Raw genomic sequence first — 56119 nt, 5'->3', positions numbered from 1 at the left:
GGGCGGCGGCAAGCACCCATGCCCACCGTCCGGCCGAACCGCGTTGCGCCCCATCCTTCCCCTCCGTCGCTCTGTTTCGCCGCGACGTCTGCGAGGCGCACCGCGGATCCGCGGCCGCCCGGTCAGAGGATCGGACGCGGGACCGCTTCCCGCGCCCGGGATGCCGGGCCGCCCTCGACCGGCGCGACGCCGGCCTCCAGGCTCTCCAGGCTCTGGCTCCGTGGCTCGACGCCGAACGCCGCGACCGCCACGATCTGCAGGGCGAGCAGCGCGATCATCAGGCCGGTCACGCCCGCGATGCCGTAGGCCTCGAACAGGGTGACGACCAGGAAGGGCGTCACGATGGTCGCCCCGCGCCCGACTGTGTTGCACAAGCCGGAGGCCCGCAGGCGCACCTCGGTGGGGAACAGTTCGGGGATGTAGATCCCGAATAGCAGCGCCACGAGCACGTAGATCGGCACCGTCAGACCGAACCCGACCAGCGGCAGCAGGACCGGGTCCAGGGTCATCGGGTAGAGGATCCCGAACAGGATGGCTGCCGCCGAGGCGCCGATGATCGTCGGCTTGCGGCCCCAGCGGTCGGCGGTCAGCGCGCCGATGGCGCTGCCCACCGGCGCCCCGAGCCCCATCAGCAGGGCGTAGCCGAAGGAGGTCGCCACGGAGAGGCCCTGCCGGATGAAGAAGGTCGGCAGCCACGTGACGAAGCCGTAGAGCAGCGTGTTGATCACCACGAGGCACAGGCAGCCCAGCAGCAGGCGCGACAGGAGCGGCGGCCGGAACAGGGCGCCCAGGCCGAGCTGCGTGACGGGTGCCATCGCGGCGGCGGGCGGCAGGGGCGCGCCGCGACTCGCCTCGGCCTCGATCGTGCGCATCAGCGCCTCGGCCTCGGCGTGGCGCCCCACGGCCTCGAGCCAGCGCGGCGACTCGGGCAGGCTCTTGCGGGCGTACCAGACGGCGAGCGCTCCGAGGCCGCCCAGCGCGAACATGGCCCGCCAGCCGAAGGCCGGGATTATGAGGTAGCCGATCAGGGAGGCTGCGGGCAGGCCCGTGACCACGAACACCGCCATGAGGCCGAGGAAGCGCCCGCGCGAGCGCGCCGGCACGAACTCGGTCATGGTCGAGTAGCCCACGACGTTCTCGGCCCCGAGTCCCACGCCCATGATGAAGCGCAGAACGATCAGCACCGTCATGTTCGGCGCGAAGGCCGCGCCGATGGCGGCAAGCCCGAACACCAGCAGGTTGGCCTGGTAGGTGAAGCGCCGGCCGTAGCGGTCGCCGAAGAAGCCCGTGAGGAACGAGCCCGCCATCATCCCGACGAAGGTCGCCGAGACGAACCAAGCGTTCTGCGGCAGGGTCGAGAAGCCGGACTTCAGGGTCGCGCCCAGCACGGTGGCGGCGATGTAGATGTCGAACCCGTCGAAGAACATGCCGATCCCGATCAGCCACATGATGCGGCGGTGGAACGGGCCGATCGGCAGGCGGTCGAGGCGGCCTCCGGCGTTGACAGCCGGGTTCACGGATTTGGGCATGGGGCGTTTCCTTCCGGGGTGTGGGATCGGCGCGGAAGGGTCCGTCTGGCGCGGACCTCGCATCCCCCGCGCCGTCGGTCGTCAGTTCAGGCGGCGCTGGCCGGCCGTGTCGCGGTACCAGTCGAAGGGCCCGTCGCCGGTCGCGACCATCACGCTCTTCACGTCGAAATGGTCGTTGAAGCTCTCGATGCCGCACTCGCGGCCGAGGCCGCTATCGCCCACCCCGCCCCAGGGCGAGGCCGGATCGAGGCGGTGGTGGTCGTTGATCCAGACAATGCCTGCCTTGACGGCGTGGGCCACCCGGTGAGCCCGGGCGACGTCCCGGGTGCGCACGGCCGCGGCGAGGCCGAAGGGCGAGTCGTTGGCGAGCCGGAGCGCATCGGCCTCGTCCTCGAAGCGCGTGACGCTGGTGAACGGCCCGAACACCTCCTCCTGGAAAATGCGCATGTCGGAGCGCACGTCGGCGAAGACCGTGGGCTCCACGAAATAGCCGCCCTCGAAGCCCGGCACCTTCGCGGCGTGGCCGCCCGCGACCGCGCGGGCGCCCTCGTCGCGGCCGTAGCCGGCATAGGCCAGGACCCGCTCGCGCTGACGCTCGGAGATGACGGGCCCGAGCTGCGTCGCCGGGTCGAAGGGGTCGCCGAGGCGGATGGAGGCAGTCTTGGTGGCGAGCCGCTCCACGAACTCGTCGTAGATCGAGGCCTGGACGAGGTGGCGGCTGCCGCACACGCAGGTCTGCCCGGCGCCGATGAAGGCACCGAAGGCGGCGTAGTTCACCGCCCGCTCGACATCGAAATCCTCGAACACCATCACGGGTGTCTTGCCGCCGAGCTCCATGGTCTGGTGGGCGAAGACCTTTGCGGCGGCCGAGCCGGCAAGACGGCCGGCCTCGGTGCCGCCGGTGAGCACGAGCTTGTTGATGTCGCGGTGCTCGGCGAGCGCCTTGCCGGTCGAGGCGCCGAGGCCGAGGACGATGTTGAAGACGCCGGGCGGCAGGCCGGCTTCGGTGAAGATCTGTGCGAGCTTCAGAGTCGTCAGCGGGGTGTACTCGGAGGGCTTGACCACCGTGGTGCAACCGGTGGCGAGCACGACCGCCAGCGACTTGCACAGGATCATCAGCGGGTGATTGAACGGCGTGCAGTTGGCCACCACGCCGATCGGCGTGCGCCGCGTGTAGTTGAGATAGTTGCCCTCCACCGGGATGACGTCATCGCGCCGCGCGAGCGCCACGCCCGCGAAATACCGGAAGAAGTCTGGCAGCCGAGAGAGTTGCGCCCGGGTCTCGTTGACGGGCCGGCCGTTGTTGGTGGTCTCCAGCCGGTACAGCGTGTCGAGATTGGCCTCGAACGCGTCGGCGAGCCGGTTCACCAGTCGGACCCGGGCGCGGATGTCCATCCCGCCCCATTCCTTGCCCTCGAACGCGGCCCGGGCCGCGCGCATGGCCCGGTCGACATCGGCAGGACCTGAATTGGGGATGCGGGCGATAACCGCGCCGGTGGCGGGGTTGCGCACGTCGATCAGCGTGCCGTCGCCGGCCTCGACCTCGCGCCCGTCGATGAAGTTGCCCCGTGTCTCGACCGAGGGTGCCGGCGCGTGCAGGGTCATGGCGTCTCTCCCGTATCGGTTTGGACCGCGTCCCGGGCTTCACGCCGGACGCGGCGATGTTCAGAGGACGATCGCGCTGCGCTCCAGCGCGGTCAGGATGCGTCGCTCGGCTTGGCCGACATGCTCGCGCACGAGGCGCCGCGCGCCGCGGCCGTCGCGGCGCTGGAGCGCGTCGATGATGCCGGTGTGCTCGGCCACCAGCTGCGCCGGGTCGCGCCCGCGGATGCCGTCGAGGCTGACGCGCACCAGCCGGTCCGCCTGCTCGACGAGGTCGCGCACGGTCGCGGCCATGCGGCGGTTTCCCGACGCCTCGGCGAGGGCGATGTGGAAGGCGCGATTCTCCGCGATAAAGTCGGCGCCGTCGGCGACGGCGCGGAACGCGTCGAGGGCCGCGAGGACGGCGTCGGGCGCGTTGGCCGCGGCCTCCGCGGCGCAGGCCGGTTCGAGCGCGAGGCGCATGCGCAGCAGATCACGGGCATCGGCGACCGAAATCGCGTTGATCTGATATCCCTGCCGAGCGTGAACGGTTACGAGGCGCTCGCGCTCCAGCCGCAGCAGCGCCTCGCGGACCGGCTGTCGGCTCACGGCGTAGCGCTGGGCCAGTTCCTGTTCGCGAATCTCTGCGCCGGGGCGCAGGACACAGGCCAGGATGTCGGCGCGTATCGCCGCGTAGATGTTGTCACGGAGCAGCACGGACATCCCCGTTGGATCGACTCATGCTGCCATTCGTGAAATATCACGTCAACCGAATTGCAGCTGAACGCGCCGGATGCGACAGCGGCATGGAGCCGTCGTAGGGGTAATGGGGGAGGTCTTGGATGCAGGCGATGGTCGCGGGAGGACACGTGGCGATGACCGCATCCGGCGAGGGGCCGCCCCTGGTTCTGCTGCACTCGCTGCTCGCCGATGCCACCAGCTTCAACCCGGTCATCCCGGCGCTCGGCCGCGACTTCCGGATTCTCGTTCCCGAGCTGCCCGGTTTCGGCGGCTCAACGCCCGCACCGGGCGGCCTTGAGTCGGTCGCCGACCAGGTTGCCGAGGCGCTGCGCGAGGCGACGGGGGGGCGGCCCGCGGCCGGGCTCGGCAACGGCTATGGCGGTTTCGTGCTGCTGCTCTGCGCCCTGCGCCACCCGGGCCTATTCGACCGCCTCGTCTTCGCGGATTGCGGCGCCTGCTTCTCCGAGCCGGGCCGCGAGGCCTTTCGCGGCATGGCGCGCGTGGCGGGTGAGAAGGGGCTGCCGGCGATAGCCGATACGGCGATGCGCCGCCTGTTCTCGCCCGCGTTCCAGGCCGCACATCCGGCCTTGATGGCCGAGCGGCGCGCGGCCTTTCTACGGACCGATATCAGCGTCTTCCAGTCGGCCTGCGCGGCCCTGGCGGGGCTCGATCTGCGTCCGCGTCTCTCCGAGATCCGCGTGCCGGCTCTCGTTCTGGTCGGCGAACACGACGAGGCGACGCCACCCGCCATGGCGCGCGAGCTCGCCGCCGGTCTGTTGGACGCCAAATTCGTGATGTTGCCGGACTGCGCTCACGTCCCACAGCTCCAGAGGCCCGAGACATTCGCGAGCGAGGTCATGGCGTTCCTTCGGCCGCATGACGCGAGCTGATGTGGCCCCATCGAGGCCGGCCTTCGCGTTCCCCGTGCTCGGCAGCCGCCGCTCACCGCCCGGTCCGATCCCGGACGTCATCAACGCTGCGGCGAACTTGATCCCCCTGTGTTTCGCCTGCGCTGAATCCCCCTGTGGAACGGTGCTTGACGCTGGGATGCCAGGCATGCCCTCCTATCCTGAACTATAATCCATCTCGGAGGACGGTCTGCCATGGCGTTGATCCGGTGCTGTATCCTCTCTGCCGCGATCAGCCTCGCCGCCATGACTTGGCCGGCCACAGCCCAGCCAGTCCGCGTCAAGGTCGGCGTCCTCAACGACATGTCCGGCGTCTACGCGGATACCGGCGGCAAAGGCTCCGTCGTCGCCGCGCAGATGGCGGTCGAGGATTTCGCCAAGACGAACCCGGATGTGCAGGTCGAGGTCGTTTCGGCCGACCACCAGAACAAGCCGGATGTGGGCGCCGCGGTCGCCCGCCAGTGGTACGACCGCGACGGCGTGGACGCGATCCTCGACGTGCCGACCTCCTCGGTGGCTCTGGCGGTGAGTCAGGTCACGCGCGAGAAGAACAAGATCTTTATCGACTCGGGAGCCGGGACCACCGAGCTGACCGGCAAGCAATGCTCGCCGAACACGATCCAGTGGACCTATGACACCTACGCCCTGGCGCACGGCACGGCCGGCGCCATGCTCAAGCGCGGGGGCGACACGTGGTACTTCCTCACCGCCGACTACGCGTTCGGCATCTCGCTGCAGAACGAGGCCACCGCCGTGATCGACAAAGGCGGCGGGCGGGTCCTGGGCGCCGCCCGGGTCCCGTTCCCCGCCACCGACTTCTCGTCGTTCCTGCTGCAGGCGCAGGCCTCGGGAGCGAAAGTGGTGGGTCTGGCCAATGCAGGCGGCGACACGGTCAACGCCATCAAGCAGGCGCACGAGTTCGGACTGACCGATGGCGGCCAGAAACTCGCAGCCCTGCTGATCTACGCCGTCGACGTCCATGCGATCGGCCTGCAGACCGCCCAGGGGCTGGTACTCACGGAGTCGTTCTACTGGGATCTCAACCCGGGGACACGGGCGTTCTCCGAACGGTTCTATACGCGCAACGGCAACAGCATGCCGACGATGAACCACGCGGGCGTGTACGCCGGGCTCCTACATTACCTGAAGGCGGTGTCCGCAACGAAGTCGACGGACCCGCAAGCGACGATGGCCTGGATGAAGGCCAACCCGACGGACGACCCGCTGTTCGGCAAGGGGATGGTCCGGGCGGACGGGCGCAAGGTGCATCCGATGTACCTGTTCGAGGTGAAGGCGCCGTCCGAGTCGAAAGGTCCGTGGGACCTCTACAAGCTCCTCGATACGATTCCGGCCGAGCAGGCCTTCCGTCCTCTGGCCGAGGGTGGCTGCCCGCTCGTCGGCAAGCCGTAGAGACAGGATCGACCGACATGATGCGCGATATCGCGGGGCAGGTCGCCTGGGTGACGGGGGCCGGATCCGGCATCGGACAGGCGGCGGCGGTGTCGCTGGCGAATGCCGGGGTGCGGGTCGCGCTCACGGGCCGCGGACGAGAGGCTCTTGAGCGGACCGCAAAGCTCGTCCGCGCGGCGGGTGGGGAAGCCCTGATCGCCCCCGCCGATATGGGCGTGGCCGACGACGTTCAGCGTGCCTGGGAGGCGGTTCATGCCGCCTGCGGGCGCTGCGATCTGCTGGTGAACTCGGCGGGTCTCAACGTGCCGCAGCGGGGTTGGAGCGAGATCACGCCGTCGGGCATCGACGCCGTAATCGGCGTCAACCTCAACGGTCCTTTCTACGCGTCGCGGGCGGTGCTGCCGACCATGCGGGCGCAGCGGAGTGGCCTGATCATCCACATCTCCTCGTGGGCCGGCCGCTACGTCTCCAGGCTGACGGGACCGGCCTATTCTGCGGCCAAGCACGGGCTGGTGGCGCTCTCGGAGAGCCTGAACCAGGAGGAATGCGGACACGGCATCCGGTCCTGCTGCATCTGCCCCGGCGAGGTCGCGACGCCGCTCCTCGATAAACGGCCGGTTCCCGTCACGGCCGACGACAAGGGGCGGATGCTGCAGGCGGAGGATCTCGCCGAGACAATCCTGTTCGTCGCCCGCCTGCCGGCCTCCGTGTGTGTCAACGAGATCCTCATCAGCCCCACCTGGAACCGCGGCTATCTCGAAGGCGTGAAGCTCTGAGCGGTGTTGTTCGGGCGGCCGTGCGGGACGATGGAGGACGGTACGTCGCCCCATCGCCGGTCCTCGAAACGGATCCGCAATCCTGTCTGCCGCAAAACCGGGACGCGCTGTCCCGCACCAGGTTTGATTCGCGCACGCGTCAGCTCAGGGCGACCTCGAAGCCGCGCTTCACGGCGGGCCGGCTCATCAGGATCTGATACCAGCGCTGCACGTGCGGATACGCGTCGAGGCTGATTTGATGGCGCTCGTGGCGCCAGACCCATCCAAGGATCGCGAAATCCGCCACCGAGATCGGGCCTGCCACAAACTCGACCTGTGCCAAGCGGCGGTCCAGGACGCCGTAGAGCCGCCGGGTCTCCTTGAGGTATCGCTCAAGCCCGTACGCTCGGTTCGCCTCATCAACGGTCAGGAAGTGGTGAACTTGGCCGGGCATCGGCCCGAAGCCGCCCATCTGCCACATCAGCCATTCCAGCGCGGCCACGCGCAGCCGCCGGTCCTCCGGCAGGAAGCGGCCGGTCTTCTCAGCGAGGTACAGCAGGATCGCGCCGGATTCGAAGACCGAGATGGGCCTGCCGTCCGGTCCGTCGGGATCGACAATCGCGGGGATGCGGTTATTCGGGCTGATCGCCAGAAAGGTCGGCTCGAGTTGCTCGCCCTTGGTGATGTCTACCGTCCTGACCCGGTAGGGCAGCGCCAGCTCCTCGAGGGCCACGCTGATTTTACGACCATTGGGCGTGTTCCAAGCGTACAGCTCGATCATCGCAGGTGCATCCACTCAGAAGGAGAATAGTCATCCCCATGTATGTTTTCACCGTCAACGATATAGGGGAGCTGGCCACGCGAGGCGGCCGAAGCGTCTACGATATGCGCGTGCTTGAAAGGCAGCGTCGTACGCTTGAGGAACACGCGGGCGCTTGATCGCCCGCAAGCCCGATGCTCCCGTAGGCCAGGTCCGCGCAGTCTGATGCCCGATTCAGTCCTCATGGAAGCGGCCGAGCAGTGAGTTGCCGGTTCTGGATCCGGCAAAATCAGATCCGGCGGAAATCGTTCGACCGATATCCTTGCTCGAAGGCAGTTTCCATCTCTCTTGATCCGGAATTTGGGCCATGCAACGGTGACGAATAAAAACAGGTCGTGGCGCGTGTCCGATTTGGAAGACCGGTCGGGACACCAGTGATACACCGCCGAGAGGTCGGTCCGACATATGACCCAAGCTCAGATCGGATCGCCGCATGAGAACCTTGCCGGTCTGGGCGACACCGCGCCCCAGGGCGAGGGATTTCTCGACGCGGCCGGGGTCGCCAAGCGGAAGCTGATCGAGGCGATCGAGAGCAGTTCGGAAGGCTTCGCGCTGTTCGATTCCGACAATCGTCTCGTCCTCTGCAACGATCACTTCCGGGATTTCCATCCAGGTCTGGGAGCGGTGATTGCTCCCGGTACGAGCTTCCAGGCGATCGCCGGCGCCGCCGCCGAAACCTGCATCGTCCGCGGGGACGGAACGACCGTCGAGGCGTGGCTCGCGGAGCGGATGTCCCATTTCCGGGAGCCGAGTGGGCCGCTTCTCCATCAGCGTATCGATGGGCGCTGGGTCCAGGTCAACGAACGCAAGACCAACGACGGCGGCGTCGTCGCCGTGTACACGGACGTCACTGAGATCAAGCAGGCCGAGCAGGTCGTGCGTACGACACAGGGCAGGCTGACCTACCTCCTGACCGCGTCCCCGTCGATGATCTGTAGCTTTGAGGTGGGTGGACGGAACGCGCCGACCTTCATCAGTGAGAACGTGCGCGACCTGCTGGGTTACGAGCCGGCCGAATATTTGGCCGGGCCGGAGTTCTGGCTCGACCGCCTTCATCCCGACGACCGGGACCGGGTTCTGTCCGAGTTCCCGAACTTGCTGCAGCAGGGGCACAACGTCATCGAGTACCGGTTCCTGCGCGCGGACGGCACCTATCGCTGGGTGCGGGACGAGCAGCGTCTGCTGCGCGATGCAAGGGGGGAACCGGTCGAGGTCGTCGAGTCGTGGAGCGATATTACCGCCCGCAAGGAAGCCGAGCTCGCACTGCAGAAGCAGACTGCATTCGTCGAATTGCTGCAGGCCGCCGCGACGGCTGCCAACGAGGCGTCCACAGTCGAGGACGCCGTGCGCTTCTGCCTGGACCGCGTCGCGCATCATACTGGCTGGCCTGTCGGGCACGCCTACGTGGTGGCCGGCAACGGGAGCGGCACGCTTGTGCCGGCCGGCATCTGGCATTGCGACGCGCCGGAGCGGTTCGCCCGGTTCCGCGCCGCGACGGCCGGGACGCAGCTCGGCGCCGGGACAGGACCTGCCGGCCGCGCCCTGCTCTCCGGCGCGCCGGAATGGATCCTCGACGACAAGTCCTCGCCGGCCGATCCCCGCGCGGCGGCGGCGGCGGCGGATGGGATCCGGGCCGGCTTCGGATTTCCCGTGACGGTGGGACGCGAGGTCGTCGCGGTCTTGGAGTTCTTCGCGTGCGACGCGCCCCCCCCGGACCCGGCCCTCCTCAAGGTGATGACCAATATCGGTGCGCAACTGGGCCGGGTGGTCGAGCGCAAGCGCGCCGAGGAGGCTCTGCGGCAGGCGAAGGAAGCCGCGGAAGATGCGAGCCGCGCGAAGAGCAGCTTCCTCGCCAACATGAGCCACGAGCTGCGCACGCCGCTCAATGCGATCATCGGCTTCACCCGGCTGGTGATGCGCCGCGCCAAAGATGCCCTGCCGGTAAAGCAGTTTGAGAACCTCGAGAAGATCCTGGCGAGTTCCGAGCACCTGCTCTCGTTGATCAACAGCATCCTCGATCTCGCCAAGGTTGAGGCCGGGCGGATGGAGGTGAAGGCGACTGAGTTCGCCTTGGGGCCGGTGCTCGATCTCTGTCTCAGGACGGTCGAGCCCCTGATCAAGAGCGAGGGCGTGCGTCTCGTTCGGGATGTCGAGGAATCGCCCGTGATGCTCCGCACGGACGAGGAGAAGCTCCGGCAGATCCTGATCAACCTCCTGAGCAACGCGATCAAGTTCACCGAAGCCGGATCGGTTACGCTCCGCGTCCGCTCGGTCGGCGAGCGCATCGCGTTCGCCGTGACCGACACGGGCATCGGCATCCCACCGGAGGCGCTGAGCGCGATCTTCGAAGAGTTTCACCAAGTCGATAACAGCGCGACCCGGTCGCATAGCGGGACTGGCCTCGGCCTCGCGATCAGCCACCGGCTGGCCCGGCTTCTCGGTGGCCACATCGACGTCGAGAGTCGAGAGGGGCACGGTTCGACCTTCACGCTGAGCATCCCGGCGCGGATCGCCGGCGCGCCTGAGATCGGGGCCGGCCCGCCGACCCCCGCGCCCTCTGCGGCGGCCGCGCCCCGGTCGGGGTCCAAGCTCGTGCTCGCGATCGATGACGATCCAAATGTCGTCTACCTACTGCAGGAGAACCTCACCGATGCGGGCTACAACGTCGTTGGTGCCTCGGGCGGCCAGGACGGCTTGCGGATGGCGCGGGAACTGCAGCCGCGGGCGATCACGCTGGACATCATGATGCCCGGCACGGACGGCTGGCAGGTGCTGCACGCGCTCAAGACCGATCCACAGACCCGCGACATCCCCGTCGTCCTGATCTCGATCGTCGATCAGAAGGAACTCGGCTTCCGGCTCGGGGCCACCGACTACATCGTGAAGCCATTCGAACGGGACGCCTTGATCGGCACCCTGGCGCGCATCGCCCCCGACAACGAACGCATCTTGGTGATCGACGACGACCCCAACGTGCCCGACCTCGTCCGCCAGCTGCTGGATTCCGAGCAATGCACGGTCGACTGGGCGGCGGACGGCGCCGCCGGACTGGAGCGCATCGCGCAGGCTCGGCCGAGCGTGATCCTCCTCGACCTGCTCATGCCTCGGATGGACGGACTCACTTTTCTCGACGCCCTTCAGGCAGATCCGGTTGCGCGGACCATTCCCGTCGTGGTGCTGACAGCCGCATCCCTGGACACGGCGGAGCGCGGCGTGCTGCGGGAGCGCGTGCTCGGCCTGATCGACAAGCAGGGGCTCAACCGCGCCGCCCTCATCCAGGAGATCCAGCGCGCGCTGCCACTGCCGGATCCCGACGCGGCCGATAGAAGCCAATGACCTGTCCAGGGCTCCATGCTCGGCAGCCCACCTCCTCCGGGAACGTCACATGAAGCGGATTCTCATCGTCGAGGACGTCGCGCTCAATCGTGATCTGCTGACGCAGCTCTTGGAGGACGATTACGATCTCGTCGTCGCGGTTGACGGCGCCGCGGGCGTCGAAATGGCGGTGGCGCACCAGCCCGACCTCATCCTCATGGATCTATCGCTGCCCCTCCTCGACGGCTGGGAGGCGACGCGCTGCATCAAGGCGAACGCGGCCACTGCGAACATCCCGGTCGTGGCGATCACCGCCAACGCCATGAGCGGCGACGAAGAGCGGGCGAAGGCGGCCGGCTGCGACGACTTCATGACAAAGCCCATCGACGAGGATCTGTTGTTCACCAAGCTGCGCCGGTGGCTCGACTGAATGTAGCCGATCGGGCTCGGCCCCGGAGAGAGGAAGACCCGTGGAGCCAGCGCGCATCCTCATCGTCGACGACGAGCCCTTCAACCTCGACCTTCTTGAGCAGGAGCTGGAGTTGCTCGGCCACACGAGCGTGCGCGCCGCCAACGGCCTTGCCGCCCTCGATCGGCTCAATGAGGCTCCGTTCGATCTAGTCCTGCTTGACGTTATGATGCCGGGCCTCGACGGCTACGCCGTGCTCGAACGGATGAAGGCACACGAGGTTTGGCGCCACACCCCGGTGGTGATGATCTCCGCCCTCGTCGAGATCGGCAGCATCGTCCGATGCATCGAACTGGGGGCCGAGGACTACCTACCCAAGCCGTTCGAGCCGGTGCTCCTCGAGGCGCGCATCCGGTCTTGTCTCGAGAGGAAGCGCTTCCACGACCGGGAAATGGCGCACCTGCGGGCCATCGAGCGCGAGCGCAAGCGCGCCGACGAACTCCTCCATGCCATCTTGCCGATGTCAGCGGTGGCAGAGCTGATGGAGACTGGCGAGGTCAAGCCGCGCCTATTCGACAACGTCGCAGTCCTGTTCATCGATCTCGTCGGCTTTACGGCCTGGTGCCATCGGCAGACGCCAGACGTGGTCGTCGCGGAGATCCAGCGATTGGCGGTGGCGTTCGAGATCGTGGCGCACGCGCACGGCCTAGAGAACATCAAGACGATCGGCGACGCCTTTATGGCAACTGCCAACCTGCTGCGCCCCCACCTGGATCCGGTCGAGGCGGCGATCCGGTGCGCCGCCGACATGGTCATCATTGCGGCGGCGGGCGCGCCGGGCTGGCGGATCCGGGCCGGCATCCACATCGGTTCGGTCGTCGGCGGCATCGTGGGCCGGACGAAATTCACCTTCGATCTCTGGGGGGATACCGTCAACGTCGCCGCGCGTCTCTCGGGGCTCGGGGACGGATGCACGCTTCACCTGTCGCGGGAGGCTTTCGCTCGCTTGGCCGATCAGCGGGCCGTCACGCCGATCGGCAAAGTCACGCTCAAGGGAAAGGGCGAAATCGAGGTGTACTGCCGCACGCTTGTGTCACTGGAACCCTAGATTTCCGATCGTTGGAGATCTCATTAAGGTCATTTCTAGCTACCAGCATCGCGGATGAGCGCCGTATATCCAGCACGCGATCAACCGTCCGCTCGGTGGCACTGTGGCGGTGCAATACGCTGGTCGTCCGCTAAGAAGCTCAATTCGACATGTGACGGACTCGGCTAATACTCGACGGTACTGCACTTGCTCGAACGACGTTCGCCTCGCACCGAAGCGGTAGTTCGACGGCAGAGGTCCAAGCGGATTTCTCATCATCACAGCGAAGCGACTGCAGGGGGTGCAATCAGGGTCTCCGACAGGATCGCGACTGGCAGAAGGGTCGCCAGAACTGAGGAGGCGAGGTTCAAGAATTCGACGGCGCCGCTGCGGACCTGGGCCAGCAGATCCGTGTCGCCCCCGAGCTGGTTGGCCGGGGACAGCCGGACCTCCAGGCGCCCGCCGCTCGCCTCGCGGATACGCTCATGGCCTGCTGCGCGCGGAGGTTGACCGGGTGGGTCGGGTCCTGACCGGTGGCGAGCTTGTAGACAAACTCGGCGGCTGAAGCGCGCCGGGTCAGGATGCCGAACAGGGGAAGAGTGGCCGCGCCCACGATGAGGCTGCGGCGGCTGAGAGACGCCTCTGGCATGTTTCACTCCCTAGTGGTCCGGGCACGCCGTCCGATCCCCGCCGTTCGCGGACTTTTCGGGATCGTCACCCGGTCACGCCGGATGCGTGGCGCGCCGCCCGTGGCGTTTGATCTGATGAATCGTCCGGTGAGGGGACGTGCCGAACACCGGCACGTCCAGCTTCGGCGCCAGCTCCGAGGCAATCGCGGCTGGCATCCCGAACCGCACCGGCGAGCTCTGCTTGGCAGCTGCCTGGACATCCCTGGTCGGAAAGACGGCGAGACGAACAAGCGCTTCCGCGGTGTCGCGATGACCGGCTTCTACGGCGGGGTCGGAAGCAGGGTGTCCGATTAGCCGCGGTGACCGCCCGAAAGCAGACGCGGAGCCTACAACCTGATGCGCCTTTCATCGATCGCAAGCATGAACCCAGATCCATCGCGCTTCGAAGTGCACTAAGTTCGGCGCTGGCTGGCCTCGATGCCTGCCCGCCCGGCTGCATGCCGGCGCGAAGGTGGAGCGCGCTCGCGCTGCCAGGGGAGGGCGACACGCCATGTTTGGCCTGATGCAGGACTGGCCCCTGCTGATCCATCGTATTCTCGACTATGCCCAGGCCCAGCACCCGCACCGGGCCGTGATCTCGCGCTCGGTCGAGGGGCCGATGCACCGCACGACCTACGCGGAGACCCACGAGCGGGCGCGGCGACTGGCCAAACGGTTGGAGCGGGACGGCATCCGGGCGGGCGACCGGGTGGCGACGCTGGCCTGGAACACGTGGCGGCACTTGGAGGCGTGGTACGGCATCACCGGGGTCGGCGCGATCTACCACACGGTCAACCCTCGTTTGTTCGACGATCAGATTGCCTACATCGTCAACCATGCGGAAGACCGAGTCCTCCTCCTCGACCTGACGTTCCTGCCGCTCGTCGAGCGATTGGCCGAGAACCTGCCGACGATCGAGCGCTTCGTCATCCTCACCGACACCGCACACATGCCACAGACGAGCCTCCGAAACGCGGTCGCCTACGAGGCGTGGATCGCGGAAGCGGACGCGGACTTCGCTTGGGCGTGCCTCGACGAGAACGCGGCGGCGGGCCTGTGCTACACCTCGGGCACCACCGGAAAGCCGAAGGGTGTGCTCTACTCGCACCGTTCGAACGTGCTGCACGCCATGGTCAACAACAGCCCGGACTACATCGGCCTCAAGAGTACCGATGTGGCGATGCCTGTGGTGCCGCTGTTCCACGCCAACAGCTGGTCGCTCGCCTTCCTGGCCCCAATGGCGGGCGCGGGCCTTGTGCTGCCCGGCCCACGGCTCGACGGCGCCTCGCTTCATGAACTGTTGGAAGAGACGGGCGTCACCATGACGGCGGCGGTTCCGACGGTTTGGCTCAACCTACTCCAGCACCTCGATGCCACGGGGGGAAAGCTCAACCACCTGCGGCGCGTCCTCATCGGCGGCTCGGCCTGCCCGCGCGCCATGACTGAGCGCTTCGAGCGCGACCACCGCGTCACGGTGATACATGGCTGGGGCATGACCGAGATGAGCCCGGTCGGCTCGTTCTGCGCGCTCAAGCCGGAGGTGAGGGGCTTAGAGGGCGAAGCCCGCCTCGATCTCAAGATGAAGCAGGGCTACCCGCCCTTCGGGGTCGAGTTCCGTCTCACGGACGACGCGGGACGTGACCTGCCCTGGGACGGCACCACCGTCGGCCATCTCAAGGTCGCCGGCTTTGCGGTCGCCAAGGCCTATTTTCGGAACGACGCACCAAACTTGGACGACCGCGGCTTCTTCGACACCGGCGACATCGCGACCGTCGACCCGAACGGCTACATGACTGTCACCGATCGCTCCAAGGACGTGATCAAGTCTGGCGGCGAATGGATCTCCTCGATCGAACTGGAGAACCTTGCGGTCGGTCACCCTGACGTTGCGGAGGCGGCGGTCATCGGCATCGCTCACCCGAAATGGGACGAGCGCCCGCTCCTTGTCGTGGTGCCTAAGGTCGGTCGCATTCCCGACAAGGCCGACATCTTCGACTTCATGCGCCCGCGCATCCCGAAGTGGTGGATGCCCGACGACGTCGTGCTGGTGGAAGAGATCGCTCATACGGCGACGGGGAAGATTCGGAAGGCGGCGCTGCGGGAGCAATTCCGGGATTATCGGTGGCCGGAGATAGAGTAGTTTCAGAGCATTGAACACACAGCCAGTATCCGACTTTCTCGTCGTGTAGCTCATTGCCAAGGGGCGGCGGCGCGAGCGACGCGGCGGAAGTTCTTAAGGCCTCCGGTTCCCGCCTCTTCATTCTCGCGAACGCCGCTCTGATCTCAGCATCAGAGCTGAAGGAGCGGACGTTGGTTGCGGCTTAGATTATTGCTTCGAAAGAAGCTTTATAGGCATAGAGCATAGTTCAAGAATTTTGCCCGGTTTGTAGTTCGGTGCGGAAGATGATTCGGGCGTCTCGATCGCGCCGGGTCGCGATCGAACCCTGGGTCATCATCCCTGATTCGGATCGCTCCGACTATGCGGCAACCGCAGCTTATCAATCGGGCCCGTGGCTGATCTGTCATTCAGAAACATTGCCTTGCCGGCTTCCGAGCCCGCACTCCGACCCAGCTTAGCCGTCAGGACGGCAGCCATACGTTTTTGAGCAACATTTCGTCCTGGTATATTGCATGCCTGGCATTTTTTTGCATGATGCTGCGTCGGCTGAACGCCGAGCCTGACGCACAGCGCGAAAAGAGGATGCTGGGATGGAACGCCACGACCCACCTGCCGCCAAATGGCGGCAACTCGCTTTCGGCATCCTCTGCATGGCGATGATTGCCAACCTGCAGTACGGCTGGACCCTCTTCGTCGATCCGATCGATGCCAAGCACCATTGGGGCCGAGCGGCGATCCAGTTCGCCTTCACGCTCTTCGTTGCAACCGAGACTTGGCTCGTGCCGATCGAGGCTTGGTTCGTCGACCGCTACGGCCCACGCGTCGTGGTCGCCTTCGGCGGCGTGATGATCGCGCTGGCCTGGGTGCTCGACGCCTATGCCTCCTCGCTCCTCGTCCTTTACGCCGCGGCTGTCGTGGGTGGCATCGGGGCGGGCTCGGTCTACGGAACCTGCGTCGGCAATGCGCTGAAATGGTTCCCCGACCGCCGCGGCCTCGCTGCGGGCGCCACTGCGGCCGGTTTCGGCGCGGGCGCGGCGATAACGGTCGTACCGATCGCAAAGATGATCGCCAACAGCGGGTACGAGAGTGCGTTTCTCTATTTCGGCCTCGGTCAGGGTGCCGTCGTGGTGGTGATGTCCTTCCTCCTGCGCAAGCCCGGCGTGTCCGCGCCGATCAAGCGCAAGGTACTCAACCTGCCCCAGACCAAGGTGGACCGCAGCCCCCGCGAGGCGGTGCGCACCCCGGTCTTCTGGGTGATGTACGCGATGTTCGTGATGGTCGCCTCCGGCGGCCTGATGGCGGCGGCGCAGATCGCCCCGATCGCCCACGACTTCAAGGTCGCCGACGTGCCGGTCTCGCTGTTCGGCCTGCAGATGGCGGCGCTGACCCTGGCGATCTCGCTCGACCGGATCTTCGACGGGTTCGGCCGACCGTTCTTCGGCTTCGTCTCCGACACGATCGGGCGAGAGAAGACGATGTTCATCGCCTTCAGCACCGCTGCCTTCGCGGTGATCCTGCTGCTCGGCTACGGCCGCAATCCGATGGTCTTCGTCCTGGCGACTGCGGTGTATTTCGGAGTGTTCGGCGAGATCTACTCGCTGTTCCCCGCGACGTGCGGTGACACGTTCGGCTCGAAATACGCTGCCAGCAATGCCGGCCTGCTCTACACGGCCAAGGGCACGGCAGCGATGCTGGTGCCATTCGGCAGCATGGTCTCGGCTGCCTACGGTTGGACTGCGGTCTTCGGGCTGATCATCGGCCTGAACGTCATGGCCGCCGCGCTCGCCATCTTCGTGCTGCGCCCGATGCGCCTGCGTTACCTTTCCGGCAGCGGCCAGGCCGAGGGTCTCGTCGCCCGGCCGGCCAGCGCTGCCTGAACGCGATCGTCACTCGTCTCCCTGCGGCGGCGCCTTCCCCGGCGCCGCCGTCCTTGTCTCACGAAGTCGATCATGAACATCGCCGCCGCGCTCGCTCTTCAGAGCATCCCCTTCGCCGGGCTGGCGATCGCCGCCAGCGAGCGGCGCGAGATTCTGCTCGTCGGCTACGTCGGCGTCCTTGGGCTTCTCCTCTCAATCGTCGCGATCATTGACGACTACAACGGCTTCTCGCCGGTTTTCGGCCTGGCTGTGGACGCGCTGCAATGAATCGGCATGTGCAGCCCGCGTGAGGGCGGCGCACCAGGGTCCGAGGCCTGCCGCGCTCGCCTGGGAGACTGCAGCACCCATGTGGCGTGACCGTCGTGGACAATTAGGCTGACGAGATCTGGCCTCGGGCGATTTACGTGCGAGGTGCAAGGTCACACCCATATTGTGGGAATGGCTTCGGCGCGATTGTCTGTATGGTCGGACGGCGGATCAGGTCGACGGCATTGCGCGCGACTGGGAAGCCGGCGCCATCGAAGCCACCCAGCTGTCGCGCTGTCTTTCGCGTCCGCTCCAGGGGCTTGCCCGGCCCCATTGCGGAAATTCGAGACGTTCGCCTCGTGGCAATTTGGTAGAGCAATCTTCGACGACCAAAACTCCGGTCCCGGATCGAGGAGCCGCGAGCCGATATGGCTGCACAGCCGCCAACCGGCCTGACGCGTTTAGACGGGGTGGGCTACCCGCCAGCGCCCTGGCATTTGCGCGGCGCAGCCTACCTCTCGCTTTGGCAGATCAGCGCGTCCCGCCTTCCACAGATCTGCATGTCACGGGATGTGCGGCCAATGGCGGTGCTTGGACGCGTCTTGGTTGGGGCCGCCTTCGCTGTTTACGAGCCAGACGGAGTATTGGCCTACGATGAGTTGCTGCTGGCCGTGCAAGTGCACGGCAGACCCATCTCAGTGAGCGTGCCCTACATCTGGGTTGATCATCCGGCCTCCGTGGCTGGAGCTCGCGCATTGTGGAGCATTCCCAAGCAGGGAGCCGACTTCGAGATCGAGCGGAATGGCGGCACCGAGGGACCGGACTTTGAGGCGAGGGCGATGACCGCGTGTGGAGAGGATCTCGCGCACCTCCGGTTTCGGGGCCGAACAATGATTCCTGGGCGCTGGCCAGTGCGAACCCGTGTCGTGCAGCATCGACTGGACGATGGGGGCGGACGCGCGCCCCAGGTTACCGAAGTGCGGGCGTGGGCGCGGGTCTCGCTTGGTTCGGCGACTTGGGTGTTTCCACGATCAGGGCCGCTCAGTTTCCTTCGCGGTCGCAGCCCACTCGCGAGCATCCGGCTGAGCGACTTGTCACTCCGAATTGGCTCATCCTAAGCCAAAGCAGGCGCTTGGGACGCCTGCTTCCGGGCAATCGGTCCGGTAAACCTGAGCCACCGATGGAGGGAAAGCGCATGATGACTCTCTATTCTTATCCCGGTTTGTACGGAGTCGCCGACAACAATGGATATGGACTAAAGGTGTTCGCCTTCCTGAGATTGGCCGGTCTGACCTTCACGCACAAGCACATCGTGGACGCATCGTCCGCGCCACGTGGCCAACTCCCCTACCTTGTCGACGGTGAGGAGATCATTGGCGACAGCGATAGTATCATAGCTTACCTTATGGGCCGTTACGAATTGAACATCGATGATGTTCTTACGCCGCCCCAGCAGGACCTCGGGCATATGGTTCGTCGGACGCTTGACGATTTGTACTGGGTAATGTCTTATTCGCGCTGGCAAGACGAGAGGTATTGGCCCACGTTCCGGGACGCGCTTCGCCGAGCGTGCCCTGAACTGACGGATGAGCAAATAGCGAAGGCCAGGGATTTCAATCATCGGCGTTATCATTTTCAGGGAATCGGCCGCTATACACCCGCAGAAGCTTATGCGCGCGGAGTTGCCGATCTGATGGTTCTCAGCAATCTGGTTCCAGAACATCGGTTTGTATTCGGCGACAATCCGACCAGCACTGATGCTTCAATTTACGGATTCATTTCCAATATCTATTTCTACGACATAGATACACCATTAAGAAAATTCGTCTCACAGCATGCCAATCTAATAACACATTGCCAGACAGTGCATAGTCTCGTTAGTAGTAGCCGATGAGGCCGCTGCGCGCTGCCGTCGGACGTCGCTTGTGGCGGGTTTCGGCCGGCGCTCTCCACACATAGGATGGAAGCTGAAGACATCCTGTCGAAATATTCGGGAGATCTATCGGCGCGCCGGACGGAGGGAGGAGATGGCCGAGAGCGGCCTAACTATTTTCTATTGGCTTGGACGAATAGGCAGACATGCTGCTGAAGGCCCGTCCGGGTTGCCCCGATCTCTTCGAGGGAAGGCCGGATCCACGCGTCCCGCACACGAGCTGCGCGGCATAGCAACCGGCGAGCCGTTGAGGTCCGGGCACACGTTAAGAAAAGCAGCGAACCTGTTAACGAAGCTGGGGACTTTGCGCGCGACGTTGCGGTCCGGCGCGGGCACCGTGTCGCTCCCAGGCGACGGGTCATCGGCAGAGGTTCGGCATCACTTCCCCGCCTATTGCGACAGGAGGAGCTTGCCCGACAGCGGCCCGACGCCCTTCGGCACCGGCACGCTCGTCGCATCGTAGTTCGCGTTCAGATAGAGGTTCGGCCCCTGGTAGAGGTTCACCTGCTGGGCCACAACGACCGTGTAGGCCGACTGGTCGGCCACGGGCTTGTCAGCGTCGATCACAAGCCGGCCTGCGGGCAGGTAGATCGTGCCCAGCATGGTCCGTGCGTTGTTGCTGATGATGCGGTAGGTCCGCATCGGCTTCGTCGCCCCAGCCGGTGGAGGCGTGGGCAGGATCGAGTTGCCCGAGATCACGTCCGTCGCTTCCAGAACTGGGTCGACCGGATCGGACACCGAGCGCTGCTCCGACATCAGCAGGCCAGCCATTGTTCCGCTTGTCGGCGCGCGCAGGCTGATGGTCGTGTTCTTGTCGAACAGGAGGCCGCTCTTGTCTCCGGCGAAATAAAGGGCGACGCCGTCGCCACTCAGGGTGGCGCTATCTTTCACCACGAGCGGCTTATCTTTGATGACAAAAATGCCCGTCGCGCTCGGCTTCAGGTTGACCACGGCGCTGCCCTTGATGGTGAGGCCGCAATAGGTGCCCTCAGGCAGATCAATGGATCGGTCGATCTCGTTTTTGCTCGTATCACCCTTCGAATTTGCTGCAACCGGGATCGATGTGCAGGTTCCGACCTGCGGGGCTGCGCGATCTTTCAGGGGATCCGTGATCGCCGGGCAGCCTGTCTGCGGTGTGGGTGCGAAGTTGGCCTTGCTCCCACTGAAACCTCCAGCTGAGCAGATGGTATCGGCTCGCGCCAGAGCGCTGTCGCCACCGATCATGCCCTTCGCGTTCGTCGAGTTCGAGTAAAGTGAGCAGCCGTCAGCTGTGACCTGTGCTTTCGCCTGCACGTTGAACGCACCTGGAGCTCCCGGATCGAGGGCGAGCATGCATAGCCGCATCTTGCCTACGACATTGACCCGAGCTTGAGCCGCAACTGTCTGCGCTCTGAGCCCGAGGAGACCGCCGAAGGTAAGCTTCACCGTCTCCTCGGCGCGCGCGAATACGCTGGTCTTGTCATCGGATACCGTTACCTTGACGCTGAAGGGTCGGTCAGGAAACGGCTTTGCGGCGTCGCGAATTGCCTGCTCGGCTACGCCTGCGACGGAAGCCTGGCTCGATGCAGCAAGTTTCAGCGTGTTGCCGCCGGCCAATACGCCGGCATCGACGGCGTTCTGAAGCTCGCTTCGACGCGTGACGAGGCGCGCATAGTCGATGCCGCCGCCGGCCAGACCGACTAGCACTGTGGCGCTCAGGGCGAAGATCAGGGCCACACCGCCGCGGCGATCGCTGCGGAGGGCCTTCAGATGATCCAGAGGAACGTTCGGCATCTACTTGTCCAGGCGACAGGGCCAGAGGCCGGCATTCTTGCGGCAACCGCTTAACAGCCCTTATGCGAACGAGTCCTCATCCTCAGGTGAAACGGACCTCTCGTGCCAGCCGTTACGGGTTCGCGACCCAGGCTTTATTCGTTCAGGCGCCGGGGAAGGCAGCTGGACCTGTCACATAGGCCTAAACCGAAGTCGGGGCGGTGGAACGTCAGAGGCTTGCGCCTGTCACGCATGGTCGCATGCGGTGGTGAGCGTGTCCTCCCGGGCGTAGTCGCGCGGTAGGTCATAGCGCTCGCGGTACTCCGCCATGGTCATGCCGTGCTTGGGCTGGTGGTGCCTGAGCATCCTATATGGCTCGCCGTCGATGAAGCTGCTCAGCGCGTCGCACCTGATCGCCTTCCGGATCTGCGCCGCCGTCGGCCTGTCCCGCTCGGGCTCGGAGGAGGCAGGCGCATTGCTTAGCTTGGCGATTGCGACGTGTACGCTGGACAGCAGCGCCGGCATCTCGGCCGACGGCACCCGAACGTTCGAGATGTTTGCGGACGCTGTGCTTTGGTGTGCTGAGGTCTGGTTGGCTGCAGATGGCACATCCGATATAGGCGGGCATAATGTCATCAGGTTTAGGAACATCCGCGGCTGCGGGCTCTCACTTCTGCATGTCTCGACCTGCCAAAACCGGTTTCGACTGTCCCAAGCGATCAAGATTTGCCGCGGTGTGAATGTTATTCGACGGTCGCGCCCGCGCGATTCGTCGACCGGCGGATCAATCCCGTCTTTGCCTCACCGGCACATGGGCGCAGCACTCGTGGGAGGCACTCATGGCTGTCAGCAGACGGATCTTCGCCGCGGGCGCCGCCGCAATCCCGTTCGTTGGCGCGCTCCCTCCACGCGCCCGGGCACAGTCCATCGCCCAGGACGCGCCGGTCATTGGTAACCATGCGGTGGCCGATCCGCTGGAGTTGGCGACGGACGCCTACATCTACGGCTACCCGCTCGTCACCATGGAGATGACCCGGCGGACGCTTACCAACGTGGCCGCGCCTGAGGGCAAGGGCGCACCCATGGGTCAGTTCGCCAACATGCGAGAATATCCGGACGCGAAGTTCCGGGCCGTCACCGCGCCCAACGCCGACACGCTGTACTCCAGCGCCTTCGTCGATGTCGGGACCGAGCCCCACCTTCTCAGCATCCCGGAGGAGGACGGCCGCTACTACCTCATGCCGATGCTGAGCGCCTGGACGAACGTTTTCGCCGTGCCGGGCAAGCGCACGACCGGAACCGGGCCGCAGACCTACTTCATCGCCGGACCCGGCTGGAGCGGCAGCGTGCCGTCTGGCGCCACGCTGATCCAGGCGCCGACCAACCTGATTTGGATCCTCGGCCGGACCTACTGCACAGGCACGCCCGAGGACTACAGGGCCGTGCACGCGCTTCAGGACCAGTACCGGCTCATCCCGGCGAGCGCGGCCGGCAAGCCGTACACGCCGCCTCCGGGGCGTGTCGATCCGAGCATCGACACAACGATGACCGTGCGCGAGCAGGTCAACCGCATGGATGCGACGACCTATTTCAACCTGCTTGCCACTCTGATGAGGGACAACCCACCGGCGCTCGCAGATGGGGTTTTGGTCGCCAAGATGGCCTCGCTCGGCATCGTTCCTGGCCAGCCCTTCGATCCAGGCAGTCTGCCGCCGGCGGCCCGCCAGGCGGTTGAGCAGGCACCCAGGCAAGCGCTCGCCCGAATCATGGAGCATATGAAGAATACCGGCCAGCACGTGAACGGCTGGACCTTTACGACCAATGGCGGCGACTACGGTAAGGACTACCTGCAGCGCGCCTTCATCACGGCGGTCGGGCTTGGCTGCAACTTGCCTCAGGATGCGGTCTACCCGCTGACCAAGGTCGACGCGGCGGGACGCCAGCTGACAGGCACCTCGAAGTACGTGATGCGCTTCCCGGCCGGCGAGCTGCCGCCCGTCGATGGCTTCTGGTCGTTGACGATGTACGACGCGGACTACTTCTTCGTCGAGAACCCGCTCAACCGCTACTCGGCGAGTCCGCGCAACGACCTCAAGACCAACCCGGACGGCTCGGTCGATCTCCTCATCCAGCACGAAAGCCCTGGTGCGCAGCGGGAGGCCAATTGGCTACCAGCCCCGGCCGGCCCCTTCATCCTGATGCTACGCACCTACTGGCCGAAAGCCGCCCTGCTGAACGGCTCCTGGGCACCACCGCCGGTCATCCGTAGCTCCACCGCTACGCTCTAGCCGGCGTTGCGGCCGCCGCAAGCTGATTTTCGAACTCGCGTCTCGCCGAAGGAGCGACGGGCAGCCTTCGGAGCGACCGCAGGCTTATGCTACGTGGCGATGACCCGGCACCGGGGGGCGGTGCAGCTCTATGCGGCGCGGGACGCGTTCGACAAGCCGCGCATGGGGCCAGCATGAAGGCGGCGGTATCGAGGGGGTTCAGCGGATATCCGCGCAGGGCGAAGCGCATCCGTCCGGTGTCGATCCAGTGCGCCTTGATGCCGGGCCAGACCTCGCTGTGGAAGTCCGCACAATGTGTGCAGGTCACGGCGGCATACTCGATAAACGTCACCTTGGCATTGGGTGCGCCGATCCAAATGTCGCCCAGCGGGCCTGCCATCGACGGATCTTCGACCGAGGTCGCCCGCGCAGAGACGGCCACAGATCCGAACGTCGAGCCCAGCATCGCGCCGATGAGCAGGGTACGACGTGTGACGGTACGCCCTTGGGTTCAGGTGCCTATCGTCATGCGGCTGCCTCCTAGCTCATCCGCAAGCTCGTATACGTATCCTACAGCCGCTTTCCACCTAATCCGGTCACTCAGCTAACTAGGACGACAGGCCGAAAGCGGACGCGCCCGACTGCACGTTCTGCCTGTGCGCCTGCCGGTATTCACGCGGGCTCATGCCGTAGCGCTCCTTGAAGCGGCGAGCGAAATGCGCCTGGCTGGCGAAGCCGCAGCCGTAAGCCAACATGCCGATCGAGAGGTGAGCGCAGGCGGGATCGACCAGGCGCTTGGCCGCCACCTCCAGGCGTCGCTCCCAGATGTAGTCGGAGATGTGCCGGCCGCGCTCGTGGAACAGCTCCTGCAGCCGGCGCAGCGAGACGCCGACCGCGGCGGCGAGCTGAGGCGGGTCGAGGGTCTGATCGCTGAGGTGCGCCTCGACGTAGGCCTTGGCGCGCTGGACCGTGGCGTTGCCGTGAATGGAGCGGGGCACCTCCTGCGCCATCCGTTCGGCGAGACTGGCCACGACCAGATCGATCCCAATCGACGCCATGCGCGCCGCGCCGTTGGGGTTGAGCCGATCTCCCACCCGGATCAGTTCCTGGACGTAGGTGTTCGCGAGCGTCGTAGAAGCGAGCTTGGCCTCGACCGCGAGGGCAGTGAACAGTTGAGACGGGCCCAGCACACTCTCCAGGCGCTCCCGCGGCAGGTCGAGGATCAGGAAGGTGCCCGTCTCGATCTCGCTCACGCCCGGTCGATGATCGAGCACGACGAAATCGCCGGTCCGACCCACCGCCTCACGCTCGTTCTGCTGGACGGCATGGCGGCCAGATTGGGTGAAGACCGCGTAGAGGCGATGACCTCGGTCGTTCCGCCGAACCGCCTCGGGTGTCACTTCGGTACGGGTGGAACTCTGAACGCTTCGCGTGATCGGCAGAGATCCGATCGCGGTGAGCTCGATCCGACCGTGGAACGGCGCAGCGTCAAGGTTCCGGATCTCGTTCGGCACCATCTGATCGCACATCATCTCCCGCCATCGGCGGAAGGCGATCCTGGGGTGGAGGCCCTCAGTCGAGAAAAGCGGTTGCATCCGCGGTCTTGGCCCACAGCTCGCCTTACGATGGCGGAGATTGGAGGGGTGCCCGTCTATTGTATATAATTTAATGATGCAAGCATTGCATGCCAACCGAAAATGGACCGGTGGAAATCCACCCCATGCCGACATTGTCCTATCCAGCTTTATGTCCGAGAAACAATGATTTTTCAGGCACATAAACCTGTCGGGCTTGTATGTCGGACAATCAAATTGTGGCGGGTCGAGCAAAGTCGGCTGGCCACCCTTCGCATAAAGTCGGCTTACGAAACGCGGCGAGGCGCGACCTCGTGTGGGACTTCGGCCTGCGTCCGCCCGTCCGGACGGTTCGGCCATTTTTGGCCAAACACCCTGTTTCCTGTGTTCCCAATGACTTAGCCGTTTCCTGGATCTGGACGAGTTCGAACCGAGCCGATTTCCTGTGTCCTGCCAGATGTTTGCCCCACTCAAGAAGCTCAGCCATTTTTGGCCAAGCCCTCGGCCATTTTTGGCCAAATCTCTCTACCCGTGGTCGAAGTAGAAGAGCGCCGAAGCAGCAAGTTGAAGCGATCCGCTCGCAAGATCAGGCGCTTGCAAAGCCAAGCACACAACTCGCGCGTCCAAGCACAGTCTGGCACGAACACTGCCATAGGATCCCGTGCACGGCCGCAGCCGGCGGGATCCTCCCGCCCTCAACCCGGATGATCACGCGATCGACCCGGGCCGGCCGCACCGGGAGAGACCATGCCGACACCCGCCTATATCGCGATCGAGGGCTCGACCCAGGGCAACATCACCCAGGGCGCCTTCACCGAAGCCTCCGTGGGCAACATCTGGCAGGAGGGTCACGAGAACGAGATCCTCGTCCAGGCCATCGACCACCGCGTCACCATCCCGCGCGACCCCCAGTCCGGCCAGCCCTCGGGCCAGCGCGTCCACCTGCCGTTCAAGTTCACCGCGCCGCTGAACAAGGCCACGCCGCTGCTCTACAACGCGCTCACCTCGGGCGAGATGCTGACCAAGGTCGAGGTCAAGTGGTTCCGCACCAGCTCGGCCGGCAAGCAGGAGCACTTCTTCACCACACGGCTGATCGACGCGACCATCATCGACATCGACGCCCAGCTGCCGCACTGCCAGGACGCGCGCAACGCCGACTTCACCCAGCTGATCGCGGTCTCCCTGTCCTACCGCCGGATCGAGTGGGAGCACACGGTCGCCAGCACCTCCGGCGCCGACGACTGGCGCAGGCCCAAGGCCTGAGCCCAAAGGCCTGAGCGCGCCTCAGGCCCACGCGAGCGCCCTGCCGTAGACCGGGCGGCACCGTGCCGACCGGTCCACGGCACCCGAGCCCGGCGCCCGACCCCGTCCGGAGATCCGCGCATGGATGAGCGTGTCCAGCTCTCAACAGTATGGGGCTGCCTATGAGCCTGCGCGACCTCGCGCTGGTGCCGACCGCCGGGGTCACTGCCCTGGCGATCCGGGTGTTCTCCGCCGACCCGGCCGAGTGGATCGTTGCCCTGCCCGGGGATGACCGCCCGGGCCTGGCATTCTGCGCCGTGGCCGAGGACCAGGGCGGGGTGCGCATCCTCCTGGCCACGCTCACCCTCGGCCCGGTGCTCGGCCTGATCGGCCTGGCCGGCTTCGGCCGGCCGCGCTCCTGGTTCGGGCTGATCCTGGGCGCGGGGCTCGCCGCCTTCTGGCTGCACCGCTTCTTCCTGCGCGTCTCCGCTTGCACGCCCTGAGCCGACCCGGCCCGCCGCCTTCGAGGCTCCCCGATGATCGTCCTGCCCGCCGAGATCACCCAGCCGCTGAGCGCGCTCGAGCACGATTTCACCCTCGCGTTCAAGGCCGAGGGCCTGCCCGACGCCGGGCTCGAACGGTACGCGCTACGCCTTCGTTGAACCGCTCATCGAAGCGCCATTCATCGAGGAAATCCCACTTGTCGAGCCCTCAACGCAGCCCAGGGCGCCATTGCCGAATGGCCGGCCCACGCCGCCCAGCGGGCCGGGGTTCATGGGGCCGCATGGACGGCCGGAACGGACGCTGCCGGAGGAGATGCGGCCGATCGAGCCGGCACGGGATCCAAAACCTGAGCCCCAACCAGATCCTCAGCCGTATCCGGACGACGGCCGGCGCACGTCGCGAGGCTGCTCTTCGGCCCTGATCTGCTTTGAACGAGGCGCCGGTCGCCGACGCGTTCGCGCAAATGGAGCCTGTGGGCTTCGGTCCGATCCCGCCGTCCTAGCAGCAACGGCTCCACTATGCTGGAATGTTCGACGACGGCTGGTTGCGACGCGATCATTCGCATCTGCCGCGCGACTTCAGGTATCGATTCTACCAAGTCGCTCATCCAAACGTGATCTTTCGGAAATATTTTCCAGTCGGCCTGCGAATTTCTGCGGTCAATCTGGCGCGCGACCATCGACAGGCTGATTGCCGACTGCCCGATGAGGAGCCGCTTGCCCGTTTCCAATGGGTCGACGGACGGGAGGTGATCGCGCGGATGAACTGGGACGGTCTGCACATCGATATGCGCAACGAACCGCCATGGACGGTCGACGTGACGTTCCGCGTCGGGATCGAGATCTGCCCGCGCTTCCAGAAAGTCGATGTCATCGCCGCGGATACACGCAGTGCAGGCGGCTTGCCGGCGTCAGGCGAATCCGGCCTCGAGGAGGCGGCATGAGCATCCCGCGCAAGGGCAGCCGGGCGACGGCGGAGGGTCTGCTGGTATCGATCCATCCGGACGTGTGCCTGACGCCGATGGGCGACACGATGGTGCCGGTGCCCTACACGATCTGGGCCCGGCAGTCGGACGATGCCAACACGACGCCGACCGTCCGCTTCACGGCGCAGCGGACCCACAACCTGGGCTCGCTGATCACCACGTGCCACGGCGACGAGGCGGGCACAGGCTGTGGTCTACGGCGGGTACCAGCTCTACCGCGCCCGGCAGAAACTCGCGGAGGCCAAAGCCAAGCTGGAAGCTCTGAAGGAGAAGAAGCGAAAGCCGGCAGCGGTCGGACGGAGGGAGGCCGACGTCAACGTGTCCGGCGCGACGAAGAGCGCCTGTGACGAGATCTGCGAGGTTGCGTGCCTATGTCGGAAGGACGAGGGAGATGCCCATACGTGTTCACGGCCTGCAGCTCGGCGACGCTGCGTGAGAGATACTACGACCCGAACGGCCCGAAATGTCCCGATGGTTCACCTCGCCGTCCGAGGGCGCCCGCGGCCGACGGGCCTCGACCGGAGGTGAGCTACAAGCAGGATGAGCATGGGATCTATGGTGGAGAGCAAGACGGATCCGGGCATGCCGTCGAGCCAGGTCCCAATCAGGGGCGCGCCCCGGCCGGATATCTCCTGGTGGAAGTACAGGCGTCTCTGGAAAATCTTTGAGTTGAAATTTGACGACAAGTCTCTGACCGAGATGCAGAAATAAGGTTCATACAAAGACATCGCGGCAGATCAAAGCTTGAATCCAAGAACTGATCTGATCCGGCTGGACATCGACAGGGATTGCGATTGCAGCTCCGACGGGGGCAAGGCCTCAGAGGCGGGGTCTCAGAAGTGCAAGGATCAGTACGATGATGATGCCGAGTGACTTGCGATCGGAGCCAAAGGATATCGAGGCCCGAGGGGTGCTGCGGGACAAGCGGCGGCAGAAAATCAGATCGCGCGTCGGCGTCCTGTTGTTGCTGTATTTCGAGCGCGGCTGGGAACAATCGAAGCGATCGGCCATCTTGCAGTGCCTGAAATAATACATAAACATCTCGGCAGATAAGTTAACTCATTAAAAATTGCCTGGCGGTATTTATTTTCGAAATTGAGACGATCTAAAATGCCGGATAAATAAAAAATTTTAGACGAATTGGGATGTAAGTATAAGTTGTGTTGTTATATGAAGGAAAATGATCCCGACGAGCGAGACGATCCTTCTTTGTGGCTGTTTATGGCTTTAGGATCCAGCGCTAACGACATCCGTCGTCCGCTCTCCGGACTGAAGGCTCACTTCGCACCCAGCTTCCTCTACGCAGATCCGGATCGGTTTGTGGATCTGATCAGACGCCGGGCCGGACGGCTGGAGGCGTCTCATGGATCCTGCGGCTTGGGAGCGCTTTCAACCCCGGGCGCAGCGCTGATGGACGATGCGTACTACTATCCTTGGCTGATGCAGTAGCAACTCACTAGGGCGGTCGCGCATTAGTCTGCAGTCGCCCTGCCTACGAAGCCAAAAGGATAGCCCCCATGCGCAATGCACGCTTCCCCCTCGTCGGCTTGCTGTTGCTGCCGGCCTTCCCCGCCCTGGCACAGAACGCTGCTGCGGCCCAGTCCAGCGGAGGCATGACTTGGCTATGGGTCCTCATCGCCATCCTCGTGGTAGCGGGTGGAATTTGGTACTTCATGACCCAGCGCCGTGGCCTTCGGTCCACGCCGGGTGTCTCCCACGACCGAGTCGGCGGTGCTGCTGAGCGGGCCAAGGGCGCTGTGAAGGACACCTTCGGCAGCGTGACCGGTGACACCAAGCTCCAGGCCGAGGGCAAGATCGACAAGGCTGAGGGCCGGGCGCAGAGCGCATACGGCGGGGTGAAGGACACCTTGCGCGGCCGCTGACCCTGAACAATTCTCGGTGGCTCTCGGGCTTGCCAGCTGAGCGATGAGCCTGGAGCAGTTCACCGGGTGAGGAACCTTGCGGCTCGATCCGGCACGGCCGGTACGAGCCGCACGGATTACCGGGAAGAACCTGCCGTGGCCGACGGTGCGGTTTGTAGTTTAGCGCCTGAACCAACTTCAACCCCTGAACCAACTTGGTCCGGGAACGCCAGCCGCCACTTGCAGTTCTTACTGGTTCTAGATCGTCGGTTCAGAGCACCGCTATGTTCCGTCTTGAGCGACACACCCTCGAGATGCTGGCGCGTGCCGGCTACGGGGCACGCGGCATTGTGTACTGCCTTGTCGGCGGCTTAGCCCTGCTCGCAGCAATCGGCGCAGGTGGAGAGACAGGCGGTAACAAAAGTGCGCTGGCCACCCTTCTCGCCCAGCCATTGGGACGCATCTGGCTTGGCCTGATCGCGGTGGGCTTGGTCGGCTTCGCGTTCTGGCGCATCCTTGAGGCCGTCACGGACGCCGATCACCGCGGCAACTCGGGCAAGGCCTTGGCGCAGCGCGCCGGCCATATCGTCAGCGGCATCATCTATGGCGGCCTAGCCTTATCGGCCGCTCAGCTCGCGCTCGGCAAACGTGGCAAGGGTGGGGACGACGCCGCGATCCACGATTGGACAGCATGGCTGCTGAGTAAACCTCTCGGCCAGTGGCTGACCGGCCTAGTCGGCCTCGTCGTGATTGGCGTCGGCTTAGCCTTTCTCCGCAAGGGCTGGAAAAGTGATGTTCTGGAAAGGCTTTCTCTACCCGACGAGGTTCGTCGGTGGGCTGTGCCCATGGGACGGCTCGGGTTTGCTGCTCGTGGCGTGGTGTTCGGTCTGATCGGCGCCTTTCTCATCCTGGCCGCCGTGCACAGCAGCTCGGCGGAAGCGAAAGGTCTGGCCGGGGCTCTCCAAGTCCTGAGTGCACGACCTTACGGTTCAGTCCTTCTTGCCCTTACGGCTGCCGGGCTGTTTGCGTTCGGGCTCTTCGGATTGGTGCAAGCGCGCTATCGCCACATCGATGCGCCGGATGCCGCAGAAGCAACGGCAAAGCTTAAACACACTGTCGCGGGCGTAACGGGCAGGCTGGGATAGCGGAGATTGGAAGCAGGCATGCCGGCTGTACCCGCGCGATGCCTCGTGTGTCGTTGAGTGAGCGGCGACCCCCGCAGTTCTGAGCTACCAGGTTCCCTTTCGCGCTATGCGCAACGCTTGATCATGGTGGGGATCTCAGAAGCCTCAAACGACGGCGAGAAGGATTGCAGACAGCGTGACCGAGAGGAGGATCGAGCCGAGGCAGCCAAGCCGGTCGGAGAAAAAGGAGAACATACGATGCACGAGCACCCTCACCGGCAAATGATTCCAGCTGCGGACGAGGCAGATGCTGCCAAGGTGCCGGTCGCACACGCTATACGAGGAGTCGCCATCTCTCTATACCGCGCAAGATCATCAGCGAACGTCCGCTCGAACCGCCCTCACATCACACCGATTTAGCGGTGGCGCGCTGCGGCAGGCGCTGGGGCTCCTCCGACCACTTTGCGAGCCCCGGTGCCTCGCAATTCAGAAACCGGCGCACGGTGAACTCTTGAGCGGAAGTGATGCTGCCGAGGTCGCCCCAGGCAACCGGTGTGGCCACGGAAGCACTGGCTTGGCGCGGGTCGAGTAGGGCATCACGGCGGTCGCGCCTCGCTCGTTGCGCAGGTAATCGACGAAGATCCGCTCTTTTCGACCGACCTTGGCCATGTCTGACGTGAACTGCCGGGGTGCGTCGCGCTCCAGCGCCTCAGCAAAATGCCTCGCATAGGCGCTGAGGCTTAGCCAGTTGGCCGGCGCCAGTGGCACGATCACGTGGATGCCCTTCCCGCCCGACAACATCGGCCAGGAGACGAGGCCATCCTCCTGCAGGCGGTCGCGAATGAGCAACGCGGCGTCGGCGACGCTCCGAAATGAGACTGACGGGTCCGGATCCAAGTCGAAGACCAGCCGATCCGGCGCTTCGAGCGCGGCTGCTCGCGAGCCCCAGCCATGGAACTCGAGCACGCCCATCTGCACGCAAGCCAGAATGCCCGCGAGATCCTCGACGAAGACGTGCTCCTCCGTCGCACCGGAGGCTTCCGTAATGGCCACGCGTTTGATGGCCTCGGGGAAGTTCGCGGCGGCATGCTGCTGGACAAAACAGCGCTGCCCCTGACCGCGCGGGCAGCGGATCAACATCAGTGGGCGGCTGCGGATATGCGGCAGCATCAACTCGCCAACGTGCTCGTAGTAGGCGACGAGATCGCGCTTGGTGATGTGCGCTGCCGGGTACTGCTCACGGTCCGGACTGCTGATTTGGATGCCGTGGGACGTGATCGTCCCGCCTGCAATCGACGCCTTCTTGCTCATGCGGTTGACCAATTGGGCGTGCTCCGCCTTCAGTTCTGCGGGCTTGTCGTCACGCAAGCCCACGAGAGAGGGGCGACGGGCAAGGCCGCCGCGCGTGAACTCCGTGAACGTGACCTCTGCGACCAGGGGTGGCCTGACCCAACGGGCGGATCCAGCAATGTGCGGTGGGATGTTTGAGGCTGGAGGAGCCTTTGTCTCGAGGTGTGCCAGTCGCGCAGCGATATCGGCCGCGCGCTCGCGTGTGAAGCCGGTTCCCACCCGGCCGGCATACCGAAGCTGCTCGCCGTGTCCGAGGCCCAGCAGCAATGAGGCGGAGCCTGCGCGCTTGGTGCTGGGCGTGGCTGGGAGGCGATGCTCGCATTGTTCGACCGGACCCTGCGCCGCAACGGGTGAGAAACGGGATGACGGCTCAGGGCGGCCATCGAACACTGCCGCCCCGTCATGGAGCTGACTATCTATCTCCGACTGTGTGGGCACGCATCCTTAGGATTGGCACCTATCACGACCGAAAGCGCAGGGCCTCAACCACGACCTCGAACGCGGCGGAATTCTGGCGCCGGAGCGCGCAGTACAGGTGGTAGCCCGGGAACGGCGGGCTCCAGTCCTCCAGCACCCACGTGAGTTCGCCCCTGTCTAAATGCGGTTGCACCTGGCCCTGCGGCAGGTAAGCGATCCCGAACCCGTTCAGGGCAGCCTGCAGGATCATGCTCACGGTGTTGAACACCACTTGGCCCTCGATCCGCACCCGGAGCTCGCGCCCGTCCTCCTCGAACTCCCAGGCGTACAGGCCGCCATAGGCCGGCAGGCGCAGGTTGATGCAGCTGTGGGCGGTCAAGTCCCCGGGCGTGCTCGGCGGCCGCCGGCGAGCGAAGTAGGCGGGCGCACCCACCGCAGCCCTGCGCATGTCCGGGCCGATGGGCACCGCGACCATGTCCCAGGCGACGATCTCGCCGAGCCGCACGCCGGCGTCGAAGCGCCCGGCCACGATGTCGGTCAGGCCGCTGTCGGTGACCAACTCCACCTGGATGTCGGGATAGTCGGGCAAGACCTTTCGCAGCGCCGGCCAGAGCACCGCGTTGACTGCGTGCTCATCCGCGCCGATGCGGATGGTGCCGGCGGGCTTCTCGCGCAGCTCAGAGAGTGCCGCCAAACCGGCGTCGATGCCATCGAGGTGCGGCCCCAAGCTCTGAAGCAGCTGCTCGCCGGCCTCCGTCGGCGAGACGCTACGGGTGGTGCGAGCCGGCAGCCGCAGACCGAGCCGTCCCTCCAACTCATTCACCACTTGGCTGAGCGCCGATTGCGAGACACCCAACTGCGCGGCCGCGCGTGTGAAGCTTCGCTCCCGGGCCACCGCCAGGAAGGCAGCCAGGTCGTTCAAGTTCGGCCGCGCCATTGATTAGCTTCGCTTATCAAGGCTTTCGGTTTTTAGCGGCTAATCGGCGTGGCGGGCGAGGGCTAGGGCCTGTTGGGTATCAGGGTTGTTGGCGCGGGTGAGCGTGTGATTCAAGCTCACGATGGACCGCGACGTACTGACGGACGCCCAATGGGCACAGATGGAAGCGCACTGCCTGGGCAAGCCGGGGGATCCGGGTCGCAGTGGCGAGAACAACCGTCGCTTCGTGGAAGCGGTGTTGTGGGTGGTGCGCACGGGTAGTCCCTGGCGCGACATCCCGGAGCGGTTCGGAAAGTGGGACTCGATCTACTCGCGCTTCCGCGACTGGGTGAGGGCCGATGTCTGGACGCGGCTGTTCGAAGCGGTCTCGGACGAGCCAGACATGGAGTATGCGATGGTGGACGCCACCATTGTGAAGGTCCATCGCCACGGCCAGGGCGCAAAAGGGGGACTTCAAGCCAAGCCATTGGTCGCTCCAAGGGCGGCATGACCACGAAGGTTCTGGCCTTGACCGATGCTCTGGGCAATCTCGTGCGCTTTGTGCTGTTGCCGGGTCAGCGCCACGATACGGTCGGGTTACCGCCTCTGATCGACGGGGTGAGCTTCGAGGCTCTGATCGCCGACAAGGCCTTTGACAGCAACGCGATCGTCGCGGGCCTCGATCAGCGGGGGGGCAAGATCGTGATCTCACAGCATCCATGCCGCACCAAGCCGCGCGACATTGATGGCGAGATGTACAAATGGCGACACTTGATCGAGAATTTCTTCTGCAAGCTGAAGGAATTCAAACGCATCGCGATGCGTGCAGATAAAACCGATCGAAGCTTTGCAGCCATAATCCATCTGGCTGCTGCCGTCATCGCCTCAAGATGATTCCCAACAGGCCCTAGTTTACCGGCATTCACGATCAGCGGTCGCACGAGCCATGGTCGGCATCGACACAGCCTCATGAAAGGCCTGAGGCTCGGGAGAACAACCATGGAGATCAAGCGTGCTGGCTCGCAGCCTTCCGGCAAGGGACCCGCCGACTGGTTCACCTGCACGGTCCGCATCGTGCGCCAGCGACCCCGCGGCTCGACCGGCGCACGCTCCAGCTTGGCCTGACCGTGCTGACGGCGGACGCCTTCGCGACGTTCAAGGTCCTGGGCCGGCCGCGCGTGCCGCTGGGCATGGCCGCCGCCCTGTTCTTCCTGGGCCAGTTCGCCCTGTTTAGCTGCCTGCGGCCCTTCTTGGAGACGGTGACCCGGGTAGACACCTCGGCGCTGTCGGCCCTGCTGCGGCTGCTCGGCGTCGCTGGGCCGGTCGGGACCTCGCTCTTCGGCCGCAGCCTGCAGGCGCGCCTGTACGCCGCGCTGGTCGCAATGCCGCTGCTCGCGGCAGGCCTGATCGGGTTCGGATCAACACTGCCTGGGTCGCCGGCCTTCTGGGGTTCTGGGAGCTGATCGGCACGGCGGTGCCCGTCGCTTGGTGGACCCAGGTAAGCAAGGCTCTGCTCGACGAGTATGCACCGCGACCCTGAACTCGCAGCGCACCCATGGTCCCGACCGGCCCACTCAAGACTCGCGCGCAGGTCCGATCGGCTGAGCGACGGAGACCGGTGTACCGGCCACCTGTCGCATGGCGATGATGGTGCGGAACCCGCGCACGTTCGGGTCAGCGTGGAACACCTCGCGAGCGAAAACCTCATAGGCGCCCATACCTGCGAGTTGGAGATGCACGATGAAATCGACCTCTCCCGTGACGTACCACGCAGCCCTCACTTCGGGCCGGGCACGCAGGCGCCGCACGAAGGCGTCGAGGAGGTCGGGAGTTTCGCGTTCCAGCGATACGAGCACGTGGACCGTGAGAGGGGTGCCGAGCACGGCCGGGTGAACCACTGCCACGTCGGCGACGATGATCCGGTCCGCACGCAGGCGCCTCAGCCGACGCAGCACCGCGCTCTCCGACAGGCCGACGCGCTGCGCCAGGATTCGGGCCGGCACCTGATTATCCCGTTGCAGCTCGGCCAACAGCGCGCTGTCGAAGGAGTCGAGGTTGACGTTTTCCGGCATGGATGGGCGGTGTGTAGCGGAAACAGGCAGGCCTTAACATGTTTTCGGCGCATTCCGCCGACGCGAGCTGGCATTGTCCGGGCATGACCGATCTCTCCCTTCCCGCCGAAGTGATTGCTGCGGAGCTGTGCGGCCTCGATCCCGCCTACGCGCCCACTCCGCTTATGAACCTCTCGGGCCTGGCGGCGCACCTGGGCGTCGCGCAGGTGCTCGCCAAAGATGAGGGCCGCCGCATGCTCGGCAGTTTTAAATCCCTCGGGGGCACTTATGCTGGCCTAAGGGCGCTGGCCTGCGCCGCCGGGACGGAGGTCGCCAGTCTCGTGAAGGCGCGTCCCCAGGGTCAGCCGACGCTGATCTGTGCAAGCGACGGCAACCACGGCCTCGCGGTGGCGGCAGCCGCGCGTTTTGCCGGCGCTAAAGCTCGTGTTTATCTCCACGCAGGGGTGCCCGAGGCTCGGGCGCGGCGCATCGCCGACCTGGGAGGCGAGGTCGTCTGGGTGACCGGTACTTACGACGACGCGGTGGATGCCGCGGCTGCCGGGGCGCAGGGCGGCCGAGGCATCCTCGTGGCCGACACCAGTGACGATCCTCAGGACCCCATCGTCGGAGACGTGGTGGCGGGCTACGGGGTCATGGCGGCGGAGATCCGCCGGCAGGTCGACGATGCGGGCCATCCCCGCCCGACGCACCTCTTCGTCCAAGCCGGGGTTGGCGGCCTCGCCGCTGCAATGGCCGACGGTTTGGGAGGCTGGCTGGCAGCGCCCGGGGCAATAGTGGCGGTCGAACCCGAAACGGCTGCCTGCCTTACCGCGGCCTTCGCGGCGGAGCGTCCGGTGCGGGTGCCGGGCGACTTGCATACAACGGCCGAGATGCTGTCCTGCGGTGTGGCGAGCGCGCCCGCGCTTGCCGTCCTGCAGCGGCACCGCGCGCGCGCGCTGACGGTGTCCGAGGCGACCCTGGCGGCCGCACCCCAATTGCTCGCAGCCAATGGGGGCCCCGCGACGAGCCCTTCGGGCGCCGCGGGTCTCGCGGGTGCGGTCGTCGCCCTGCGAGAGCCGGGCCGGGCCACCGAACTCGGCCTCGACGCCACCAGCCGACTCGTCATTCTGATTACGGAAGGCGCACTGGAGAAATAGGCCTTCGCTTAAGGAGCCGAAACAGAACCCGAATTAAACTGAGGTTATAGAGGCTGATATGAGGATCAACATCAATGCCGATATCGGCGAGAGTTACGGACGGTTCAAGGTAGGCCACGACGAGGCGCTCATGCCGCTGATCGGCTCCGCCAACGTTGCCTGCGGCATGCATGCGGGAGACCCGGGCATCATGGCCGAAACCATTCGTGCGGCGCTCGCGAACGGTGTGTCGATCGGAGCCCATCCGGGCTTCAACGACATCTGGGGCTTTGGTCGCCGGCAGATCCGAATGCGCCCGCTCGATCTCGAGTACCTCGTCACCTACCAAATCGGAGCCTTGCAGGCCCTTGCGCGAGGCCAGGGTGCCACCGTGACACACGTCAAACCGCATGGCGCGCTCAACAACATGGCGCACGTCGATGAGGATTACGCCATGGCGGTCGGGCGCGGCATCAAGACAGCCGACCGGGACCTGATCTATGTCGCAAACGTCGGCTCCGAGATGGCGAAAGCCGCGGAACGTCTTGGCCTCAAGGTCGCCTACGAGTCCTACGTGGACCGATTGTACGACGATGACGGTCAGATGAGGTCGCGCGAGCGGGCGAATGCGGTGATCCACGACCCGCAGCAAGCCGCCGAGCAAGTGCTTCGCTTCATCGAGGAGAGGGCGATCATCTCAAGCTCCGGAAAGAAAATTCCCGCTGAGATACACACCTTCTGCGTTCACGGAGATGAGCCGACCGCTGTCCCTGTGATGCAGGCCGTTCGCTCGGCTCTGCATAGTGCCGGGATCGACGTCGTGCCGCTTCCGGCCTTGCTGGACTAGCGATCGTTTTTCTGAACTGTGGACTACGGAATAGTGGTGATGTTCGTGGCATCACCCCTCGACGTACTGACCGCGTGGAGCGTATTTCGATAGCGGTGTATAAGGACAGGAGAATGGGCCCCGGCAGATAGTCCGGTTCGATCCCTATGCGGATTGGGGACGACATCATGTCGATCGTCTGAGAAGGATCATCTGTGGCATTCATCTGAGGCGCGCAGAATGTCCGCTTCGCCGCCCTGTCCGCTCCGAAGCGGACCGGTGTCTTTCGGCCAGATTACGTCACGCCGGATCATCAGCGCGCGCACGACCAGACGTTCGGCTTTGCGCCTATTTCCGCCGTTCAAGTGTGACCGGCAGGATCCCAAAAGCGGACGCCGAACCAGGTAAGATTCCGGGTCTGGGCCGCGCCACATACCGGCCTTCGGCATCGCATTCGGAGTGGCTACTCACCGTCCGGATGTGATCCCCACTGCTTCGTCTCGGTGGTGCAGATCGTGGACGAGCGGCAGGATGCCACTGCCAATAAAGAACAGGGCCATCAGACTGAGGGGCATCTGAAGGACTATGCGTATATTCAGGGAAATCCGGGGAGTATATTGCGTCTCACAGCGCGACCTCGGTGTCGCGGGCAACCTGAGACAATTGGTTTAAAGCTTCTTGACTGCTCCCAACGACATGGGGAGGCCGCTCAGTGCTATTCCCCCTTGAGAAGAATAAGCTCTGATGCCCATCACTGACCTCAAGTCGGGGCCCCCAATTTAAAGGCAAAAGATTCGATCCTGCGACGTGGATGCAGGACGCAGGCCGGCAGCTCTCGGAAAGCTCCGGCCGACTGCTTCGCGCCCGTGTGATTAACTCCATAAACCTTGCATTGAAAGCAAAAACCGTCGTCCCACCGCTCGCTTATGTCATAACTCGTCCCGAACGATCTCCGAGCTATGGTGACATTCGAGCATGACGACCATCAAGTCGCTTCCAAAGCGGTTTCTCAATACCGTCAGGCGATCGTTCAGGCAGTTCCTTGCCCTGCCGCTCGCCACCGTAGTCGGGTTCGTGGGCCTGAATGCCCTGATCTACCTTGCTGATCAGTCATGGTCTGCCGGCCACGCTCCGGCCGGTTTCCGCTGGCTTGGGGAGCTCTTGGGGGACAGCGACGCGCTGGGAAGCCTGCTGACAACCGTCGCATCGAGCATCATCACGGTCACCTCAATCACATTCTCACTACTGTTACTCGCCGTGCAACAGGGGGCAGCCGCCCTGACGGCGCAGATCACGGATCAGTTCATGGAGCGGCGAACTAACCAATTCTACTTCGGATATTTCGTTGGACTTTCCGTATTCGTCCTGATGACGCTCGTTACGAACACGAAATTTCATCGTCCCGTGTTCGGAACTTCGTTATCCCTGCTGCTGACAGCTTTGGCGTTGTGTCTGGTTATTGTGATGATCTACAACACCATCGATCAGATACGGCCTGCGCAGATCATCCAGTTCATTCATGACAAGGTGCTCGAAGCGCGCAGCCAGGACCTCCGCCTGCTGGCAACAACGCGGAGAACCGCGCACCTCGGCTGGCCTGTCGCCTCGTCAGTTCGGTCCCAGGAGAGCGGGTACGTCGTCGGCATCGACGTCACTCGCATCAAAAAGGCCGTAGAGCAGCATGCCCGAGGCGTCGTTGAGATCGAGTTCGACTTCGCCGTTGGGATGTACCGCGCCATCCATGATCCACTGTTCCGGGTTCGATGTAGAGCCGGCGCGCCCTTCGATGCGAACGCACGCGAGGTCATCGTAGACGAGACGCTTCGTGCGCTTGCCTACGATGACGGTCGCGATCTCAAAGACGACGCCGCTTACGGTCTCCACCAGCTCTCGACGATTGCGTGGACCTCGGTGTCGACATCCAAATCCAACCCAAGCCCTGGTCTGTCGGTGATCCAGGCTTTACGCGACATCATCTCGCAATGGAGCTTTGAGGAGAGCGAGCCGCGCGAGGACGCGACGTCGTGCGTCGTCTACACGGACCTGAGCCCGACACTGGCCACAGACGCTCTGGAAGCGGTTATCGTTGTCGCATCCGAGTCGATGCAATCCCAGACGCTGGCGGAAGCGCTCACGAGCCTAGCCATTCTCATCCGCCATGTCGGGCAGCCAACAATAGGGAGGCTTGTTGACATCGCCCGTCGAGCGCTGTCGAGCCTCGGAGAGCATGTCCTGACCCGCCAGCTTGAGGTCGCACTCGCTGACCTTTCGAGTGCACTTGACGAGCGTGGCTTCACGGGCGTGGCCGCTGCCGTCTGCAATGCGTCGGTTGAGCTTGCGACAAGCTTAGGGAAGCTGAACTCGCGGTCGACGCGTGTAACAAGTACAACGATGTAGTGTGCTGCCGATGCGCGGCAAACTCGGCGGAGGGCCGCTTCGGTTCCTATAGTTCGGCCTCAGCCTGCTTCCAACCGGATTTGTGCCTCGGAGGAACGACAGACGGTAGGTTTGGAGTATGTGTCAGGGATCTCCCTGACACGCACCAGCTGAATTCGACAATCGCGCCCCGCGGGCGGGTAGGCCGGGAGCATTCCACCATGCCTGGCGTTGCTGCCTGAATGAGAGCGGTGGCTTGCCCTCGAGTGACAGCGTGGATGCTTCGACCATGGTGCTCCCAGAGAGGCCGAGCCGCGCGATGTTGCTGCTCCGTCCCGACACGCGCGGCCCGCTGATCTCGCTTCTCCTCGCCACCACCATCCCGATCATCTTATTCGGTGTCGGGGCCGCCTACTTGGCAGCTGCACGGACTCGGTCTGGGGCCGAGCAGGCTGCCGCTCAGACCGTCACCCATGTGTCAACGGGCACCGAAGTCTCCGCAATTATGGGCATCGAAAATTCCCTGATCGGCGGGTTTGGTGGTCGACGGTGATCAGCCGGCGCTGTGATCGAGGGTCGCGCTCTTTGGTGGCCGGCCACGGCGGCGTGGAGGGGGCGGTGGGGTGATGAGTGCCTTCGAGCGGACGTGCTCGGGCACAAGTTCGCCATGCTGGCGCAGCCGGTAGCTCGCTCCTTCGATCTGAACGACGACGGCGTGATGAAGCAGGCGGTCCAGCAGAGCCGTGGCCACCACGGGATCGCCAAATACCTCTCCCCATTCGGCAAAGCCGCGGTTCGAGGTCAGGATCATCGCGCCCTTCTCGTAGCGCGCGTTGACGAGCTGGAAGAACAGGTTGCCCCCACCCGGAACGACGGGAAGGTACCCGATCTCGTCCACCACCAAGAGGGAGGCCCGACTGAGGTAGCGGATCCGCTCGCGCAACGCGCCGTCGCGCTCAGCTTTGGCCAGCGAAGCGATCAGATCAGCCAGCGTCGAGAACACGACGCTGCGCCCGGCCTTTACCGCCTCGACGGCAAGCGCCGTGGCGAGATGGCTCTTGCCGGTGCCGGGCGGGCCGAGGAGATGGACGACCTCGGCCCGATCGATGAAGGTCAGTTCCGCCAGCGCCATGATCCGCTCCCGGTCGAGGGAGGGCTGGAAAGCGAAGTCGAAGCCCGACAGCGTCTTGATCGTGGTCAGGCGTGCCACGAGCAGGGCGGTCTTCACCCGGCGGTTCTCGCGCAACGTCAGTTCTTCGGTCAGGATCTCGTCGAGGGCAGAGATGCCGTCGATCTCACCCTGTTCGATGCGCCGGATCGCGGCGTCGAGGACTTCCAGGGCGCGCGGCATGCGCAGGCCGACCAAGCTGCGCTTGATGCTGTCCAGGGTCGTGGTGGCATGGGAGGGGGCGGCGCGGGTCATGACCGGCCCTCGATCCCGGCGGCGAGCCGCTCGCCGACGGCCTGGTAGACCGACAGCGAGCGCCGGGCGACGTGATCGCCCCGGCAACCGATCGTCAGGCTGTCGGGATGGCCGTGCCGCATGGCCCGAGCGGCCGCGCCTTGTCGATGGTCGGGATCGACGCGGTACTGTCGCCGGCCCTCCAGGATCGGGTGGCTCGCCACGAGCCGGCCGCCGTCGAGGATACGGATCGTGTCGGGCAGCTGGTGCACCTCGACGACCCGCCGCGTCCGGTCCGGCACGCTGTAGTAGTTGCCGCCGATCGAGACGAGGCCGTCATGGCTGACGCGCCGTTCCAGCTTGAGCAGGGCATTGAAGGGCACGGCCGGCAGCGGCTGCAACTCGGGCTTCTCGGCGGCGAAGGCCTCCGAGACGATCCGCTGCGTGGTGCCGTGCAGGCGAACGTTGGCGACGGTGTCGAGCCAGACCTTGAGCTGGAGGTTCAGGTCGTCAAGGTTGCGGAATGAGCGGGCCAGGAAGAAGTCCTGGCGGATGTAGGAGAACGGCCGCTCGACCTTACCCTTGGTTTTGGCCCTGTAGGGGCGGCAGGCACGCGGCAGGAAGCCGTAGTGTTTGGCCAGCGCCAGCAGGGATCGGTTGTAGACGATGTGGCCGTCCGCTTCCTCGCCGGTGACCGCGGTCTTCATGCGGTCGTAGAGGATCTCGATCGGCACGCCGCCCATCGCGGCAAACGCCTGGATGTGACAGCGCAGCAGGGTCTGCAGGTCCTGATGCAGGACAAAGCGTGCCTCGATATGCCGGGAATGGCCGAGCACGAGCGAGAACAGCCAGACGATGCAGGTCGCGCCCGGTGTGTCCGTGAAGGAGACCTCGAAGCGGGCGAAGTCGACCTGCGCCTGCTGGCCGGCGGGCGTCTCGAAGCGAACCTCGTAGGGCTGGGCCTCGGGCGGCCGGATCGCGGCCACGAACCGCTTTACGGCGGTGTAGTCCCCCGTATAGCCGCGCTCCCGCAGCTCGCGGGTCAGGCGCACGGCGCTGAGATCAGGAAAGGCGGCGACGCGCTCGCGCAGATAGACGAGGTAGGGGGCGAGCTTGCTCGGGCGTCCGGCTTGGCGTGGACCGTAGGCGGGCGGTTCGAGGCCGCGCGCGATGTACTTGCGGACGGTCTTTGGATCGCGCCCGGTCCGGCGGGCGATGGCGGTGATCGACAGACCCTGGCGGTGCAGGTCGAGGATCATGAGGAGTTCTCCCAGCAGGACCATCCTCGTCGCTCCCGGCCGATACGCATCGGCGGGCATGATGGCGGAGGATGGATAAGCCCGGGGACGCGGGGTGCCCGCCGCGCACTCAGGCCAGGGCACCAACCAGGGAATTTTCGGTCCCCACAATCAGGGAGTATTCAACGCCCACTGACACCCATGTGGCTGAGCGTGTAACAAGCGGCGTCAACGAGGAACTCGCAGTTTTGGCTGGCCTCGCCCTTTCGCCAGCGTTGGATGAGCCTGAGCTCGCGAGGTTCTACGAGGAGGCCCGGCGCATCACGGGTGCCCGTCCCCTCTGGGAGACGGTCTCGCTCGTCGGCGCTGATGACGGGTAGCTCCTCAACCTGCTGCGCCCCCTCGGTGAGGCGCTTGGGCCGGCAATCGACCTGCCGACAATCCAGGCAGTGCGGCGCACAGGTACCCCCGTGATTGGGGGGCGGCCAAGTCGGCCCAATCAGCGGGAAGCGAGTTGTGTCGGTCTGCACGCCCGTGCGGCGGGACCAGACTATACGCTACGTGCTTTGTGTCGGCCTCAGCCCCGAAGGGATCCGCACCATCCTGGCCCAGGCCGGCGCACCCGAAGGATGGATCGGCACCATCGTCGACCGCGATGGGCGCCTGATCGCCCGCAGCGTACCGGGCGACGAGAGTACCGGCCGACCGCCAGGCACGGCGATGCGGGATGCGGTGACCCGCGCACCGCAGGGCTTCTATCGCAGCAGGGCCAGGGATGGGATTGAGGTCGATACGGTCTATCAGACACTCGCCGGCACCGGTGGATGGTCGGTCCACTTCGCAATCCCGAGTGACGCCCTCAACCGACCCGTAGCCCGATCGTTGATGCTGCTGGTGGCTGGTCTCTTGGCCGCCCTGGTCCTGGGGGCTGACCTCGCGGTGCGGACAGGCCGTGAGATCGTCGAACGCCGACGGGACGAGCAACTGCGCGCCGCCTTGGCACTCGCAACGAGCGAGGAGCGGGCGGCCGTGGCGATCGCGGCTGCCGACCTCGGAACCTGGCGCTGGGAGCGAGGCGCTGGCGAGATTTCCGGATGCGCCCGGACGCGCGAACTCCTCGGCCTGCCCGCGACCACGGCGGCGTCGGATACGTCCACGTGGTCCGAACAGGTATTCCTGGCCTCAGTGGCGCCAGAGGACCGTGCCTGTTTCGCTCACGCGGTGGAGGAAGCCGTTCGCCAGGGCGCGAGTCTCGACGTCGAGCTCCGCATTATTCTCGACGGACAAGGCGCGCGGTGGCTGCGCCTGATGGGACGCGAGGAGCGCTCAGCTTCGTCGGAAGGGATGGAGAGTTCCGACTATCGCGCGGTGCTGCACGGCGTGATCGCCGACATTGAACCACGCAAGCGCGCCGAGGCGGCGCATCAGGATCTGCTACGCCGTCTTGCTCAAGCTCAGGAGGACGAGCAGCGGCGCATCGCCCGCGAGTTGCACGACCAAGTCGGACAGACCGTGACAGGTCTCTCGCTTGGTCTCAAAGGTCTGGAGGATCTCCTCGCCCGCGAGAGGTGCCCATCTGAGGCCCGCGACCAAGTCCGCTGGCTTCAGAACCTGGCGGGCGAGATCGGGCGGGACATCCATCGCACCGCCTCCGACCTGCGCCCAAGCGCGCTGGATGATTTAGGTCTCATCAATGCGCTCGCGGCTTTTGGGGCAGATTGGACAGCACGCTACGGGCTGCGCGTTGACGTCCAGGCGTTCGGGCTCTCCGAACGCCTGCCGCTGGAGCTGGAGACCGCCGTGTTCCGCATCGCCCAGGAGGCTCTCACGAATGCGCTCAAGCACGCACGCGCCACGAATGTCAGCATCGTGCTGGAGCGCCGTGTCAACCGTCTGAGCGTGGTGATTGAGGATGACGGCGTCGGTTTCGACTCAAAGGCCTGCGAGGCTCCAACGGAGGCTCGGCCGCGGCGCCTTGGCCTCTCGAGCGTTCGCGAGCGCCTGAGCCTGATTAACGGGACATTACGCATTGAGGCTGCGCCGGGCTTGGGCACCACCCTGTTCATTGACGTACTCCTCGTACAGAGACACCGGAGACCCAATGTCCGACATCCGTGTAACGCTAGCAGACGACCACCCGATCGTGGTCACTGGCATTAAGGCGCTGCTGGCGAACGCGCCGGACCTGCACCTCGTCGGTGAGGCCACGTCGGGGTTGGAGGCTTTGAAGCTTATCTGCGCGACAGAGCCGGACGTCGCGATCATCGACATGTCGCTGCCGGACCTCAATGGTCTCGACCTCGCGCGCCGCCTCGCCGAGCGTTGCCCACAAGTGAAACTTCTCGCCCTGACCGTACACGAAAGCCGGGCCTACGTGCAGCCAATGCTGCAGGCCGGTGCGCGGGGCTACCTTCTGAAGCGTTCGGCGGCCGAAGAACTGCTGCGAGCAATCCGCGCCGTGGCAGCAGGCGGCCTCTATCTCGACCCAGCCGTGGCCGACAAGGCGCTCCCGGGAGCGCCCGTCCCTCGATCTGCAGAGCCGGGTGGCGCGGATCTCAGCCCGCGCGAGACAGAGGTGCTCCGGTACACAGCACAAGGGTTCAGCAATAAGGAGATCGCGTTGCAGCGGTTTTTGCCAGAAAGCTGCGAGACGTTGACCTGCTTCGTTCCGGCAGCGTCGGCCGAGCTTGACTTATCGGCGCCCTTGAGATCGTTACTGCTGATCGTCTGGAAGATCGACATCCCGTGCGGGCCGACCGTCATCAGGATTGGATCTCCGTCCCTGGACTTGGCCTGTATAACGAACGACTCCGCGACAATTTTGACGTCGCTGAACCCGGCGTTCTGCAAGTCCTGCCGATCTTGTTGGCCGTAACGAGACTCGCTTGCTGCTGCCCTCCCTGATTGTTGGCGGCGCTCGTGTTTTGTGCGTTCGTATTGCTAGTCTGCGCGAGAGCCGGGCCTGCGAGCGCGACCAGGAGAGCAGCGGCTGCGCCTGTGATCTTGGTCATGTGCCTTCCTCTACTTTGAGTGTCTGCGGAAGACGCCTGGGCACCGAAGCCGCGGCGTCTAAACCGGCGAAGTGGTGGCAAGGAGGCGCTCATGTCAGTCGGGGAAAACCGCATCCAAAACGGCGCGTGTCAGGAAATCCTCTGACGCAAGTAGCATTGCAGGGCCTGCTGTCTGTGCAGAGGACGGCCTGACACACGTTAAGACCACCCACCATATCGGGGAGGCGGGCTCGGCAAGAGACCTGACGAATGCTCCGAGTGGAATCGAGGCGGCCCGCCTCCACCAGTGCTCGCTTCGGACAAGCTTCGCCAGTTCGGGCCGATGCTGAAGCCGATCCACATGTTCCGATGTACGGGCTGACGATATTCTGCGATTGACGAGTTGGAGCTAGTGGTCTGAGTTAGAAGTCTGTCTGCAGAATCGACGGTTATATTGTGCGCCTTACCCCCCGATCTGGCGACACCGCTCACGGCACCCAGCCGTTCCTGCTCATTTCGCGATCGCCGCCCTAGCTGCCTGGATCTTCGCCTTCACTGCTTCGAGGTTAAAGCTCGCGCCCTTCTGCATCGGCGGGAACTCGATAGCCGTCATCGCAAGCTTCTCCACCTCCTTTTGGACGAAGGTGAATCGCCAGAATTCGTAGAGAAACCAGTTCATGTAGTTCTGTGTGCCGGTCTTGGTTCCATTGTCGGGCCAGCCCGTGCGCTCGAAAGGGTCGAGCCGCAGGTTAGTGATGTAGGGTATATCTGGCTTGGTCTTGTCCCCAAGCCATCCAGCGGGTTGATCGATAAAGCGGTATTTGTAATCACCGATCCGCACGGCTCCGAGCTCGCTCTCGCCGAAATACCAGATCTCGTTGCGCCTCGACGGACCTTTACCCGTGATCAGGTCTATCTGGTTGTAGCCGTCGAGGTGGACCTTATAGCTCTCATCGCCGATCTTTTTGCCCCTCTTCAGCTCCTCGCCGATATCGGCGTTACCTGCTGCGGCGACCAGCGTCGGGAACCAGTCGAGGCCGGAGATGATGCCGTTCTCGACTTTGCCGGCGGGCACTTTGCCAGGCCAACGAATCATCGCCGGAGCACGGAAGCCACCTTCCATGACCGTGCCCTTCGACTGTGCGAATGGTGTTTGGCCGCCATCCGGCCAAGTAAAAACCTCAGTGCCGTTGTCGGTAGTGAACACCACGATAGTGTTATCGTCCACTCCCAAGTCCATCAGCTTCTTCATCACCGACCCGACGACGTCGTCGAGTTGCGCCATGCCGGCCTCATGGATGGTCCAGCCGTTCTTGGAGTTGCGCAGAGCTTGATACTTCGGTGACAGGTGGGTGGTGACGTGCATTCGAGTCGGATTGAGCCAAACGAAGAATGGCTTGCCGTCAGACTTGGCCTTATCGATGAAGCCGAGTGCCAAGTCACGGATCTCGTCGTCCACCGTCTCCATCCGTTTAGGATAGAGTGGTCCCGCGTCCTCGATCCTCTGCTTGCCGACGACGCCCCAGCGCGGGTCATCGGTGGGATCAGCCACGCTCGTCGCCCAGGAATGGATCATGTTGCGCGGGCCGACCTGACCCAGAAGCTCCTGCGGGTATCCGGGGTGGGCAGGGTCCTCCATCGCATCGAGATGGTAGAGGTAGCCGAAGAACTCGTCGAAGCCATGCACTGTGGGCAGGAACTCGTTCTTGTCCCCCAAGTGGTTCTTGCCGAATTGCCCAGTGGCGTAGCCCATCCCTTTCAGTACGGTGGCGATGGTTACAGCCTCGGCGGGCAAGCCAATGGGCGCGCCGGCTTGGCCAACTGTCGTCATGCCGGTGCGGATCGGCAGCTCGCCGGTGATGAAGGCTGCGCGCCCCGCCGTGCAGCTTGCCTCAGCGTAGTAGTCGGTGAACAGCATCCCCTCGGAAGCGAGCCGGTCGAGGTGGGGCGTCCGTCCCGCCATCATGCCACGATGGTAGGCCCCGATGTTCCAGATGCCGATGTCGTCGCCCATGATGACGATGATGTTCGGCTTCTGCCCCGCCGGCGTCGGCTGCTGCTGAGCCTGCGCTGCCGCCGTCGGAGTTCTCGATATCAGTCCGGCGGTCGCCAAAAGCGAAGTGCCGGCGAGGAGCATGCTCCGGCGGTTGAGTGCGCTTTCCGGATCGGAGCTCGTTTGATCCGTCTGGTGCGCGTCATCGTGAGTCATGACCGATCCCTCTCTCTCAGGATGCACCTGAAGCCGACGTGGCTCATGGAGGTGTCGACCGGCTGCGCGTGCCGGGCCGCCGGCCGATAGCGGCGGCAGTAGTTCGGCGCGCACAGGTGCGAGCCGCCCTTCACGACCTTGCAGGGGATCGGAACCTGCGGATTGCGCGGGTCGAAGCTGTCCTCTTCGCGCCCGCCATGCGGGTTCCGAGGAATGCAACAGGTCTTCGAGGCATCGACGGGATGCGTCGGTCCATACCAATCGGACGTCCACTCCCAGACATTGCCAATCATGTCGAAGAGCCCGTAGCCGTTCGGGGGAAACGAGCCGACCGGCGTCGTGCGCTTGTAGGCTCCGGTGGCGGTATTAAGGTGCGGGAAGTCGCCTTGCCACGTGTTGGCCATCCGGCGTCCTGCGGGTGAAAATTCATCGCCCCAGGCGTACTCCGCGCCATCAAGACCACCGCGGGCCGCGAACTCCCACTCAGCCTCAGTCGGAAGTCCTTTGCCGGCCCACGCGGCGTAGGCCTCGACGTCGCGTAGCGCGACGTGCACCACGGGATGATCGTCGAGACCCGCGATTGAGCTGCCTGGTCCGTAGGGACGCCGCCAATTCGCCCCCTTTAAAAAAGTCCACCACCGGGTCCAGTCGCGCATGTCGCCAGGCTCTCGTGGCGGTGAGAAGGTGAGCGAGCCGGCGTAAAGCATGTTTGACCGTGCGCCCGGATAGTCCTTGGGATCCGGGGGCCTCTCTGCGACGGTTCGGTAGCCAGTCGCGCGGACGAAGTCTTTGAAACCGCGGTTGGTAACCGGGGTCTTGTCGATCCAGAAGCCGTCCACGGTCACACGGTGGGCCGGCGCCTCCTCGGGATAGTGCTTGTCCGATCCCATGCGGAAGGTCCCGCCAGGTATCCAGCACATACCAAGGCGGACATCCGGCATTGTCGCGGGAGTAGGCATTTTAGATGCAGTCGGCGAAGCGCCAGCCATTTCGCACTCCCGTCCGATATGGATAGATCCTTTGCGCTCAGTGTTGGCGCGCAACGCCTTCGATGCCGTGCGATGCTTCTGAAGTTCGCCGAAGCGTCGAATCGCAAGAATTTATTCACATTTGAAGGCATGTCAGCAATGCGACATAACTAGGTGGCCCGCCGATGCTAACTTCTTGAATGCAGCTTTCACGTCGTTGCGCTTTGAAGCCAGACCATTGCTGCTCCAGCTGTGTGCGGGCCAGTGTCTCGTCATGCATGCAGCCCTGATCGGTACTCTGGGCGCTTTGACCGAGCGATGGCGCCTCGCCGCAGATTGCCTTGATGTTGAAGCGCGGCACCTCGTCGGCGTGGGCAGACGTAGCGGCGAGAAGCGGTAGGAGCAGCAGGCTCAGTGGCTTCAACATCGGTTGTCCCTTCGCTGGAGTTCGATGCGATTAGCTTTCTCATCCAATGCCGGATGAATTAGGCAGCCCGGCTCTAATCCGCGTGAACTAACGCTCAGCGTAGACCGACAGGTCGCTTCGCCACGTCTGTGATCGGTGTCGGGCCGACAGTGAATCGCTGGTGTAGTAGGCGTTTGATATTGATGTATGTCAAGTGGACGCGGTGAAATATACTCGCTCGGAGAGCGAAGCTTAGCGGGAGTGAGTGAGCAACCCCTCGCTGGGAATAGGAAGCTGGGACGCGCGACCGAGAATTTACACTGGGCGGAGAGGCTGCCGCTAAATCTCAGGCCCGCTGTCGAATGCAGCTAACCCGCGAAGGGCACACCGACAAGTCACCACCATTGACGGCTCGAAAGGTTGCGGAGTCCGCTGTCGGGCAGATCGCCGGCCCATCTCTGGTGTGCGAGCCCGACCTAGCCGCTGGGCCGATCGGGACGCGCTGTACTTATGCGGCTTCTACGGTTCCATTAAAGCCGATCGCGCTACGATTATGGCGAGTCGCCCAGCCTTTCTGCAGGAGTCTGTTGCCGGTCTGACACCTTCCGGTTGGTGCGCCACTGGTAGCTCGATCGTCTCAAGGCCATTGGAAAGTGTGGGCCGTAACCGAAGCGGTGGTCGAGGGGATGAGCATCTGGCCCATCAATCCGCGCGGCGACACTCGTTATGGTTTAGGTGCCTCGCGAGCCTCGTGCGGGGAGTGGGCGATCAACAACGCCGGAGGCGAGTCCGCGATCTCTAGTCTATGCTGCGCGCCATCGAATCGAGGCCGACATCCAACTGTAAAAAAATTATGCCCTACCCGCCATATCGAAACCAGCTTCCATCACGGCAAGTGTCGCAAAATCACATCAAATGAATGGAATTCAAAAGGGGATCCGCTCGAACGCTTGCTGACCAACACATGTTATGACAGCGTTGCTCCAACTCTCGGCGAGCCTCCTCACCAATCCTTGGGAGCTGAAGATATGCGGCGCCTCGGCACACCAAGCCAATGGGCTGCGGCAGCTCTCCTGGGCGTATCATCCCTGATGGCGGCAGAGGCGGTCCAGGCGGCCGAATATGCGCAAGGCATCTACGTGCTCGGCACCCGGGGACCGCTCGCGGGCCTGACGCCCCCGCCAGGCTTCTACTTCCAGAGCGAGACGTGGTTCTATCAGGGGGATCTCGGTGGAAATCGTGCCTTTCAGGGCGGTGGCGTCGTGGCCGCGGGAGTCAAGAATAATACCGCAGCGGAATTCGCGACGCCGATCTGGATCACGCCGGTTGAGGTCCTGGGTGGCAATCTCGGCTTTTCCGTCACCATTCCGTTTGGAACACCCGATGTCAGCGCTGGGGCGGTGCTATCCTCACCGCGCATCGACCGCGTCATCGCCGGGCGCGAGCACGACGCTGTCTTCAACGTCGGCGACATCTATCTCGCCTCGTTCGTAGGCTGGCATTCCGGCAATTTCCACTGGACTGCGACGGCGCTTGGCGTTGTTCCCTCCGGTTCGTTCGAGAACGGCCAGCTGTCCAACATCGCGCTCAATCGGCCAGCCCTCGATCTCAGCGGCGCGCTCACCTACCTCGATCCGGTTCTGGGGTACGAACTCTCGGTCGTGCCCGGCATCACGTTCAACTGGATCAACCCCGCAACACGGTACCTGACCGGCACCGAGTTTCACTTGGAGTGGTCGGCATCGAAGTACCTGAGCAAGGACTTGTCGGTGGGACTCGTCGGCTATTTCTATAACCAACTTACGGGGGATAGCGGGTCCGGCGACAGGATCGGCCCCTTCAAGGGGCGCGTCGTGTCGCTGGGCGGCCAAATCGGCTACACCTTTCACGCCGGCGGGATCCCGATCTCGACGGGCGTCAGGGTTTATCGCGAATTCGACGTCAAGAACCGTTTTCAAGGCACCGCGACTTACCTCACCATTTCGGCTCCGCTCTGGGTGGCGCCACCGAAGGCGACCGTGGAGGCGCAGCCGCTTGTCGCGAAATACTGAAGGACCGATCAGTTTATCCGGCAAGCCGAAACGGGACCTGCATCGTGCTGGCGAAGCGGCCCGGATCGGCCAGCGAAGCCCGGGGCAAGATCTTTCGAGAAGTAACCGAACAGCATAGGTTTTTGCACGGCGGCCGGATCAGGAACAACCGGCCCCCCCGGCTGGCGGCCAAGTCTGGTGTGAGAAGCCGCTCAAGCTCCGCCGTAACGTCAGGCCCGCGCAGGGCACCGCGCAGCGCGTGGGCATAGGCCACCATGGCTCGGGTGAGGTCGGGTGCGCCGCCGAGCAGCCCCGCCAAGCCGAACGCGAAGGCAAGCGCCTGCCCCACGCGTAAGGCAATCTGAGTGCCTCGGGCATGGCCGAGACGGCGAGCGAGGATGGCGCGCGACACGCGACCCCCGTCCATCGGGAAGGCTGGGATCAGGTTTGATCGAGCAGGGTTCCAGAGCCGACTCTTCCGAGATGGCGCGAAATAACAGCCTCGATGAATGAGAGCTGACAGAGCGGTTCAGAAGATGCGCCAGCGCCGGAGCGTACCATCTTTCTCGAACCGTTGATCCAGCGCGTTCGCAAGGGGAGATGGATTGTGGTCTCTTGCTCACTGATGGCGGCGGCCGTCGGCCTCGCCGTGACGGCCATCGAACCACCGCCGGCGTTCGCCCATGATTGCGGGCTTGGCGCTCATCACGGCGGCGGTTGGCATTACGACGGTGGCCACCGGCATTTTGGGGGCTGCCATCGGCACGGAGCGTTTGCGCACCATGCCTGAGGCGGCCCGCACTGGCAGGGCGGGTGACATCGCGGCCGAACAATCGTGATCAACCGGGCCTATCCCGTCTGGCGCGGCCCCGGACTTTGGTGGTCGGACGACCATACCCGGTCTATCGCCCGTCGGTGCCGGTGAACGATGACCCAGGATGTCGCGTGACTCGCAGCGTCGGTGCCACCCCGTGAGACCGGCATAAAATCTTGACCGTCAAGACCTGCCCCCCGCCTTAACGAGGTCGTCTCTCCGCCGCAATCAGCCGGGTTGATGCGCCCGCAACAATGACCGCGCTGTCGGATGGCGTCCCACGCCCGACGGCCTCTTCTTCAATGGGATCCCGCGATGCGCCTCCACAACGCCGTTAACATACTTCTTGCCGTACTAACGCTCGCCGCGACCTGGCTTGCCACCCCCGCCTGGGCCGCGGAGAAGCGCATCGCGCTCGTCATCGGCAACGCCGCCTATCCAGCCCGTCCGCTCGCCACCGCCGCCAACGACGCCGGGCTCGTCGCCCAGGCGCTGCAGGCGGCGGGCTTCGACGTGATCGGCGCCCGGGATCTCGACGAGGATGGATTGCGGAAATCGCTGCGCGACTTCGTCGACAAGGCCGCGGCCGCCGGGCCAGACACGGTGACGTTCGTCTATCTCGCCGGCTACGGCCTGCAGCTGGAAGGCGAGAACTATTTCGCCCCGACTGACCTGCGCGTGGCCAGCGCCGCCGATGCCGGCCTTCGGGCGCTGCGCGTCTCGGACTACACCAAGAGCCTCGCCGCCCTACCGCTCAAGGCGCGCTTCTTAGTCCTCGACGCGGCGCGGCGCACGCCCTTCACCGTGCCGGAGAAGCCGCTCGCGGGCGGACTCGCCCTCACCGAAGCCGAGCCCGGCAGCCTGATCGCCTTCAACGCCGCACCCGGGACCGTTGGACCGGACGAGAAGTGGCCCTACGGCGCCTATGCTCAGGCGCTTGTCGAGATGATCCGCGAGGGCGGCCTCCAGCCGGGGCCGCTGTTCGACCGCGTGCGCCTGCGCGTCGATGCCGCCACGAAGGGCGCCGAGGTGCCGTGGGATGCCGACCGCACGGCTTCCGCGTTCGTCTTCTTCGACCGGGCCGGCAACGCTCCCGCTCTGGGGCGGGAGCGGGTCGCCACGCTCCGCGACCGTCCGCTGCGCGACCTCGGCGTCCAGGACGCCTACGCGGTCTGCCTGGAACGCGACGACCTCGCCCGCTACCAGGAGTTCGTGACCGATTATCCCGGGGACGCTCTGGCCCGGCGGGTGCGCGCGCTCATCGCCGCGAGGCGCGAGGCGCTGGTCTGGAGAAGTACATGGATCGTCGGCACGCCGGACGCCTACTGGTCATATCTCGCCTGGTACCCGCGCGGGCCGCACGCCTGGGATGCGCGCCGACGCCTCGCCTCGCTCGCCGCAGCGTTGGAGCCGCCGCCGCGCTACGCGGTGCTCGCCTACGACGTGCTGCCACCCGCGCCCGAGGAGATTGTGTACGTCGACCGGCCGGTGCTCTTCCTTGACGACCCGGTCTTCGCACTGCCGCCGCCACCCCGACCGGCCCTCATCTTCCTTCCGCCGCCGCCGGCCTACCTTGTGGCGCTGGCGCCCCCGCCGCCCGTTCTCGGCGTCTACGCCCTGCCGACACCGCCGGTCATGCCGGTGCCGGCCTACGTGTCCGCACCGGACTACGTGACGCCGCCGCCGAACAACGTGCTGTTCCAAAACATCCACAACACGGCCGTCATCGAGCAGATCAACCGCCAGAACACAGTGACTCAGGCACCGACGGCGGCAAGTCCTGGGGCCGCCCTCGGCGTTGCGGCAGCCCGGATCGCATTGCCCGCGGCCCTGCAGCAGCGTGCGGCCGTAGCGTCGGCGCATCCACCGGGAGCCACCCCGCCTGTCGCCGGCATGGCGGCGGGGTCGAGGTCGGACGGCCCTCGGCCGGGGCCTCTTCCATCCGGTCGGCAGGTGGCGCTTCCCCCCCCTGTCGGCACAGCCGGGAGCTGCGCATGCATTGCCCGGCATGAATGGCCAGCCCCTCCCGAGTCTTTCGTCCCGAACCGCAGGTTCGCCCGTCGCTCCGACACCTGCCACCAAGCCGCGGCCCGCCTCCCGGCCGGCTGAGGTTCAGCCGCCGGCGCCGGTCAGCGCGGCACGCCCTCAGATCCTCCGCTCCGGTTCAGGCGTGCCGGCCCAACGGTTACGCGGGCCAGCCGCGGAACGAGTCGCGACAGCGAGGGCGGCCGTCGACCCGCGCGCCGCGTTCATGGCGCAGCAGCGACAGGACGCCTTTGCGCGGCGTGCTGCCGCTCAGGCCATGGCGGCGCAGCGTCAGCAGCAATCGCAGGCCGCTCGCCAGCAGCAGGTACAACAGGCCTTCCTACGTCATCAGGCCATGCAGGCGCAGTTCGCACAACAGGCAACCCAACGGCAGCAACAAGCCGCCGTGCGCCAGCAACAGGCCGCTCAGCGACAGCAGATGATGGCGCGTCCGCAGCCGGCTCCTCCTCCGGTCGCACGGCCAGGGCCGCCGTCACACGGCAACCCGCATCCGCCATGTCCCCCCGGTCGGCCCTGTCGATAGAGCGCATGGCGCCGCCCGCGGTCGGAGGATTCATGGGTTAATCAGATCAAGCCCGACGCAGGCGGCGGTGGCCTGCATGCGAGTCGCCACCTGCAGCTTGCGCCTCACCGAAAGGAGCTCCAAGGTCCTGCCAGATCTGGTCGCTGTGCCGGTAATCAAGAAGCCCCACAAGGCCGAAATCTTGCGGCGCGCGTTCGCTGCGACTGCACCTGTGTCATCTCATGCCGGTCTGGTGCGGCAGTATGAGCAGATACTTCGCTGTGCAACGTCGAGCCTTCAGAAGCGGCAGGGTGGACAGTAAGAGCACTATTTTGATGTCCGCTTGGAGGAGGGCCCATGTTGGCTGAATGGCCGAAATGGGCGCAGAGCTGACGGTCCCCTTCCTGGCTAGGAGCCAAGCTCCGGTTGTGGCGCTGCCATGGAGAACCTGTTCCTGAGCCGCGTTCCTCCATGCTGCATCATTCGTACCACCGCACGGCGAGACCAAACATCTAGGGTTGGCTCGGAAGGCTGAGCGGAAAGCTCAACTCCGTCGTGCCGTTCGCCATCAGCATCTGGGCTGGAGGAGCCGCAAACGGGCCGGCCGCTTTGACAGCAGCGACCGCGCGCTCATCGAGGCTGCGCGATCCAGAACTCCTCTCGACCTCCACCAGCAGCACGGAGCCGTCCTCGGCGATGCGAACCCGGACCTCGACCGTCATCGAGCGGCTCATCTGTCGCCGCGGGGTGCGGGAACGGTCGGCCGCGTCGATCTTCGCGAGCACGGACGAGAGCCAGCGCTGGACCCCGAGCGGCGCTCCGGCCTCGCTTGGAGCGACTGAGCCGAGGAGGCTGAGGCAGAGCGAACCGGTAAGGAGTAGCAAGCGGAGGGTCATGGTGGTCACATTCAGAGAAGGCCGAACGGCCGCGTATCTGCCCTGAGAAGCGAGCAGCGGCAGGGCCGGGTGATGACCATTTCCTGGCACCCATTATTTCTGCTCCAAGCCGAGGCGGCACTTGAACGATTGCGGCGAAGACAAGTTCAGCCGAGCGATGGGTCGAGGTCGAATATATTCCTCACCGATGTAGCAGCGTCGCGCACCAGATCTGTGGCTGTGTCATGGCATTCCTGCCATATTGCGATGCACCATACTGTCGTCACATTCCGTGTCATTTTGCCGGCCCGTCAAATAACAACGGGAATGCAGTAATGTTGTCTTGTCCTCGCCTTGCCCTCTTGGCTCTCGCCGCGACTGGCTGTGTCGTGGCCTCAGGTGCCGAAGCGGGTACTGCGATGCGGACGCAGGCGGGTGTTGCCTCGTGGTATGGCCCGGGTTTCAACGGCCGTACGACGGCCAACGGCGAGCGCTTCAACACGCACGCGCTCACAGCCGCTCACCGCACGCTGCCCTTCGGCACGAAGGTCCGGGTGACCAACAAGAGCAACGGCCGCTCCGTGGTGGTGCGCATCAACGATCGCGGCCCCTATGTCGGCGGCCGCGTGATCGATCTCTCCAACGCTTCGGCCCGTGCCCTCGGCATGTCCGGCCTCGCCAAGGTCAGCCTCGCACGCGTGTAACCCGTGCGCGTTCTCACCGGCGGCAGCGCGTTCCAGCGCCGCGGCATCCAACTCGAACCAGCGGCTCTGTGGCCCGCCAGCGTCGCATCAGCTCCTGATCAGAGCGGCGCCTCCTCCTCTCAGGTGCACGTGTGCTTACCCTCCATGGGGACATG

General features: G+C 64.9%; 49 protein-coding genes and 4 pseudogenes. 33 read left to right on the top strand and 20 right to left on the bottom strand.

Annotation, left to right across the window (positions count from 1 at the left end; translation table 11 throughout):
• Window positions 1–122: 122 nt before the first annotated feature.
• The 3 genes from ACYCO6_RS25655 to ACYCO6_RS25645 all read right to left on the bottom strand — a co-directional run bounded on the left by ACYCO6_RS25655 (window position 123) and on the right by ACYCO6_RS25645 (window position 3827).
• Complete coding sequence (locus ACYCO6_RS25655; RefSeq protein WP_459764562.1) at window positions 123–1529, bottom strand: MFS transporter; 1407 nt, start codon at window positions 1527–1529, stop codon at window positions 123–125.
• A gap of 81 nt (window positions 1530–1610) precedes the next feature.
• Entirely contained in the window at window positions 1611–3134 is a 1524-nt protein-coding gene (locus tag ACYCO6_RS25650; protein WP_459764560.1) for an aldehyde dehydrogenase, read from the bottom strand.
• A gap of 60 nt (window positions 3135–3194) precedes the next feature.
• Window positions 3195–3827 carry a GntR family transcriptional regulator gene (locus ACYCO6_RS25645; protein ID WP_459773728.1) on the bottom strand — a complete coding sequence of 211 codons (633 nt, stop codon included), beginning with the start codon at window positions 3825–3827 and terminating at the stop codon, window positions 3195–3197.
• Between the two features lie 125 nt (window positions 3828–3952).
• Between ACYCO6_RS25645 and ACYCO6_RS25640 the strand changes: the two genes are divergently transcribed.
• The 3 genes from ACYCO6_RS25640 to ACYCO6_RS25630 all read left to right on the top strand — a co-directional run bounded on the left by ACYCO6_RS25640 (window position 3953) and on the right by ACYCO6_RS25630 (window position 6945).
• Window positions 3953–4741, top strand: coding sequence for an alpha/beta fold hydrolase (locus ACYCO6_RS25640; RefSeq protein WP_459764558.1), 789 nt, complete (start codon window positions 3953–3955; stop codon window positions 4739–4741).
• A gap of 213 nt (window positions 4742–4954) precedes the next feature.
• Window positions 4955–6169, top strand: coding sequence for an ABC transporter substrate-binding protein (locus ACYCO6_RS25635; protein ID WP_459764556.1), 1215 nt, complete (start codon window positions 4955–4957; stop codon window positions 6167–6169).
• Window positions 6170–6186: 17 nt separating this feature from the next.
• Window positions 6187–6945, top strand: a complete 759-nt coding sequence (locus ACYCO6_RS25630) for an SDR family oxidoreductase (protein ID WP_459764553.1) — start codon at window positions 6187–6189, stop codon at window positions 6943–6945.
• 139 nt (window positions 6946–7084) lie between these two features.
• Here ACYCO6_RS25630 and ACYCO6_RS25625 read toward each other — a convergent pair whose 3' ends face one another.
• Complete coding sequence (locus tag ACYCO6_RS25625; protein WP_459764551.1) at window positions 7085–7705, bottom strand: glutathione S-transferase family protein; 621 nt, start codon at window positions 7703–7705, stop codon at window positions 7085–7087.
• Window positions 7706–8149: 444 nt separating this feature from the next.
• Here ACYCO6_RS25625 and ACYCO6_RS25620 point away from each other — a divergent pair, with 444 nt between their 5' ends.
• From ACYCO6_RS25620 to ACYCO6_RS25610, 3 genes are read left to right on the top strand one after another with little or no spacing between them, the layout of a single operon-like run.
• Window positions 8150–11080, top strand: coding sequence for a response regulator (locus ACYCO6_RS25620; RefSeq protein ID WP_459764549.1), 2931 nt, complete (start codon window positions 8150–8152; stop codon window positions 11078–11080).
• A gap of 49 nt (window positions 11081–11129) precedes the next feature.
• Entirely contained in the window at window positions 11130–11489 is a 360-nt protein-coding gene (locus tag ACYCO6_RS25615) for a response regulator (protein ID WP_459764546.1), read from the top strand.
• A 40-nt stretch (window positions 11490–11529) separates the two neighbouring features.
• Window positions 11530–12576 carry an adenylate/guanylate cyclase domain-containing protein gene (locus ACYCO6_RS25610; protein ID WP_459764544.1) on the top strand — a complete coding sequence of 349 codons (1047 nt, stop codon included), beginning with the start codon at window positions 11530–11532 and terminating at the stop codon, window positions 12574–12576.
• Between the two features lie 296 nt (window positions 12577–12872).
• Here ACYCO6_RS25610 and ACYCO6_RS25605 read toward each other — a convergent pair.
• Window positions 12873–13204 (bottom strand): annotated as a pseudogene (locus tag ACYCO6_RS25605) (TRAP transporter substrate-binding protein); the annotation flags it as partial.
• Between the two features lie 530 nt (window positions 13205–13734).
• Between ACYCO6_RS25605 and ACYCO6_RS25600 the strand changes: the two are divergent.
• The 5 genes from ACYCO6_RS25600 (at window position 13735) to ACYCO6_RS25580 (ending at window position 19359) form a co-directional block, all read left to right on the top strand.
• The gene (locus ACYCO6_RS25600; RefSeq protein ID WP_459764542.1) at window positions 13735–15363 is read left to right on the top strand and encodes a long-chain-fatty-acid--CoA ligase; all 1629 of its coding nucleotides are present in this window, start codon (window positions 13735–13737) and stop codon (window positions 15361–15363) included.
• Between the two features lie 569 nt (window positions 15364–15932).
• Window positions 15933–17219 (top strand): oxalate/formate MFS antiporter, encoded by a 1287-nt coding sequence (gene oxlT / locus ACYCO6_RS25595; protein ID WP_459764540.1) that lies wholly within the window; start codon window positions 15933–15935, stop codon window positions 17217–17219.
• A gap of 72 nt (window positions 17220–17291) precedes the next feature.
• Complete coding sequence (locus tag ACYCO6_RS25590; protein WP_459764538.1) at window positions 17292–17486, top strand: hypothetical protein; 195 nt, start codon at window positions 17292–17294, stop codon at window positions 17484–17486.
• Window positions 17487–17893: 407 nt separating this feature from the next.
• A complete protein-coding gene (locus ACYCO6_RS25585; protein WP_459764536.1) occupies window positions 17894–18583 on the top strand; it encodes an acetoacetate decarboxylase family protein in 690 nt (229 codons plus the stop codon).
• Between the two features lie 77 nt (window positions 18584–18660).
• The gene (locus tag ACYCO6_RS25580) at window positions 18661–19359 is read left to right on the top strand and encodes a glutathione S-transferase C-terminal domain-containing protein (RefSeq protein ID WP_459764534.1); all 699 of its coding nucleotides are present in this window, start codon (window positions 18661–18663) and stop codon (window positions 19357–19359) included.
• A gap of 429 nt (window positions 19360–19788) precedes the next feature.
• On the opposite strand, the gene ACYCO6_RS25575 is transcribed toward ACYCO6_RS25580, so the two are convergent.
• Together ACYCO6_RS25575 and ACYCO6_RS25570 are read right to left on the bottom strand one after the other, a co-directional pair.
• The gene (locus ACYCO6_RS25575; RefSeq protein WP_459764532.1) at window positions 19789–21171 is read right to left on the bottom strand and encodes a TadE/TadG family type IV pilus assembly protein; all 1383 of its coding nucleotides are present in this window, start codon (window positions 21169–21171) and stop codon (window positions 19789–19791) included.
• Window positions 21172–21396: 225 nt separating this feature from the next.
• Window positions 21397–21786 (bottom strand): MucR family transcriptional regulator, encoded by a 390-nt coding sequence (locus tag ACYCO6_RS25570; RefSeq protein WP_459773726.1) that lies wholly within the window; start codon window positions 21784–21786, stop codon window positions 21397–21399.
• 203 nt (window positions 21787–21989) lie between these two features.
• Here ACYCO6_RS25570 and ACYCO6_RS25565 point away from each other — a divergent pair, with 203 nt between their 5' ends.
• Window positions 21990–23438, top strand: coding sequence for a DUF1254 domain-containing protein (locus ACYCO6_RS25565; RefSeq protein WP_459764530.1), 1449 nt, complete (start codon window positions 21990–21992; stop codon window positions 23436–23438).
• On the opposite strand, the gene ACYCO6_RS25560 is transcribed toward ACYCO6_RS25565, so the two are convergent.
• Both ACYCO6_RS25560 and ACYCO6_RS25555 read right to left on the bottom strand, forming a co-directional pair.
• Window positions 23428–23817 carry a thioredoxin domain-containing protein gene (locus ACYCO6_RS25560; protein WP_459764527.1) on the bottom strand — a complete coding sequence of 130 codons (390 nt, stop codon included), beginning with the start codon at window positions 23815–23817 and terminating at the stop codon, window positions 23428–23430. The two genes, ACYCO6_RS25565 and ACYCO6_RS25560, sit on opposite strands and share 11 nt — an antisense overlap.
• A 208-nt stretch (window positions 23818–24025) precedes the next feature.
• The gene (locus ACYCO6_RS25555) at window positions 24026–25012 is read right to left on the bottom strand and encodes a helix-turn-helix domain-containing protein (protein WP_459764525.1); all 987 of its coding nucleotides are present in this window, start codon (window positions 25010–25012) and stop codon (window positions 24026–24028) included.
• 726 nt (window positions 25013–25738) lie between these two features.
• Between ACYCO6_RS25555 and ACYCO6_RS25550 the strand changes: the two genes are divergently transcribed.
• From ACYCO6_RS25550 to ACYCO6_RS25515, 8 genes and pseudogenes are all read left to right on the top strand, one after another.
• Window positions 25739–26254 carry an Hcp family type VI secretion system effector gene (locus ACYCO6_RS25550; protein WP_459764523.1) on the top strand — a complete coding sequence of 172 codons (516 nt, stop codon included), beginning with the start codon at window positions 25739–25741 and terminating at the stop codon, window positions 26252–26254.
• 161 nt (window positions 26255–26415) lie between these two features.
• Window positions 26416–26736, top strand: a complete 321-nt coding sequence (locus ACYCO6_RS25545) for a hypothetical protein (protein WP_459764521.1) — start codon at window positions 26416–26418, stop codon at window positions 26734–26736.
• 33 nt (window positions 26737–26769) lie between these two features.
• Complete coding sequence (locus ACYCO6_RS25540) at window positions 26770–26895, top strand: hypothetical protein (RefSeq protein ID WP_459764519.1); 126 nt, start codon at window positions 26770–26772, stop codon at window positions 26893–26895.
• A 356-nt stretch (window positions 26896–27251) separates the two neighbouring features.
• A pseudogene (locus ACYCO6_RS25535) lies at window positions 27252–27680 on the top strand (DUF2169 domain-containing protein); the annotation flags it as partial.
• On the top strand, window positions 27677–28069 hold the full coding sequence (locus tag ACYCO6_RS25530; RefSeq protein WP_459764517.1) for a PAAR-like domain-containing protein: 393 nt from the start codon (window positions 27677–27679) through the stop codon (window positions 28067–28069). The pseudogene ACYCO6_RS25535 and the gene ACYCO6_RS25530, both read left to right, overlap by 4 nt.
• 509 nt (window positions 28070–28578) lie before the next feature.
• Window positions 28579–28752: a hypothetical protein gene (locus ACYCO6_RS25525; RefSeq protein ID WP_459764515.1), complete on the top strand. Its 174-nt coding sequence runs from the start codon at window positions 28579–28581 to the stop codon at window positions 28750–28752.
• Between the two features lie 487 nt (window positions 28753–29239).
• Entirely contained in the window at window positions 29240–29605 is a 366-nt protein-coding gene (locus tag ACYCO6_RS25520) for a CsbD family protein (protein WP_459764513.1), read from the top strand.
• A 263-nt stretch (window positions 29606–29868) separates the two neighbouring features.
• Window positions 29869–30729, top strand: coding sequence for a DUF1206 domain-containing protein (locus ACYCO6_RS25515; RefSeq protein WP_459764511.1), 861 nt, complete (start codon window positions 29869–29871; stop codon window positions 30727–30729).
• A 465-nt stretch (window positions 30730–31194) separates the two neighbouring features.
• Here the strand turns inward: ACYCO6_RS25515 and ligD are convergent, their stop codons facing one another.
• Together ligD and ACYCO6_RS25505 are read right to left on the bottom strand one after the other, a co-directional pair.
• Window positions 31195–32448 carry a non-homologous end-joining DNA ligase gene (ligD, locus tag ACYCO6_RS25510; protein WP_459773725.1) on the bottom strand — a complete coding sequence of 418 codons (1254 nt, stop codon included), beginning with the start codon at window positions 32446–32448 and terminating at the stop codon, window positions 31195–31197.
• 70 nt (window positions 32449–32518) lie between these two features.
• Window positions 32519–33412: a LysR family transcriptional regulator gene (locus tag ACYCO6_RS25505; protein ID WP_459764509.1), complete on the bottom strand. Its 894-nt coding sequence runs from the start codon at window positions 33410–33412 to the stop codon at window positions 32519–32521.
• Between the two features lie 121 nt (window positions 33413–33533).
• Here ACYCO6_RS25505 and ACYCO6_RS25500 point away from each other — a divergent pair.
• From ACYCO6_RS25500 to ACYCO6_RS25490, 3 genes and pseudogenes are all read left to right on the top strand, one after another.
• Window positions 33534–34285, top strand: a protein-coding gene (locus ACYCO6_RS25500) for an IS5 family transposase (RefSeq protein ID WP_459764507.1) whose coding sequence is annotated in 2 segments (ribosomal slippage) — window positions 33534–33870 and window positions 33870–34285 — 753 coding nt in all. Because the reading frame shifts where the segments join, the coding sequence is not laid out codon by codon here.
• A 105-nt stretch (window positions 34286–34390) separates the two neighbouring features.
• Window positions 34391–34465, top strand: a pseudogene (locus ACYCO6_RS25495) ((R)-mandelonitrile lyase); the annotation flags it as partial.
• 53 nt (window positions 34466–34518) lie between these two features.
• A complete protein-coding gene (locus ACYCO6_RS25490; protein ID WP_459764505.1) occupies window positions 34519–34854 on the top strand; it encodes a hypothetical protein in 336 nt (111 codons plus the stop codon).
• Between the two features lie 111 nt (window positions 34855–34965).
• Here the strand turns inward: ACYCO6_RS25490 and ACYCO6_RS25485 are convergent, their stop codons facing one another.
• On the bottom strand, window positions 34966–35463 hold the full coding sequence (locus ACYCO6_RS25485) for an Lrp/AsnC family transcriptional regulator (protein ID WP_459764503.1): 498 nt from the start codon (window positions 35461–35463) through the stop codon (window positions 34966–34968).
• An 83-nt stretch (window positions 35464–35546) separates the two neighbouring features.
• On the opposite strand from ACYCO6_RS25485, the gene ACYCO6_RS25480 reads away from it, so the two are divergent.
• From ACYCO6_RS25480 to ACYCO6_RS25465, 4 genes are all read left to right on the top strand, one after another.
• A complete protein-coding gene (locus tag ACYCO6_RS25480) occupies window positions 35547–36599 on the top strand; it encodes a pyridoxal-phosphate dependent enzyme (protein WP_459764501.1) in 1053 nt (350 codons plus the stop codon).
• 58 nt (window positions 36600–36657) lie between these two features.
• Window positions 36658–37425, top strand: a complete 768-nt coding sequence (locus ACYCO6_RS25475; RefSeq protein WP_459764499.1) for a LamB/YcsF family protein — start codon at window positions 36658–36660, stop codon at window positions 37423–37425.
• Between the two features lie 954 nt (window positions 37426–38379).
• The gene (locus tag ACYCO6_RS25470) at window positions 38380–39801 is read left to right on the top strand and encodes a DUF2254 family protein (protein ID WP_459764497.1); all 1422 of its coding nucleotides are present in this window, start codon (window positions 38380–38382) and stop codon (window positions 39799–39801) included.
• A gap of 298 nt (window positions 39802–40099) precedes the next feature.
• Entirely contained in the window at window positions 40100–40333 is a 234-nt protein-coding gene (locus ACYCO6_RS25465) for a hypothetical protein (RefSeq protein ID WP_459764495.1), read from the top strand.
• Here the strand turns inward: ACYCO6_RS25465 and istB are convergent, their stop codons facing one another.
• Window positions 40334–41203 (bottom strand): IS21-like element helper ATPase IstB, encoded by an 870-nt coding sequence (gene istB, locus ACYCO6_RS25460; protein ID WP_459761956.1) that lies wholly within the window; start codon window positions 41201–41203, stop codon window positions 40334–40336. It abuts the gene before it with no gap.
• The gene (gene istA / locus ACYCO6_RS25455) at window positions 41200–42465 is read right to left on the bottom strand and encodes an IS21 family transposase (RefSeq protein ID WP_459761958.1); all 1266 of its coding nucleotides are present in this window, start codon (window positions 42463–42465) and stop codon (window positions 41200–41202) included. The genes istB and istA overlap by 4 nt, the downstream gene beginning before the upstream one ends.
• Window positions 42466–42936: 471 nt before the next feature.
• On the opposite strand from istA, the gene ACYCO6_RS25450 reads away from it, so the two are divergent.
• Together ACYCO6_RS25450 and ACYCO6_RS25445 are read left to right on the top strand one after the other, a co-directional pair.
• Window positions 42937–44580, top strand: a complete 1644-nt coding sequence (locus ACYCO6_RS25450; protein WP_459764493.1) for an ATP-binding protein — start codon at window positions 42937–42939, stop codon at window positions 44578–44580.
• Window positions 44522–45295 (top strand): response regulator, encoded by a 774-nt coding sequence (locus tag ACYCO6_RS25445; protein ID WP_459764491.1) that lies wholly within the window; start codon window positions 44522–44524, stop codon window positions 45293–45295. Before ACYCO6_RS25450 ends, ACYCO6_RS25445 begins: the two co-directional genes overlap by 59 nt.
• A gap of 626 nt (window positions 45296–45921) precedes the next feature.
• Here ACYCO6_RS25445 and ACYCO6_RS25440 read toward each other — a convergent pair.
• From ACYCO6_RS25440 to ACYCO6_RS25430, 3 genes are all read right to left on the bottom strand, one after another.
• Window positions 45922–47547, bottom strand: a complete 1626-nt coding sequence (locus ACYCO6_RS25440) for an arylsulfatase (RefSeq protein WP_459773723.1) — start codon at window positions 47545–47547, stop codon at window positions 45922–45924.
• 68 nt (window positions 47548–47615) lie between these two features.
• Window positions 47616–48578 (bottom strand): formylglycine-generating enzyme family protein, encoded by a 963-nt coding sequence (locus ACYCO6_RS25435; protein ID WP_459773722.1) that lies wholly within the window; start codon window positions 48576–48578, stop codon window positions 47616–47618.
• A gap of 145 nt (window positions 48579–48723) precedes the next feature.
• Window positions 48724–49014, bottom strand: coding sequence for a hypothetical protein (locus ACYCO6_RS25430; RefSeq protein ID WP_459764489.1), 291 nt, complete (start codon window positions 49012–49014; stop codon window positions 48724–48726).
• Window positions 49015–50021: 1007 nt separating this feature from the next.
• On the opposite strand from ACYCO6_RS25430, the gene ACYCO6_RS25425 reads away from it, so the two are divergent.
• Window positions 50022–51044, top strand: coding sequence for a SphA family protein (locus ACYCO6_RS25425; protein ID WP_459764487.1), 1023 nt, complete (start codon window positions 50022–50024; stop codon window positions 51042–51044).
• A 286-nt stretch (window positions 51045–51330) separates the two neighbouring features.
• On the opposite strand, the pseudogene ACYCO6_RS25420 reads toward ACYCO6_RS25425, so the two are convergent.
• Window positions 51331–51471: pseudogene (locus ACYCO6_RS25420) on the bottom strand (site-2 protease family protein); the annotation flags it as partial.
• 247 nt (window positions 51472–51718) lie between these two features.
• Here ACYCO6_RS25420 and ACYCO6_RS25415 point away from each other — a divergent pair.
• On the top strand, window positions 51719–51862 hold the full coding sequence (locus ACYCO6_RS25415) for a hypothetical protein (RefSeq protein WP_459764485.1): 144 nt from the start codon (window positions 51719–51721) through the stop codon (window positions 51860–51862).
• A 290-nt stretch (window positions 51863–52152) separates the two neighbouring features.
• Window positions 52153–53946: a caspase family protein gene (locus ACYCO6_RS25410; protein WP_459764483.1), complete on the top strand. Its 1794-nt coding sequence runs from the start codon at window positions 52153–52155 to the stop codon at window positions 53944–53946.
• A 76-nt stretch (window positions 53947–54022) separates the two neighbouring features.
• Here the strand turns inward: ACYCO6_RS25410 and ACYCO6_RS25405 are convergent, their stop codons facing one another.
• Both ACYCO6_RS25405 and ACYCO6_RS25400 read right to left on the bottom strand, forming a co-directional pair.
• A complete protein-coding gene (locus ACYCO6_RS25405) occupies window positions 54023–54193 on the bottom strand; it encodes a hypothetical protein (RefSeq protein WP_459764481.1) in 171 nt (56 codons plus the stop codon).
• A gap of 704 nt (window positions 54194–54897) precedes the next feature.
• A complete protein-coding gene (locus ACYCO6_RS25400; protein WP_459764479.1) occupies window positions 54898–55281 on the bottom strand; it encodes a TonB family protein in 384 nt (127 codons plus the stop codon).
• 314 nt (window positions 55282–55595) lie between these two features.
• On the opposite strand from ACYCO6_RS25400, the gene ACYCO6_RS25395 reads away from it, so the two are divergent.
• Window positions 55596–55964: a septal ring lytic transglycosylase RlpA family protein gene (locus ACYCO6_RS25395; protein WP_459764477.1), complete on the top strand. Its 369-nt coding sequence runs from the start codon at window positions 55596–55598 to the stop codon at window positions 55962–55964.
• Window positions 55965–56119 lie beyond the last annotated feature (155 nt).

The organism is Methylobacterium sp. CM6257 (genome assembly GCF_054611515.1).
This window is presented reverse-complemented; position numbering and strand designations above follow the sequence as displayed.

Excerpts from the sequence above, each read along its gene's own strand:
- ACYCO6_RS25620 (WP_459764549.1), top strand. The coding sequence starts at position 8,150 with ATGACCCAAGCTCAGATCGGATCGCCGCATGAGAACCTTGCCGGTCTG.
- istA (WP_459761958.1), bottom strand. The coding sequence starts at position 42,465 with ATGGTCCTGCTGGGAGAACTCCTCATGATCCTCGACCTGCACCGCCAG.
- ACYCO6_RS25465 (WP_459764495.1), top strand. The coding sequence starts at position 40,100 with ATGTTGCTGCTCCGTCCCGACACGCGCGGCCCGCTGATCTCGCTTCTC.
- ACYCO6_RS25445 (WP_459764491.1), top strand. The coding sequence starts at position 44,522 with ATGTCCGACATCCGTGTAACGCTAGCAGACGACCACCCGATCGTGGTC.
- ACYCO6_RS25425 (WP_459764487.1), top strand. The coding sequence starts at position 50,022 with ATGCGGCGCCTCGGCACACCAAGCCAATGGGCTGCGGCAGCTCTCCTG.
- ACYCO6_RS25585 (WP_459764536.1), top strand. The coding sequence starts at position 17,894 with ATGGCTGCACAGCCGCCAACCGGCCTGACGCGTTTAGACGGGGTGGGC.
- ACYCO6_RS25635 (WP_459764556.1), top strand. The coding sequence starts at position 4,955 with ATGGCGTTGATCCGGTGCTGTATCCTCTCTGCCGCGATCAGCCTCGCC.
- ACYCO6_RS25550 (WP_459764523.1), top strand. The coding sequence starts at position 25,739 with ATGCCGACACCCGCCTATATCGCGATCGAGGGCTCGACCCAGGGCAAC.
- ACYCO6_RS25615 (WP_459764546.1), top strand. The coding sequence starts at position 11,130 with ATGAAGCGGATTCTCATCGTCGAGGACGTCGCGCTCAATCGTGATCTG.
- ACYCO6_RS25395 (WP_459764477.1), top strand. The coding sequence starts at position 55,596 with ATGTTGTCTTGTCCTCGCCTTGCCCTCTTGGCTCTCGCCGCGACTGGC.
- ACYCO6_RS25565 (WP_459764530.1), top strand. The coding sequence starts at position 21,990 with ATGGCTGTCAGCAGACGGATCTTCGCCGCGGGCGCCGCCGCAATCCCG.
- ACYCO6_RS25525 (WP_459764515.1), top strand. The coding sequence starts at position 28,579 with ATGATGATGCCGAGTGACTTGCGATCGGAGCCAAAGGATATCGAGGCC.
- ACYCO6_RS25475 (WP_459764499.1), top strand. The coding sequence starts at position 36,658 with ATGAGGATCAACATCAATGCCGATATCGGCGAGAGTTACGGACGGTTC.
- oxlT (WP_459764540.1), top strand. The coding sequence starts at position 15,933 with ATGGAACGCCACGACCCACCTGCCGCCAAATGGCGGCAACTCGCTTTC.
- ACYCO6_RS25480 (WP_459764501.1), top strand. The coding sequence starts at position 35,547 with ATGACCGATCTCTCCCTTCCCGCCGAAGTGATTGCTGCGGAGCTGTGC.
- ACYCO6_RS25400 (WP_459764479.1), bottom strand. The coding sequence starts at position 55,281 with ATGACCCTCCGCTTGCTACTCCTTACCGGTTCGCTCTGCCTCAGCCTC.
- ACYCO6_RS25410 (WP_459764483.1), top strand. The coding sequence starts at position 52,153 with ATGCGCCTCCACAACGCCGTTAACATACTTCTTGCCGTACTAACGCTC.
- ACYCO6_RS25650 (WP_459764560.1), bottom strand. The coding sequence starts at position 3,134 with ATGACCCTGCACGCGCCGGCACCCTCGGTCGAGACACGGGGCAACTTC.
- ACYCO6_RS25590 (WP_459764538.1), top strand. The coding sequence starts at position 17,292 with ATGAACATCGCCGCCGCGCTCGCTCTTCAGAGCATCCCCTTCGCCGGG.
- ACYCO6_RS25505 (WP_459764509.1), bottom strand. The coding sequence starts at position 33,412 with ATGGCGCGGCCGAACTTGAACGACCTGGCTGCCTTCCTGGCGGTGGCC.
- istB (WP_459761956.1), bottom strand. The coding sequence starts at position 41,203 with ATGACCCGCGCCGCCCCCTCCCATGCCACCACGACCCTGGACAGCATC.
- ACYCO6_RS25485 (WP_459764503.1), bottom strand. The coding sequence starts at position 35,463 with ATGCCGGAAAACGTCAACCTCGACTCCTTCGACAGCGCGCTGTTGGCC.
- ACYCO6_RS25470 (WP_459764497.1), top strand. The coding sequence starts at position 38,380 with ATGACGACCATCAAGTCGCTTCCAAAGCGGTTTCTCAATACCGTCAGG.
- ACYCO6_RS25430 (WP_459764489.1), bottom strand. The coding sequence starts at position 49,014 with ATGTTGAAGCCACTGAGCCTGCTGCTCCTACCGCTTCTCGCCGCTACG.
- ACYCO6_RS25625 (WP_459764551.1), bottom strand. The coding sequence starts at position 7,705 with ATGATCGAGCTGTACGCTTGGAACACGCCCAATGGTCGTAAAATCAGC.
- ACYCO6_RS25575 (WP_459764532.1), bottom strand. The coding sequence starts at position 21,171 with ATGCCGAACGTTCCTCTGGATCATCTGAAGGCCCTCCGCAGCGATCGC.
- ACYCO6_RS25655 (WP_459764562.1), bottom strand. The coding sequence starts at position 1,529 with ATGCCCAAATCCGTGAACCCGGCTGTCAACGCCGGAGGCCGCCTCGAC.
- ACYCO6_RS25560 (WP_459764527.1), bottom strand. The coding sequence starts at position 23,817 with ATGGCAGGCCCGCTGGGCGACATTTGGATCGGCGCACCCAATGCCAAG.
- ACYCO6_RS25570 (WP_459773726.1), bottom strand. The coding sequence starts at position 21,786 with ATGACATTATGCCCGCCTATATCGGATGTGCCATCTGCAGCCAACCAG.
- ACYCO6_RS25545 (WP_459764521.1), top strand. The coding sequence starts at position 26,416 with ATGAGCCTGCGCGACCTCGCGCTGGTGCCGACCGCCGGGGTCACTGCC.
- ACYCO6_RS25640 (WP_459764558.1), top strand. The coding sequence starts at position 3,953 with ATGCAGGCGATGGTCGCGGGAGGACACGTGGCGATGACCGCATCCGGC.
- ACYCO6_RS25515 (WP_459764511.1), top strand. The coding sequence starts at position 29,869 with ATGTTCCGTCTTGAGCGACACACCCTCGAGATGCTGGCGCGTGCCGGC.
- ACYCO6_RS25440 (WP_459773723.1), bottom strand. The coding sequence starts at position 47,547 with ATGCTCCTCGCCGGCACTTCGCTTTTGGCGACCGCCGGACTGATATCG.
- ACYCO6_RS25520 (WP_459764513.1), top strand. The coding sequence starts at position 29,240 with ATGCGCAATGCACGCTTCCCCCTCGTCGGCTTGCTGTTGCTGCCGGCC.
- ACYCO6_RS25530 (WP_459764517.1), top strand. The coding sequence starts at position 27,677 with ATGAGCATCCCGCGCAAGGGCAGCCGGGCGACGGCGGAGGGTCTGCTG.
- ACYCO6_RS25555 (WP_459764525.1), bottom strand. The coding sequence starts at position 25,012 with ATGCAACCGCTTTTCTCGACTGAGGGCCTCCACCCCAGGATCGCCTTC.
- ACYCO6_RS25435 (WP_459773722.1), bottom strand. The coding sequence starts at position 48,578 with ATGCCTACTCCCGCGACAATGCCGGATGTCCGCCTTGGTATGTGCTGG.
- ACYCO6_RS25600 (WP_459764542.1), top strand. The coding sequence starts at position 13,735 with ATGTTTGGCCTGATGCAGGACTGGCCCCTGCTGATCCATCGTATTCTC.
- ACYCO6_RS25540 (WP_459764519.1), top strand. The coding sequence starts at position 26,770 with ATGATCGTCCTGCCCGCCGAGATCACCCAGCCGCTGAGCGCGCTCGAG.
- ACYCO6_RS25580 (WP_459764534.1), top strand. The coding sequence starts at position 18,661 with ATGATGACTCTCTATTCTTATCCCGGTTTGTACGGAGTCGCCGACAAC.
- ACYCO6_RS25630 (WP_459764553.1), top strand. The coding sequence starts at position 6,187 with ATGATGCGCGATATCGCGGGGCAGGTCGCCTGGGTGACGGGGGCCGGA.